The following is a 57671-nucleotide window of genomic DNA, read 5'->3' on the forward strand; positions in this document are numbered from 1 at the left end:
ACAAAAGGAAGACTAAGGAAAGTGTGCTCAGACAGACCGTTAGCCTTGTGGGTGGAAACCCCACACAAGGCTAACGGAGACATTTATAGGAGAAACTTAAATAAAAATTACGATTTATAAGCGAGTCTGATAAAATAATTAATGAACACAAAGACGCAGAGACACAGAGAATAAATTAAAACTCTGTGTTTTCGTATCTCTGTGTTCAATTTATTGCATACTTTTACACAATTAATATAAACTTTGCAGAAATGAAAAATAGAATTACTTCACTCTTTGGTATAAAGTATCCCATTATTTCGGGCGGAATGGTATGGTGCAGCGGTTGGCAGTTGGCAGCTGCCGTGAGCAATGCAGGCGGTCTGGGTCTTATCGGAGCAGGATCTATGACAGCAGATATACTACGTGAACATATACAAAAATGTAAGGCAGCTACCGATAAGCCTTTCGGAGTAAACGTACCGTTAATGTACCATCATTCGGAAGCAATGATGGAAGTTATTATAGCCGAAAAAGTACCGGTAGTATTTACCTCGGCAGGTAGCCCTAAAACATGGACCAGGAAATTGCAGGAAAACGGCAGTAAGGTTGCCCATGTAGTAGCAAGCACCAAATTTGCCATCAAGTGCGAAGAAGCAGGCGTAGATGCAATCGTAGCCGAAGGTTTCGAAGCCGGAGGGCACAACGGCAGAGAGGAAACCACTACAATGGTACTGATTCCGCAAGTTCGAAAAGCTATTTCCACCCCTCTGATTGCAGCAGGAGGTATTGCTACCGGCGAAGGAATGCTGGCAGCCATTGCACTGGGAGCAGAAGGTATACAAATGGGAACGCGTTTTGCTCTATCACAGGAGAGTTCAGCTTCCGAAGAATTTAAAAATCTTTGTATCAACTTACAGGAAGGAGACACAATCCTCTCTTTAAAGAAAGTATCCCCTACCCGTCTTATTAAAAATGAGTTTTATAAAGAAGTAGAAGAAGCCGAAAACAAAGGTGCATCTGCCGACGATATACGCACGATTCTGGGGCATGGAAGATCCAAAAAAGGAATCTTTGAAGGCGACCTGGTGAATGGTGAACTCGAAATAGGTCAGATTAGTTCGATAATTAAAGATATACCAACGGTAAAGGCAATTATGGAGCAAATTGTGGAAGAATATAATGCAAGATTAAAATGGATACAGGGAGATTAAATTCTCCCTGCTTCCTTCAAATATGTTTTTTTTGAGAAAGAAGTATTGTCCGAACAGAAGTAAAAGATAGGTAAAAGGAAGAACACAAAGTGCTTTCCATTTGTTTATTGTTCTAAAATAATAAACGAACAAAGAAATGATTATTAAGCACTTCACTGACAATGATTTATATAAGTTCTCCGTTATGCTTGCCATACAGAGACTTTACCCTTGGGCTTATGTTAAATATGAGTTTATAAACCGGGGGAAAACTCTTTTCCCAAAAGGCTTTGCCGAGCGACTTCAAAAAGAGGTTAATGCTATGGCAAAACTTAAAATGACCAAAACGGAAAAAAGCTTTATTACACAAAAATGCTATTATTTCGACCCTGTGTTTATCGACTTTCTGGAAGGGTATCAATATGATCCTGAAGAAGTAAAAATAACCTTGGAAAACGGAGAGTTAAAAGTTGTGGTAGAAGGTTATTGGTATCGTACTGTATTATGGGAAGTTCCTTTAATGGCTATCATCTCCGAACTATACTTTCAGATGACTAACATATCACCTGAAAATGTAGAAGAAAAAGCCATAAACAAGGCTCTACTATTAAAAGAAATGGAAGCCGATCATTCCGATTTCGGAACTCGCCGCCGTTTCTCTTTCGATGTACACAATCGCATTATTGCTTGTTTAAAAGAACATTCGGGAACATATTTCAAGGGTACAAGCAATGTTTATCTGGCAATGAAGTATAACACCACTCCTATTGGCACTATGCCACATGAATGGTTTATGTTTCATGGTGCTGTTTACGGGTATCGTGCTGCCAACGCCAAAGCACTTGATGCATGGGTAGATGTATACCAAGGTAGTTTAGGAATTACTCTGACAGATACATATACCACAGAAACATTCTTCCAATCGTTCAATCTGAAACATGCCAAATTATTCGACGGAGTACGCTGGGATAGTGGAGATCCTCTCGCGTATACAGATAATACTATTCGCTTTTATGAAGAAAGTCGAATTGACCCTCTCACCAAAACCATCGTTTACAGTGATTCGCTCAACTTAGACAGAATAAAAGAGATTAAACAATATGTAAATGGAAGAATTCATGATGCATACGGAATAGGCACATTCTTCTCTAACGATGTAGGAGCAAAACCTCTAAATATGGTAATTAAGTTGGTGCAAGTAAAATATGATGCTAAAAATAAGTACCAATATGCTGTTAAATTATCAGATACTCCTGGAAAAAACACAGGAAATAAAGAAGAAATTGAGTTGATAAAACGCACGTTGGGAATTAATGACTGACTCCTACCACCCTCTAAGTAAAGCGAAGAATCTTCTTTGACTCTACAGGCTCTCCGCTTTACTAAGAAAGTATTTTGAATTTTACGGAATAACATGTTATTGTTTATATCCGGCTAAAACAATTTCTTAGGGCGAGTGAATTATTCACTTTTCAGCTTCATCTTCCTTCTGAATGTATACGGTACGTGCCGGGAACGCAAAGCTCAACTCAGCCTTATCGAAAGATTCTAAGATTTCCATATTCACATTCGATTGTACCTGAAGTATATCAGCCCCCGGTTCTATAAAATAAGTAAAAGCCAGGTTCAATGAAGAATCTCCAAAATCAGAAAAAATAACACTAAGACCATCCGAAGAAACATTTTGTATTTTAGAAGGGATCTTTTTCAGCATATCCATAGCGCGACTTAACATTTCGGGAGTGGTTTCATAAACCAATTTCAGGTTAAGCACAACACGCCTTTTGGGTTCTGCCGAAATATTTATAATGGAAGCATCTGCTATCTTATAATTCGGAAAAGTGATCAGTCTATTATCATAATTTCTCATCTGTGTGCTTCGTACACCTACGTCTATAATAGTTCCTTCAAAATCATCAATCCTAATCACATCACCTATATTAAAAGGCTTATCTGTTAATATGGTAAATGCACCGAAAATATTTTTAATGGTATCTTGTGCAGCCAAGGCGAAGGCAACACCCCCAATACCCAACGTTCCTAACAAAGCACTGATGTTGACTCCTACATTACTGAGTGCCATAATAAAACCAACAATCCAAACAATAGAGGAAACAGTACGTTTAATTATCGGCAACATCCGGCTTGTATGCCTGTTGTTATTGGAATGCTTCTCCGAATTCAACAAATACATTTCGATAAGTCCATTTAGCAAATGAGCCACAAACCATGTAAAATTCAGAACAATCAAGATTCTATATGTACTATCCAGCACCTTATTTACACGGTCGGAAAGGTCTAAGTGATGAAAAGCAACCCATAATCCAATCAATGTTAATCCAAATAAGATTGGAGGTTCAATGGAAGCATAAATAGTATCATCCACTTTACTTGTGGTTTTCTTCGTCAAAGGTTTTATTACCTTTTTAGCAAACAAAGAAAGCAGTTTTACAATCACTATAGTACCTAAAAGAATCAGAGCAAAAATACCCCAATCTTCAACTGAGTTTCCCCAAATAACCTCTTCCAACATAATCATTTATTTTTGAAATATTCAATTATTCTATTCACTTGTTTATTAATAACTGTTCATTTCGCAGTTTTGTTCATTCACTATCATCTTGAAATGATTATATCGAACAAGGCATAAAAAAAGGAGTCACTCCTGACTCCAACCTTTGTTAACCTCAAATCTAATACTATAAAAAACACTGTACAAATAAAGACTTTAAATGTACATTAGCTATATCTTGCAAAACAAACGTTTGCAACTAATTATAATACTTTATTGCTCAACCAAATTTATGTTGACAGCATTCATTCCTCGCGCTCCACGCTCAAGTTCGAATGATACAATATTACCTTCTGCTATATTTTCAGGACAATTGCTGATATGGAAGAAATATTTATCCACTCCGGTCAGGCTCTTAATAAAGCCATATCCCTTAGATTGATTAAAATGCTCTACTCTTCCTTTTTGTATAGGATCTTCCTCCACTTTTTCTTTTTTGGGAGTTGATATATTGATACTATCAATATCCAGTTCCTCTTTTTTGATATTCATATCAGGAGGTGTGGATGTTATCATACCATTTTCATCGACATAAGCAATCATGTCTTCGAATGATGTAGCTCCCTCCGTCTTACGATTTTCTTTCTTTTTTTGTTTTTCTAATCTTTTCGCTTGCTTCTTTTTTTCGTTTTCTCTTTTGTTTGATGAAATTGCTTTTGACATTTATTTCTCCTTCTATTTATATAATTATATGTTATTCTCCGGTCAACAAAAAACCGGAGCTAAAAAAAGGAGGTTTCTACCTCCTTTTCTTTTATTTTTAGTATCTTCTTGAGTTATTATAGCCGCCACCGCCGCGATTTCTGTTAAAACCACCGCCGCCACCGCCACGATTTTCTGTTCTTGGCTTAGCAACACTAACTGAGATAACTTTACCTTCAATTTCTGCACCATTCAACTCGTCAATAGCCTTTTGACCTTGTGCATCGTCAGGCATCTCAACAAATCCAAATCCTCTTGATCTTCCGGATTCTCTGTCCATAATAATTTTGGCAGAAGAAACCTCTCCGTACTCTGAAAACAATTCGTTCAAATCAGCATCATCTAAGCTAAAATTCAAACCTGCAATGTAAATGTTCATTTAATTTCTTAATTAATTTAATAATAATGATTGAGAGGAAAAATTAAGAAGAGACTACTTAAAATGGTAAACCAAAAGGAGGCTTTAATCTATAACGATTCTTAACTCAAATCGACGTAAAGATAATAAATCATCAACCAAAATCTACAAAAAAGACTATTATTCTTCAATTCTTAATGTAAAATAACATTTCAAGACTTGATATGTACCATTATAAGATTACACCCATTTGTTTTTATACGTACTTTTGCATTATAAAAACTATATAAAAGCCTGAATTTCAAGATGAATACCTTATTCGACAACATAGAATATCTAAAGAAAGGAACCAAGCGCCAACAACAAGCATATCTTGTTTTAACCGAGAATTCAGTTCTACCAAAATTAAACTCCTTCCACCCTATTCTTGTTGGCACCATTCCTATCAACATTGATATAGAAACCAGCGACCTTGATATTATTTGCTATTGGACCCAAAAAGAAGAATTTATTTCCGCACTGAAAAAACTATTTGGAAAGGAATCCGAATTTAAGATCGAAGAGAATCAAACGATGAATGCCATAGTAGCCGGCTTTAAATTGCACAGTTTCGAAATCGAGATCTTCGGGCAAAATATCCCAACCAAAGAGCAAAGAGGATATAGACACATGCTTGTAGAACATGAGTTACTACTAAAAAAAGGAGATCAATTCAGACAACAGATCATTGAATTAAAAAAGCAAGGATATAAAACCGAACCAGCCTTTGGTATAGCCTTGGGGCTATCGGGAGATCCTTATAGTGAATTATTAAACTTTGAGAAACGATCGAACGACTAAAAAAACGGTACCACGATTCTCATCGCAGTACCGCCACAACACAAACACAAAATAAAACACGACAAAACTACTATGCAATCACTTGTCTATATCGAAGATATAAGTAATCGTTTTATATATTCACATGTATAAAACAACATCAAGCGATATGCATCTTATAAACAAACAGACTACTCTGTTTGTTGTTCTTTATTATGTTAACGAAAACAAAAAACTATTGTATACCAAGCTCACGAAGCTTTAATTGCCAAGCCCAAGCGGAGCATAATGTATCTTCAATACTTGTTTCTGCTTTCCAACCTAATTCATTATTTGCATATTCCGGATTAGCCCATACCTTTTCGATATCGCCTGCACGACGACCAACAATCTGATAATTTAGCTTAACTCCGGTTGCTTTCTCAAAAGCATTTATCAATTCTAATACGGATAAGCCAACACCTGTTCCAATATTGAACACTTCGACTTTCTCCTTTTGTTTTTCATCAAGAATTCGCTCAATGGCAATCACATGCGCTTTTGCCAAATCTACCACATTGATGAAATCGCGGATACAAGATCCATCGGGGGTATCATAATCATCTCCAAATACGCTTAACTTTTCACGAATGCCAATGGCCGTTTGTGTCAGATAAGGTATCAGATTCTGAGGAACCCCATTAGGCAATTCTCCTAACAAAGCTGTAGGATGAGCACCTATCGGATTAAAGTAGCGCAATAAAATTGCGTTAATGGGAGCACCGGATTTTACAGTATCGTAAATAATCTCTTCATTAATCTGCTTTGTATTACCATAAGGAGATTCCGCTTTCTTTGTTGGCGCTTTTTCTGTTACCGGAAGTTCATCCGGCTGTCCGTATACCGTACATGACGAAGAGAATACAATTCCGCCTACATTATGCTTTGGCATAAGTTCCAACAAATTAATCAGGGATACTAAGTTGTTACGATAATATAACAGTGGTTTTTCTACAGACTCACCCACTGCCTTACTTGCTGCAAAATGAATGATGGCTTCGATTCCTTGATACTTAGTAAACAATGCATCAAGTCCTTCATAATCCAGACAATCCAATTTTTCAAAGATGGGACGAACACCTGATACTTTCTCAATGTTATCCACCACATTTGCATTCGAGTTAGAAAGGTTATCTATAATAACCACCTCATACCCTGAGTTTTGTAACTCCACAACTGTATGAGAACCAATGTAGCCTGTGCCACCGGTAACTAAAATCCTTTTACTCATAAAATATTCAAAATAGGTTTTTCTACGAATGCTCTGCAAAGATAAACAAAAAAAGTATTTTCATAGAACAATTGTAGAAAATATGTGTATAAAATTAGTAATTACTATCATACCACTCCTGAAAATCCCATGAAAGCCATTGCCAATAGTCCTGCTGTAACAAGAGCTATCGGGGTTCCTTCCATACCCTTAGGTATCTTAATTAAACTCATCTGCTCACGCAAACCGGCAAACAGAATTAACGCTAACCCAAACCCAAGAGCAGTTGAAAAAGCATATACTACCCCTGTCAGCAAATTATAGTCCTTCTGAATAACCAAAATGGCTACCCCCAAAATACAACAGTTCGTTGTAATGAGAGGAAGGAATACTCCCAATGCCTGATAAAGAGAAGGAGAAACCTTCTTTAAAACAATCTCTACCATTTGCACCAGTCCTGCAATCACCAAAATAAAAGTGATGGTTTGCAAATATCCTAAATCAAACGCATCTAAAACATACTTTTGAATCAGGAAGGTTACAATGGTAGCAATAGTAAGCACGAAAGCTACCGCTGCCGACATTCCAATTGCTGTATCTACTTTCTTGGAAACGCCCAGAAACGGACAAATACCCAGGAATTGTGACAATACAATATTGTTCACAAAAATAGCGGAAATAAATATAATAATGTATTCCATAACGAATTATTTTAGTAATTATGCTTTTCTTAAGCGATTAATAATCGCAATAAGATATCCTAAAGCAATAAATGCACCGGGTGCTAAAACAAACAATAACATACCATACTCTTCGGGGAGAATTGAAAAATTGAAAATCTTTCCGGTTCCCAAGAATTCGCGGGTAGCTCCTAATAGAGTAAGAGCCAGTGTAAAGCCAAGCCCCATCCCTAATCCGTCTAAGGCAGAAGAGCCTACATTATTTTTAGCAGCAAAAGCTTCGGCACGTCCTAACACGATACAGTTTACTACAATCAGAGGGATAAAAAGACCCAAGGTTGCATATAAATCAGGAACGTATGCTTGCATAACCATTTGCAGTAAAGTCACAAAAGAAGCAATTACCACAATAAAAGACGGGATACGCACCATATCGGGTATTAAGTTCTTTAATAATGAAATAACCACATTCGAGCAAACCAATACAAACATAGTGGCCAACCCCATTCCCATACCATTGATTGCAGAAGAAGTAGTTCCTAAAGTAGGACACATCCCCAACAGAAGTACAAATACCGGGTTTTCTTTTATAATCCCGTTCATTAAAACTTTAAAGTTATTCATATTCTATACTCCTTTCTTTTAATTAGTACCGATAGAGTCGGTTTGTTCAACATGTTCAGGTTCAGAAGATACTTTCTGCGAAGCTGAAGTAGAGGCATCAACATTTCCTTCTTTATATGCATTATAAGCATTATTCACCGCTTTAAGGAAAGCTCTGGATGTGATAGTAGAAGCCGTAATAGCATCAATCTGACCTCCATCATTCTTTACTGTTAATTCTTTCTCTCCAGGATTCAAACCTTTAATACTTCCTTTACTTCCTTCTTTAAACCAAGCATCAGCCTTAGAGCCTAAGCCCGGGGTTTCGGAATGAGCAAGCAAAGAGTAATCGTATATTTTTCCATCAGCATCAAATCCTACCAGGATTTTAATCTCTCCGGAAAATCCTAATGATTTAGATTCTACGGCAGTACCTACTAATTTATCTCCGCTTTTAGCAGGATACACAATATATTCAAGTTTTCCTTCTTTACTAAAAATACTATCGCATTCTGCTACCGGGTTATTGGTAAATTCAGGAACTACACTTTTCAACGCAGCATTTAGCGTTTTCATATTAGCTTCGGCAATAGGGGCTTTTGTTAATCCATTGACATAAGCCAATAATCCTACTGCAACCATCGTTACTATGGTAAGTACCAGTAACATATTTTTCAATGATGATTCTAATTTCTTCATTTTTTCTTAGCTACCTCCCCAAAGCGTTTTGGTTTGCAATACATATTAATAAGTGGAGTAAATGCATTCATAATCAGAATAGCAAATGACATACCTTCCGGATAAGCTCCCTTAATACGAATTACCATGGTAAGTACACCTATACATACACCAAAAATCAGCATCCCTTTTTTACTCATAGGAGAAGTTACATAGTCGGTAGCCATAAAAACAGCTCCAAGTAATAAACCTCCCGAAATCAAATGAATCCACGGAGCAACATACTTAGTTGGGTCAACCAAATGCATGATACCTGCAAAAACAAACACTGTCAGTATGATAGATACAGGAATATGCCAGCTTATTATTTTCTTCCAAAGCATATACACAAGTCCCAACAGAAGAGCCGCAGCACTTACTTCTCCTAAACATCCTCCATTATTACCAAGGAATAGGCTAAGAGAGTCTGGAAGTTGATCTAAAGACATTCCGGGAGCACCTTTAATCACTCCTTTCATGATAGCTAATGGAGTAGCAGCAGTTTCTACATCTACATAAGAGGCCAACTGCCCAACTTGAGGCCAAGTAGTCATTTGTACAGGGAAAGAGAGTAACAGGAATACACGTCCTGCCAAGGCGGGGTTGAAAGGGTTGTTTCCTAAACCACCGAAAGACATCTTCCCTACTCCAATTGCAAACAAAGCTCCGATAACAATAATCCAGATAGGAAGATTAGAAGGGAGGTTGAAAGCAAGAAGCACCCCTGTGATAACAGCAGAGCCATCGCATATAGTAGTAGATTCTTTTTTCAAAAGGAATTTTGCTATTGCCCATTCAAAAAACAAACAAGCAATAACAGAGGTGGCAGTCACCACCAAAGCTCCCAAGCCATAAAATACAAGCGATACGATAAATGCAGGTATCAGCGCAATAAGCACGCCATACATATTTTTCTGTATGCTGTCTCCGCTATGTACATGGGGCGAAAGAGATACTATTAATTTATTTTCCATCTGTATTAGTTTTTAGCTTGACGTGAACGAATTATTGCACCTACTTTACCTTTACCCAGACGACAATAATCCAATAAAGGTAATTTGGCAGGACAAGTGAATTGGCAAGAACCACATTCAATACAATCCATAATTCTCTCGGTTTCCATTCTTTCAAAGTTTCCGTTCTCGGCCAATACTGAAAGCAAGTAAGGTTCCAGTCCCATTGGGCAAGCACCCACACATTTGGCACAACGGATACAGCTTTTCTGCTCGCCACGTTTGGCTTCTTTCTTATTCATAATCAGAATGCCCGAACTACCTTTCGTCATAGGAACATCCGTATTCACCAATGCTTTACCCATCATCGGACCACCACCTATTACTTTTCCGGTATCTTCGGGAAGTCCTCCGCAAGCATCAATCAATTGTTGAAGAGGAGTACCTACACGTGCCATAAAGTTAGAAGGCTGGGCAACCGACTTACCTGTTACGGTAATTACCCGTTCAAACAAAGGCTTATTTTTTTGTACTGCTTCATAAACAGCAAATGCAGTACCTACATTCTGCACTACGGCTCCTGTAGCTATTGGAAGAGCTCCGCTTGGCACCTGACGAGAAATCACAGCATCAATCAGCTGCTTCTCTCCACCCTGAGGGTATTGTACTTTCAACGGCACAATAGAGATTCCTGCATATCCGGCAGCTACCTTAGTCATTAACTTAATAGCATCCGGTTTGTTATTCTCAATTCCAATAAATGCTTTATTTACTTTAACTGCTTTCATCAGGATATGAACACCTACCATAATTTCTTCTGCATGCTCCAACATCAGTTGGTGGTCGGCAGTTAAATAAGGCTCACATTCTACAGCATTTATGATAATGCATTCAGCCTTTGCTGTTGGAGGGGGAGTCAACTTTACATGTGTAGGAAAACAAGCTCCACCTAACCCTACAATACCGGCATCTGCTATTTTCTTTACGATTTCTTCCGGGCTAAATGTACACTCTTTCTTCAACTCGGGGCTACGGTCAATGGATTCTTCCCATTCGTCTCCTTCTACATCAATAAAGATAGCCGGTTTAGCATATCCACTTGCATCAACAAAAGAATCGACTTTCGCCACTTTACCACTGACTGATGAATGGATGGCTGCTGAAACAAAACCGCCCGCTTCGGCAATTACGGTGCCTACTTTTACCACATCTCCTTTCTTCACTACCGCCTTGGCCGGGGCACCGATATGCTGTCCCAACATAATAACCACTTTCTCGGGCACGGCAGCAGTCTGAATAGGTTGATTGGCTGAAAGTTTATTTTCATGTGGATGAACACCGCCTATTGAAAATGTCTTCAACATACAATCTATGTATTTAATCTGTTTATATTCAATTAATTAAGCTTCAACCGATGTTGTAATCGGCGCCTCTTCTTTAGGTTTGCGAGGAGGGAAATTCTCTTCGATAATAGTGTGTTGTGGACAAACCTCTACACATTTACGACACAATTTACATTTATTGTAGTCGATATAAGCCAGGTTGTTTTCCAAAGAAATGGCTTCAAACGCACAAGCCTTCACACACTTACCACAGCCTATACAGCCTACGCTACATGCTTTACGGGTAACCGCCCCTTTATCCTTATTAATACAAGAAACATAAACACGACGTGATTTCTTTCCTTGGGCACGAAGCTCGATGATGGATTTCGGACAAGCCTTCACACAAGCTCCACAAGCGGTACACTTATCTTCTATTACTTCCGGCAATCCGGTTTCAGGGTTCATGTGTATAGCGTCGAACTGACATACAGAAACACAATCGCCACATCCTAAACATCCGTAACTACATCCGGTTTCGCCTCCGTAAAGTGATGCTGCAATAGCACAACTCTTAGCACCATCATACATGTTTGTACGAGGGCGATTTGCACAAGAGCCATTACATCTTACCACAGCAAGCATAGGTTCGGAAACCGCCGCATCGCGTCCTAATAAAGTAGCAATCTGAGCCATTAGTTCCGAGCCGCCTACCGGACAGTTTTTTCCATCCAGCGTATCTGCTTTTACACAAGCATCGGCAAAACCACTACATCCCGGATAACCACATCCTCCACAGTTTGCCTGAGGTAATATTTCTGCAACCTGGGCAATTCGTGGGTCTTCATACACAGCAAATTTCTTGGAAGCAGCATATAATATCAAAGCAATAACAAGCGCTATAGCTCCCAGAGAAAGAACTGCAATCAGAATTAAATTCATAAATTAGCAATTTATAGGTTTAATTGAAAATGAGAAATTCTTTTTTAGTTTATTCTTATTTAACCACAATACTATATAATAAGGTATCAATAATCCTAAAGATATAAGCCCCGAAAGCAGCTCATTGTTATCAGTAACCGACATACAAACAAAAAGCGAAACTACTAAAATGAAAAAAGGAATGATAAAAGCCAAAAACACAGCCATCATTCCCATAGAAGTTTCACCTACCACAATTACTTTATCTCCTATTTTATAAGCAAAATCGGAAGAACTAATTTCTATAATTTTTTCTTTGCTCTCGGAAGAAGAACAATGTCCTTTTACACTACATGACGCACATGCAGAGGTTTGGACGATTCTCACAAACAGATGAGAACCTTCTATGCTTTCCACGATACCTTGATGAGTAATTACATTCGCCATTTTGCAAACTGAACATTACAAATTGCGGCAAATTTAAGCATATTTTGCGAACTAAAAAGGGTTATCCCACTTTTTATGTGGGATAAATTAGTCTTTTTAGTTTTATTATTAACAAACGACAGGAAGACTACCCGAACCTATTTTCCATCAAATAAGGAGAAATTGTTTCTTTTTGTCAAGTACAAACTAATTACCACTTATAATTAATTCCGAAACTTAGCAATTCCTTTAACTGAAAGTAGCTTTTATCCTCTACTCTTTTAGCACCATCGTCAAAACGGGTGTGTACAAATAATTTAGTCGACAGGTATCGGTTTAGAATGAAATCGAATGTATTTTCCCATTCGGCTTCCACTTTCTCATAACTGGTAAAGTAGTATAAACGAGAAGTCAACGTTACAGAAGGAATTATCTTCCAAGTCATGTTAGATTGCAGCTTAGAACCGAAATCATACATCGTTTTATCGCCTTTCTCCAATCCGAATTTAGTTTCATCCACATCTTTATCGCCCACATAGCGCAAGTTATATGCAATAGGCGAAATAAATACAGACAGATCTATTTTTTTCTTTTTTAGTTTATAGTCCATACCAATACTGGCTATCAGGTTGGCAGGAGCCAAGAATGATGAAACTTTTACATCTGTATTCTTCTTATAGTTATTAAAGAGCTGCGAATTTACTTCCATTGATACTGTATAGTACCAATTTTTGGCTGCCTGTACTCCGAGTTTACTATACAGGCGAAGCAGGTCGGTATTTATTCTGTATTTACGTATAGTATCGGAAGAAACTGTATTAAAGCCCAGTTTTACCTCAAGCGAATTTTCAAACTGAATTTTATTCTGGTCGTTATAATTACCAAAAAGCAATACATTACCCAACAAAGAATGAGCACTCTCCCCTCCTTTATACCAGTTTGTAGAGATATAATTCTGAGTAAATTGAAGCGATCCGTTACCTCCTATTGTCCAGAAATTAGGTTTCTGAATAACAATATCCGCACCATTAAATTCTGTAGTAGGAGCATCGGGCTTAAAAAGAGATAAAATAGATGTTTTGGGTGCCTCTTTAAGCACTTCGGCCTGATACACTTTTCTACTCATTATTTGATCTTCATTTTGACGAACTAACTCAGGATGAGTTAGATACAAGTCCATCAAAACCCGATCAACTTGCTTGCCCACCCTTTCTGATTTAGCAAATTTACTATCATCCAATGGCAGGAGCTCATCTGTTAAGCTTGGTAGTGTTGCTATCGGTTCCGGTTTCCACAACGACTCGGATAGTCGATTCATTGGAGAATGATAAAAAGTCATCGGTACAAACAACCTGTAGTAATAGGGATCGGGCTGAATATCCAGATACCGATAAGGATCTTTATTCAGTTCCTCCAGGTTACCAAAATAAAATTGGTACAATAAAGAGGGTACGGTATCCTCTTTCAATTCTGCTTTATCGATGCCATCATCTAAAGCGCCTACAAGATTCTGCCCTCCGACAGAAGATAGTGAAAGAATAGTAATTGTTAATAATGCACACAGAGTCCTCATAGTTATGTTTTTATTTTGAGCGCAAAAATACATTAAAATAACATTCTATAAAACAAAAGGTTTATAAAGTCTATATAAATCTGTAAAATAGCCTCATATTACAGGTTTTGCAAAGTACTACTGCTATTATTGGCAATTGCCGGTAGCATTTATTACAATTGCCAGTAGTATTTACAGCAATTGCCGATAGCTTTTAGTTTTCTTTTTTCCTTGGTATTTGTATTACTACATCATCAGTATTATATATTGTTATAGGGTCGTTATAGCGTTCGCCATTTCACGAATCAAGTTATAAGTCACTATATCATTGCATTATATTCCATAAAACACAAAAACTGTTTCTTATAATAGAATAAAAAAAGAGTTTATAAACCCCTTTCATTCTTTCTTTTTTTGTAATTTTGCAGTTTTTAGAATCAAAACCAGAATTAAGTAACATAATAAAAAGTATAACTGTGGGAGAGACCAAGTATATTTTCGTAACCGGTGGTGTGGCTTCTTCATTAGGAAAAGGCATTATTTCGTCATCTATCGGTAAATTGCTGCAAGCAAGAGGATACAGTGTAACTATTCAGAAATTCGACCCGTATATCAACATCGATCCGGGCACATTAAACCCCTACGAGCATGGCGAATGTTATGTAACAGTAGACGGGCATGAGGCAGACCTTGACTTGGGGCATTATGAGCGTTTCTTGAGTATTCAAACAACAAAGGCCAATAATATTACAACAGGCCGGGTTTACAAAAGTGTTATTGATAAAGAACGTCGTGGAGACTTCTTAGGAAAAACCGTACAAGTTGTTCCTCACATTACAGACGAAATTAAACGTAATGTGAAATTTCTGGGAAGCAAATACAAATTCGATTTTGTTATTACCGAAATAGGCGGAACCGTAGGAGACATAGAGTCTCTTCCCTACATGGAAAGCATCCGCCAGCTTAAATGGGAATTAGGCCCAAGAGCATTATCTGTACATCTTACATACGTACCTTTTCTGGCAGCAGCCAAAGAATTGAAAACAAAACCAACCCAACATTCGGTTAAAGAGCTGCAATCATTAGGAGTTCAACCGGATATTTTAGTTCTTCGTTCGGAGCATGATTTAAGTGCCGATTTAAGAAAAAAGGTAGCTTTATTTTGCAATGTAGAGGAAAGCGCTGTAGTTCAATCAATGGATGTGCCTACCATATACGAGGTTCCTTTAATGATGCAACGCCAAGGATTGGATAAAACAATTCTTCGCAAAATGGGACTCCCGATAGGAGAAGATCCTGCTCTGAAACCTTGGAAAGAGTTTTTAAATCGCCGTTCCAACGCCACAGAAGAAGTTACCATTGCTTTAGTTGGAAAATATGTAGAGTTGCAAGACGCATATAAATCTATCTTAGAATCACTTTTGCAGGCTGCTACTTATAACGATCGTAAATTAAAGATTGAATACGTACAGTCTGAGCAACTTACCGATGAAAATGTAGCCGAAAAGCTAAGTAAAGTAGATGGTATGGTTATATGCCCAGGCTTTGGATCAAGAGGTGTAGAAGGTAAATTTGTTGCCGCCAAATATGCCCGCGAGAATGATATACCAACCTTTGGCATCTGCCTTGGAATGCAATGTATGTCCATCGAATTTGCACGTAATGTACTTGGATTAGAAAAAGCTAATTCTATCGAGATGGACGAAAAAACCCCATACAATGTTATCGACATTATGGAAGAGCAAAAAGCCGTTACCAATTTGGGTGGCACCATGCGCTTAGGAGCTTACGAATGTGTTATAAACAAAGCCTCAAAAGTATACGAAGCATATAAAGAAGAACATATTCAGGAGCGACACAGACATCGTTATGAATTCAACAACAACTATCGCGAAAAATTCGAAGAAGCAGGCATGAAATGTGTAGGCATCAATCCTGAATCTGATTTAGTGGAGATTGTAGAAATTCCTGAATTAAGATGGTACATTGGTACACAGTTTCACCCGGAATATAGTAGCACAGTATTGAAACCACATCCGTTGTTCCTTTCATTTATAAAAGCTGCTATCAACAAATAATTAAGTATAACATTTTGTTTAATATATAATTCATGGATAAAAATACCATTATTGGGTTAGTTTTAATAGGACTCTTATTAATTGGTTTCAGTTATTTCAGCCGCCCTAATGAAGAACAGGTAGCTGCCTGGCAACGATACAATGACTCTATTGCCGTTGTTCAAAGAGAGGAAGAAGCCCTTAGAGCTAAAACCGCGGCTGCATTAGCCAATGAAAAAGCAGAAGAAAAGATCGACTCAACTTCTACTTTTTTCCCTGCATTACAAGGTGAAGAATCATTTACGACTATTGAAAACGAATTAGTAAAAGTCGTTCTAAGTAATAAGGGAGGTCGTGTTTATTCTGCTACACTTAAAGAATATTACAATCAGGAAAAAGAGCCGTTGGTATTGTTCAGTGATAAAGATGCTTCCATGAATTTTTATTTCTACAATAAAACGGGAGCTCTTCAAACCAAAGATTACTATTTTAAGCCAATCAATCAAACAGCAAACAGCGTTGTTATGAGATTGATTGCTGCTGATGATAGCTATATCGATTTTGCTTATACCTTACTCCCCGAAAGCTACATGGTTGACTTTAGCATCAAAGCTACAGGCATGGAAGATAAACTATCTTCTACCACCAATTATATAGATATTGCATGGTCGCAACGGGCTCGTCAGCAAGAACGCGGTTCTACTTATGAAAACAGACTATCAAACCTCAGCTATAAACTTACCTCAGATGATAGTGATCATTTATCCGAATCTAAAGACGAAGATAAATCCATTGAAGGTAGTAGATTAGATTGGATTGCCTTTAAAAACCAATTCTTCTCTTCTGTATTTATAGCCGATCAATCTTTCGAAAAAGGAAAACTGAAGTCGAGAATGGAGCAACAGGGAAGCGGTTACATCAAAAACTATGCTGCCGAAATGAGCACCTTCTTCGATCCGAAAGGTAATGAAGCAACTACCATGCATTTTTACTTCGGTCCCAACCATTACAAAACATTAAAAGCTTTTGATAAAGGTAGAGATCATAAATGGGAATTAGACAATCTTGTTTATTTAGGATGGCCGGTTGTTCGTCAGATCAATCAATGGTTTACCATCAACATATTCGACTGGTTATCCAGTTGGGGATTAAGCATGGGAATTGTTCTATTGTTAATGACAATCATTGTGAAGATTGTAGTATTCCCTGCTACCTGGAAAACATTTATTTCTTCTGCCAAGATGCGTGTACTTAAACCTCAGATTGACAAAATCAATGAGAAGTACCCCAAGCAGGAAGATGCCATGAAAAAACAACAGGAAGTAATGGGATTATACAGTCAATATGGAGTAAGCCCGATGGGTGGATGCTTGCCTATGTTATTGCAATTTCCTATTCTTATGGCCTTGTTTATGTTTGTGCCAAGTGCCATCGAATTTCGTCAGGAAAGTTTCTTGTGGGCAGCCGACTTATCAACTTATGATGATATCATTAAATTGCCTTTCAAGATACCATTCCTTGGAAATCACCTCAGTTTGTTCTGCTTATTAATGACTATCACCACCATTCTGAATACTAAATTCACTATGGATCAGCAAAATACCGGTCAGCAACAAGTGCCCGGAATGAAGTGGATGATGTATTTAATGCCTGTAATGTTCTTATTTGTCTTGAACGATTTCCCGGCCGGTCTTAACTATTACTACTTCATATCTACACTGATTAGTGTGATAACTATGATTATATTACGCAAAACAACCAACGAAGAAAAGTTACTGGCACAATTGGAAACAAACAAGTCCAAGAAAAAAACACAAAAGAAGTCCGGTTTTGCTGCTCGTTTGGAAGCTATGCAAAAAGAACAAGAACGCTTACTTCAAGAGAAAGCTAAACAGAATAAAAAATAAGAAACTTGACTTTAAATTCAAAACAGTTTCTGAATGTTTTAAAAAGGTAAGAAAGGAAGCAATCGCTTCCTTTTTTTGTAAGAAACAAATTCATACATTTGTGGAACAAAGAAAATAAACGTAATTTATGAAACCAGCTAATCTAATCACAATGTCAATAGCAGCTATGACATTAGCCTCTTGCGGCAATCAGGAAGTCGCTAACAAAGATCAGGTGATTATTGAGAAATCAAACATTAAGATTGAAGGGAAACGAATGACTCCGGAAGCACTATGGGCTTTAGGACGTATTGGCGGTGTATCTGTATCGCCCGACAATAAGCAAATTGTTTATACGGTTGCTTATTACAGCATTCCCGAAAACAAAAGTAATCGCGAGGTATTCATCATGAATGCCGACGGAAGCGATAACAAGCAAATCACCCGTACCCCTTTCTCCGAAAACGAACTTACATGGATTAAAGGAGGCAGCAAATTGGCCTTTCTTTCTGCCGAAAGCGGAAGCAGCCAAATATGGGAGATGAATCCGGATGGAAGTGAAAGAAAACAATTAACCCACTATGAAGGGGATATTGAAGGCTTCTCTTTTTCTCCGGACGAGAAGAAACTTTTATTCATATCTCAGGTAAAAACAGTTAAAGCTACAGTCGAAAAATATCCGGATCTTCCCAAAGCAACGGGAATCATCGTAAACGATTTAATGTATAAACATTGGGATGAATGGGTAACTACTGCTCCTCACCCATTCATTGCCGATTTTGATGGTAAATCAATCTCCAACATTAAAGATGTTCTGGAAGGAGAGCCATACGAAAGCCCCATGAAACCATTTGGTGGTATAGAACAGCTTGCCTGGAATACAACGTCGGACAAAGTTGCCTATACAAGTCGTAAAAAAACAGGTAAGGAGTATGCACTCTCTACTAATTCAGATATTTATGTGTATGATTTGAATACAAAACAATCAATCAATATCACAGAAGGCATGCCGGGATACGATACCAACCCCCAATATTCACCCGACGGAAAGAGTATTGCATGGTTAAGTATGGAACGTGATGGATATGAATCCGATTGGAATCGTTTGTTCATCATGGATCTGGCTACAGGAGAGAAGCGTTTTATCAGCAAATCACTCGACTCCAATGTAGATGATTATTGCTGGAGCACAGACTCGAAGACCATCTACTTTACAAGTATATGGCATGCCAAGTCGCAAATCTATTCGGTAGATGTGGCATCCGAACAAGTTAAGCCCCTCACCGAAGGAGTTCATGATTATGCATCTGTGGCTCTTTGCGGAGATAAACTGATTGCAAAACGCCACTCTATGAGTATGGCAGATGAAATCTATTCGGTTGATTTGAGTGGTAAAGATACTCAGCTTACATACGAGAACAAACATATCTACGATCAGTTGGAGATGGGTAAAGTAGAAGAAAGATGGATGACGACAACAGATGGCAAGCAAATGCTTACATGGGTTATTTATCCACCCAACTTTGATCCGAACAAAAAGTACCCAACCATATTATATTGCACGGGAGGTCCTCAGAATGCAGTTAGTCAATTCTGGTCTTATCGTTGGAATATGCAAATGATGGCCGCTAACGACTATATAATTGTTGCTCCCAACCGTCGCGGTCTGCCCGGATTTGGTTTGGAATGGAATGAGCAAATCAGTGGAGATTATTCCGGCCAGTGTATGAAGGATCTTTTTGTAGCTATTGATGAAGTAAGCAAAGAGTCTTTCGTTGATAAAGATCGCTTAGGCTGTGTAGGAGCAAGTTTTGGTGGTTACACCGTTTACTGGATGGCTGGAAATCATAACAAACGATTCAAAGCATTCATTGCTCACGACGGACTCTTTAATCTGGAAGCGCAATATCTGGAAACAGAAGAAATGTGGTTTGCCAACTGGGATATGGGCGGAGCTTTCTGGGATAAAAACAATGCTACTGCTCAACGAACCTTTGCTAATTCTCCGCATAAATTTATCGATAAATGGGACACTCCTATCTTGTGCATCCATGGAGAGAAAGATTATCGCGTACTTGCCACACAAGGAATGACTGCCTTTAATGCGGCTGTATTACGAGGCATTCCTGCAGAATTGTTACTTTATCCGGATGAAAACCATTGGGTATTGAAACCACAAAACGGTATTTTGTGGCAACGCACATTCTTTAAATGGTTGGATAAATGGCTTAAATAATCATCAACACTTCACCACAGAGAGCACAGAGGTCACAGAACTTTTTAATTAGCCTGTGATCTCTGTGTTATAATTATAAGTCCTTTATGTCGCTCAGTTCCACCAACTTATTTACGATTGCATAAATGGTTAATCCGGCCGCACTATGTATTTGCAACTTTCTGCTGACATTTCTACGATGCGTGATTACTGTGTGAATAGACAAAAAGAGTTTCTCTGCTATCTCTTTATTAGTCATACCTTTTACTACACAGATTACAATTTCTTTCTCGCGCAAACTTAAAGTTTCGGAGTTTTCATCCTCCTCATCGTCATGAATATTTTGCAAATTACTGATCTTCTTTGTCAGCACATCCACATCATCAAATATGGAAACCGAAGCATCGTATTTATTTAGTATCGAAGCATCAATAAAAGTGGTGGCCAATGCTACTAACCGCACATTCTTTCCCGCCGGGTCGTTACGAAAACGACTCACATCAAAGTAGTCGCCAAAGCCAGGGTTCACAAAAAGAATATGAGGAGGCTGTGTTCTCATACAATCATTCAGTGCTTCAACCGAGGCCAACTCTATTGGTTGTATTCTTAAATTAGGAAGTCTTTTCAACACGAGAGTCAACCCGCTACGAATGATTACCGAAGACTCTGCTACCGCTATTCGAATTACCTCACTATTTTTCATTCCCTAAAATCCTCCTCTCAAGTTTTAGTATAGCAGGCACCAGTAGATAGTCTTCCACATTGCAGTGCGAATCTAATCCTTCCTCACAAGTATAAATATCAAATAAAGCAGTATTAAGCATGCTTTTATTAGCCTTGGGTGGACAATATTTAATGAGAATATTTTTAAGTTCAGTCAACTTTTCACTAATCTGGTCATGGTGTTTGGAAAAAGTACTGATCTTATAGTTTTCGAGCGGAGTATTATTCAATAATGAATCTACATACTTAAAAACTGTTTTTTCTTCATACTCCATGTGCTTTCTTACTTCATTCATATAGTCATCAAAGAACTTCAGTATGAGGAAAGAAACACCATCATCAGCACAATCAATGGCATAAATGAGCTTACGGCGAATACCCGGAAGGCAAAAATCCAAGAAGTATATATGAGATTGATGCAGATAATCGACCAAAGCAGGCACCGAAAGTTCTTCCTTACTATCATCAATGCGCGAAAACCCTTCGACCACAAAGTTAACTACAGCCAGAAATGTCGGACAATCTACATTATTCATTTCACAAACTTCCTTTACTGTTTTCTCTCCAAACCCTAAAGAAAGCCCAAAACGACTCATTACTTGCAATAAAGTATAGTTATCACTAATCAGATCCACCATCTTATCGGATGGTTTATATTTTTGAGTTTCACCCATTTTCACCTAATTATATTATGAACACGCAAAGTAACACATTATCAGTCACAAATGCAATCACCATAAATAGGTATTTTAAATTCAGAAAGAGCTACCTAATTGTAGGGTGTATCTGTATAAATTTCATTATTTCTGGGTATTTCCCGAGATAGCAGTCTATCTTATCTTTGTAATCAAATAAATAACATGATTAATAAAATACAACATGAGTAAGATTGGAATTTTCTATGGTTCTACTACCGGAACCACCGAAGACATGGCACGCAGAGTAGCAAATAAGTTAAATGTATCTGATGCAGATATCCATGATGCATCAGGCATTACAGAAGCCACAGTGGCAGGTTATGATGCTCTTATCCTGGGTAGTTCAACCTGGGGCGACGGAGAGTTGCAAGACGATTGGTATGATGCTATTAAAACAATCAAGAAAGTAGATTTATCTCATAAGTTCGTTGCGCTATTCGGTTGTGGAGACAGCGAATCATATAGCGATACTTTCTGCGACGCAATCGGTATTCTTTATGAAGAACTGAAAGGAACCGGATGTACATTCTGTGGTTCTGTAGAAACTACTGATTATACCTTCGATGCTTCTATAGCCGTTGTTAACGGAAAATTTGTAGGTTTACCGCTCGATGAGCTTAATGAAGATGGCAAAACAGACGACCGGATTGCCCATTGGACCGAATCTCTCAAAAAGGAAATAAACTAAACAACCTTTCTTTTGCATGTCTAACCGAGTAGGAGGGCGGAACCAAAAAGTTTCGCCCTTCTTTTATCAAGCATAGCTATGCAACCCACCCAGCACATAATTCACACCAAAGTAAGTCATCAAAACGGTGAGAAAAGACAAGCACATATAGATATGAAAAAAAACGGGCTTACGGAAAATTTTTAATGATTGCGTATGTACTGCCATGCTATACACCAACAGAGTAATTAACGCCCAAACTTCTTTAGGATCCCAAGCCCAGTAACGCCCCCAAGAAATATTTGCCCAAATAGCACCTATAAAAATTCCTGCTGCCAGAAAAAACAATCCGGGAATCAGAAATAGCCGAGAGATTAATTGTAAAGTCTCTATTTGTTTTTTAGTTTCCGGGGTTCTCTTCACGGCATAGAGAAACAAAGAAACAACTCCCCCTAAAAAGGTAAACGCCAAAAGGGCATAAGACATCATAATGGTAGAAACATGAAGGCTTAAAAGCGGAGAAGAAAGCACCGGCATCAATGGAGTAATCTGAGGATTCATCATACTGAAAGAAGCCACCAAAAGAAAAAAGCCCGATAACAAAAAACCAAAAGGAACAACCAAACGAAACCTTTTGTAAAAGCATAAAGCGATAAGCATCACACACCATGCCATAAAAACCATTGTTTCAAAGCCGTTTCCCATAGGCCAACGACCACTGATATATGTTCTGAGCCCTATACAGAAAGTAAGGAAAGCAAAAGATAAGAACAAACAAACAACACCTCCCCCGAATAACAACCGGGAACCGGCAAACGCTTTCTGACGAACTAACTCTGTGACCAACAGCATCAACATAAGTAGCCCCAGTGTCAGGTTCATACGAAATAACAGAGGCACATACGGTAGGCGATTGTATGTTAGTTCAGCCTTTACTTTCGAGGAAGAAAGCACCGACTCTCCCCCACTCTTTAATTGATAGTTCAGGAGTTTTTCCACATAAAGATGAAACTCTTCACTATTCTTCTTTATAACCTGTTCATTGAGCAATGCAAACATCTTCTTCACAAAAAGGCGTTGACCGACATCTGTATTATCAGGCAGTTGTGCTGTAGAGTTACACCACACTATCTGTCCGTTCTCCGCGACGGGAAAAACCTTCAGTAATTCTCCTTTACTCAACATTAATATCAGTTGCACTTTTTCATCTACCTCACTTATTGCTTTTTGCAAAGAAGAGAGTTTGCCCTGATGAAGTTCGCTCCAATACGATTCAAAAATATAAGTGCTTGTTTGATCAAAAAAGTCAGTCAGTGCAGCATACTCATTCAGGTTGAACATTTTTCTTACTGCTGCACTTTTCACATGTATACAAGGCTCATATTTCCATAAGCCGGGATAAAAAATCCATCCTGATAAAAACTGTTCCGGTGTATACCCTCTGTGGCTCACGGACCCTGTTACTTTTTTACTGAAATCATAGGCAAGTGTCTGCAAAAGAGTGATTCTTCCGTTATAAAGAACCTGCACTTCTCCAAACTTAGCGGCATCATTCCGAGGCAATACGCGGTTGGTCTCCCGGTTGGCTTGTAAAGAAACTAATGGAAGTAATAAGAAAACAAACATAAAAACATTTTTCCGCAACAGGGGGTTTTTCAACAACCGCCTCATGCTTCCATTTGGAGAAAAAAGCACCCATAGCATAGAAATAAATAAAAGGAAATAGCCAGTATAAGTTACAGGAATGCCCCACACATCCCTGTTCACAGTAAGTATAGCTCCCTGCATATCTTCGTCATAAGAAGATTGATATAAACGAATGCCTCTATATGAAAATATGCGATTCATAGATACACTCTCCCGAAAAGAAATATCTTTTTCATCTATTACCAAAAAGGAACTAATATAATCAGCCGGTGCATTTGTACCCGGATAATAATCAATTGAAAAATCTGTAAGTTCAAGTGTTAAAGGCAATACGATTTGTTGCTCACCTCCATCTTCTCCCTCAACAATAAAAGTATTACACTTCTCATTCATCCTCAAATGCACATATCCTCTTTGTGCAGTAAGCGAAGTCAACAATGCACCGAGCAGTATCACCAAGAAGGAAACATGCAGAATAAAAACGGAAAAGCTCTTTTTATATACCTTTACCGATACAATATAACAAAGGGAAGATAAAGCTAATCCTCCCCATAAAATGCTAAACCAAACCGAACCGTAGATATATTGAGATACATACTGTAATCCGTGATATTTCTCAATAAAAGTGGTAACAGCCAGACAAATCAAGACAATGGTTAATAAGCCAAACGATAGTTTCTTCATAATGCATTTATGGAAAGGATTACTTTTTATATGAAAATTCAAAACGGTTTCTAAATAGATTCGAGAAACTTCACCACCGCATCCCTTTCGGTTTTGCTAAGTGCTCTGAATTTCTCTACAGACTTTTCTGCTTCACCACCATGCCACATGATAGCTTCAATGTAATTACGGGCACGCATATCATGCAGATGATCACCGGCTCCGGTACATTGCTCCGACAGTCCTCTTCCCCACAACGGAGTAGTACGACACCACCCAGTACGAATGTTGTTCTTCATCTCTAACCGATGTTGCAACAAGTCACTATAAGGCCAAATTGTTTGATAAGGATAGCGAGGAAGTTTTCCGGCCACCATCGGATCTCCTGTATAATTATCAGGTCCGGTTATCCAAGACGGGCGATGGCAAGCTGTACATCCAATGGAATTAAAGACCTTTTTACCCTTTTGTACTTCTTCATCATCCAGATTACGGGCAGCAGGCACAGCCAATCCACGATGCCATATCATAAAATCAATATAATCATCGTCAGACATTTCCGGTTCTAAATTCTGCGACATCAATTCACTGTAAATCTCTTCCTCGCTTTTAGCTAATTTGGCTTGTATATCTAAATTTTGCGACATCGCCTTTGCCCATGCACCGGTTATGTAATTCTTCGTACGATCGGAACGAGTTACACTTGTTATATTCCATATAGCATTGGCACCCGGACCATTCTGTAAGGTTCCTCTTGAAAGCGCATAAGTAAAACGTCCCGGATGGGTCGTTCCATCTGCTTCGGTAATGTCTTTCCCAATACGCCCCTGACAATAACCACGTGCCTGTTGGCGCGTATATTCCAATCGTAAAGAGTCATCATGTATAGCATCGAGCAAGCCTGTGCCATAAATACCGATAGTAGCTTCCAGACGAACATCATAATTCTTTGGTTTAGGGTCTGTATTGATATAAGCGGGGTCAATAGTTACCTCCGGATAAATTAACTGATAAGTTTCTCCGTCAGGAAATGTATTTCCGTATTTATCCGTATAAGACAACCATTCTATTTTAATTCCGTTTTCATCTACCGGAGGTAAGAAAGGAGCTATAGCCTTGGTTTGTGGCATACCTGTCAGTTCGGGCACATAAGCATCTGTATCCTTATCATAAACCACCAAAAGATAACCATTACCAAAGTCATTGGCACGATACCTGTCCATACGCTTGCCATGACCGTAGCCAGGATGGCAGGCAATACATGAATTACGCACAAATGCCGGACCTAAACCTGTACGCGGTGCTCCGGGGTCGGTACCTTCAATATAATTATTCTCAAAAAGTGATTCTCCGCGCATAAAAGCGGCATTCATGGCAGCATCTTCCTCTACTATAGGAGTGGCTTGTTCATAGGCACTTGATGTATTTACATTTATGAAGGTGGTTCCCAATTTCCCTCCGGTGTACCATTCGGCAGAGAGTTCTCTTCCTTTATCTTTGTCATCGCCCGAAGAATCATTGTCATTACAGGCGGAAAACCCCATCAGGAGTAAAAAGCTAATTAATAAATCTCTTTTTTTCATATATCCACTTAAGTATTGAAAGCGTACCACTTTTTCGGAGGCACGCTTAAACATTATTTTTTCAGTCTGATTACTACTGATTAGAAATGGCATCTGCAACTTCACGTAGAACATCACAAAGATCATTGCAAGTATCCATAGCCACCTGGTTTTTAGATTTCTCCAGATTATTACGGAATGGCTGAATGATAGTACCTATACCTGTTTTATTATCGGAACCTATTGTTTCGATCATTGCATCTTTAAGTTTTTCTGCTAAATCAGGATTGAAAGATTTCACATAACTGTAGATCGATTTATTCTCGTTTCTTTTACCATCTACCCCACCCATGCAAGAGTTATAAATTCCTCTGATGTTATCCTGAAAATCTTGTTTAGAGTTCCAGCTGAACCATGATTCAACATCAAGTACATTATTACTTGCCACCGGATCGGCAATCTTTGTATTCCCCACTTCGTTTGCTATTCCAAAACAGCCTTTATCTCCACTTATAATTTCATGCAGTGCACTTACCTTTGTTTTATAGGTACTTCCCGGAAGTCCTGCATTCATTAAATTCTCACCCCATTCATCGTCTTGTTCGGCTTCGGCTTCTTCCAGATATTCTTTCTTTTCATCTGTGATATTATCCATACCTTTCCAAGCTGCTTCCAGAATAAGACATTGCAATTTCAAGTCACCAGCTACACCTACTGCATACTTCAGTTCATTTTCCGAAGCGTCTGTACGAGGTTTAGAGTCTTTGAACAGTACATACTCAATGGCATGAAAACCTAAAGATCCTCCTTGCAAGTTGTTAGTTGCATAATCCGCATCAAAGTCTTCCATAATGCTGGGGCTGTTCAATAATTTATCTAAATTAGCCTGATCCAATGGCCAGGTATCAATATGTGGGTCAATACCTTTTTTAGAAGCCGGACCAAATAAGAATGCTTCGCTCAACTCCCAGTATAAACGAGCATCTTTCCATACTTCAGTAGCTTTGGTTGCTTTTTGCAAGTTGGTAGGGTCATTCTGAAGAGCGATACAGGCTTCTTCCAGTTTTATCGAAGCATCAGCCAGATTCTCATAAGTTACATATACAGTATTGTTCACATATTGAGAAATAATTTCTCCCAATAAAAGGTCACGTTCTTCTGATGAGTTATCATCATCATCGTCGCTACAAGAGGCAAAGCTAACTGCTGTGACAGCAATTATCATTGCAAACAAATAATAGTTAATAAACTTTTTCATTTTCATTCTTACTTTTATTATATAAATGGTTATTTAGTGAAAAAACCGGCATAAGCTATACCCAACGAGATGCTTGGTTCATTATTGAATTGGCTTTTAAGTAAACGGTTGGAGTACTCAGCCTTTATCACAATGTTATTAATAGGATAATAATTCAATCCGGCAGATATTACCTTACGCTCCCAACAGTCCTGATCTAAGATCTTTTTATCTGTTTTATACATTGAGTCGTAATAGTCATAACGGGCAAAAGCATATAGTTTACGTCCTTTGGCAAAATCAAACTGAGAAAAAACATCGTATCCCACTTCAAGAGAGGCACACATTGCATCGGAAGCCACATTGGTGCGTGGAGAGGGAGAATAAGCACTCATGGTTCTGTTAGCTTCTGATATTTTGCGAGAATCTCCTAAATGCCCATAATCAAAATTTCCACGAGCAATCCAGTTGTAGTCTTTATAATCAAAATCGAATGCAGCAATCATTACCAGCCCGTCAATATCCTTAAATTTATCATGTTTCAAACTGTTGGCGGCACTTTTTCCGATGTATCCGCTCAGACCTAAGCGTAGTCCTTGCACAGCATAGTTATCCAAACGAAAGGCCCCGGCATAAGAATTTGCTATTTTAAATTCATAAGGGCTTTTTGCTCCGTCCTTTATCCAGTTTTTACTACCAAAACGGTCGGCATCGAGCCCTGCAATAAACTGCACTTCGTATCTCCATTTTTTTATATTTCCCCAAAGGCTCACCCCGGTTTGGTGCCACGTACACGGCATTATTGAGTTTTCTCCTTCCGGACGATAGACGGTAAAAAATTCTGTGGGTAAATGAAACTGATTGGTTCTTCCCACAGGTACCACGATGTGCCCCATGCGCAGGTTCATCGCCCTATTAAATGTTTTCTCAATCCAGAATTGCTCCAAAGTAACTTCGCCACCGCGTTCTACTTCCGATTCATACTCCCCGGTTTCCTCTTCTTCTATCTCGACAGCTACTTCCGGCCCGCCATGTTCATATTCTATTTCAGCACCAACGCGCCATCCTTTACCAAACTCATAGCCCACCATGAATGTTACATGAGGCAAGTCAAACTTTCCGTGGTCGGGTGCATCTTTATACAGATCAGAAGCCGTATACCTCTTCCAATTATCACTATAGAAATTGCGAGTCATAACGGCTTCTCCATAGCCACCAAGAGTCAACCGCCCTTTTTCTTCTTTTTTAGTGGATACAGAATCTATCTCAATAGTGGCAGATACAGCCATATACGGAAAGGCTGCTACTGCCATAAATAACAGAAGAAAGAGAAATTTTAAACGTTTTGGTTTCATACCTATTAAACTTTATTACAATATGTTTCTTAACAAATGCAAAGTTAAAGTAGGCAGAAAGGATGTGAAATACCTATTTATAATTAAATAGCCTTCTTTTTATCAGCATAAATAGGTATTTAATAACTTATTTTCACTCCGGCATAATAAGTACGAGGTAAAGATGGTCCGTAAATATAGCCCGAATCGCGATTTTTACCCTTATCGAAATCATCCTGATAAGCATTCAGCATATTTTGAACACCGGCATTTACCTGCAAAACTGTCGATTTATAAATTTTAAAGTCATAAGACAGCTTAATACCCATATCCCAGAAATCCGGAGTTTTTACAGCCTGAGTATCATTCGGATTATTTTCGGCTCCTTTCCAGTGCTCGGTCAGCATGGAACCCGTATAGGTACCCGACAAGGCTATTGACAAGGGCTTAACCGGACTATAGCTGGCTGTAAAGTAACCATAAACATCGGGGGTGCGGAAAATTTTCTTTTCGGCAGGAGCATCTTCACTCCATCTTTCAGCTTTGTCATACCGGCTTTTTTGCATGGTGAGCCCTGTCTGTATTTGCCACAGAGAGCGATAAGCCACTTTACCCTCTAAGGTTACTCCAGCCACTTTGGCTCCCGATCCGTTGCTCCTTCTCTTTACCAACACAGCCTCATCATTAGTTCCAATCTCATCTAAAACAAACACGTCCGTCAGGCGGGTATAGAAACCCTCTATCAAAAAATTGGCTTGATAAGCTCCCAAACACTGATAAATATCGGCCGACGCACTGAAACTTTGCGATCTTTCTTCTTTCAGATCGGAAGCCAACTCAATCATAGAAACAGTACCTTGCACATTGCCAACATGTAAGTCTTCATCAAAAGCTTGTGGTGCCCTGAATCCGGAAGAATAGCTCACTCGCAAATTTATATTCTCTGTAGGATTAAAACGAACGTTGGCTCGCGGACTAAATATCAGGTGGCTTATCATATTATGTTTGTCGAAACGACCTCCAACAAGAATACCCCATTTATCATTCTTCCATTCATTCTGTATAAATGCACTACCTATATTTACTATCTGCTTTGTACATCGTTGGTAGATATTATCTTTCAGGTTATTATGGCTAAATTCAAGCCCCGAAATCAAAGATGAAGGCATAAACAGAAAATGACCGGAATTATAAACGTGCTGCACCCCACCAATAAAAGTAAAATCTTTGGTATCGCCATAAGCATTCGGATTCTGATTAGCTCCATAGTAACTATTCCGATCTGTACTTTGAGCGGAGGTATACACTCCTAAGCGATGCTTCTCATCAGGCGAGAATACATCAAACTTCAATCCTCCCCCATCAATGGAATGTTCTAACTGTTCGGCTATATTGGCTTCGTGTGGTGGACGGCTCAACAAATCTCCTCCTCTGCGAAACTCCTGCATGTGATGATATTCGACAGTTAACTTAGAATAAGTACTTGTCTTTAAGTAGGAACGGAATCCTACTGTTTGATTTTTAAGCTTAGGCAGTTCCGAATAACCGTCGTCGTCATGATCGTAACCTGAACGGTGCCGGTTTTGACCGAAAATATAAAGCCCGGCTTTATGATCCTCTGTAACCAAAGAAGCATTCAGGGATGTATTGTTATCAAAAGAATTACTTCCTCCAATCGAAGAAAGTGTATGAGAAATCTGTCCTGAGTTTCTTATCGGCTCCTTGGTTATTATATTAATAGTTCCGGCAATGGCAGACGATCCGAAAAGGGCAGACCCTCCCCCACGCATGACTTCTACGCGCTCAATCATACTTGCAGGTATCTGCTCCAGTCCATACACGCCGGAGAGCGCACTGAATATCGGTCTCGAGTCCATTAGAATCTGTGTATAAGGTCCATCAAGTCCATTAATACGTACTTGCTGAAATCCACAGTTCTGACAATTGGTTTCTACCCTTACACCTGGTTGGAAGTTTAATCCTTGTGAAAGAGTGGTGGAGTTTGTTACTTCAAACATCTTCAAATCCATGACATTCACCAAGGTAGGGGCAAGCCTACGGGTAGTTTCACTCCGATTGGCAGAAACCACTACCCCATCCAAAGCCACTGCATCTTCTTCTATTTCGAAGTCAATCTCTAAAGTTTTCCCCTTTACAAGAATAATCTCTTTGCTGACAGATTTATAGCCTACTGAACTTGCTTCAATTGTAAATTTCCCTTCCGGTAGGTTTTTCAGGAAATAGTGTCCGGTTGCATCCGTAACGGTACCAATCGTTGTACCTTTTAAAATGATGGTTATATAAGATAGGTGTTCGCCGGTTTTCTTATCTATCACATGGCCTATCACATTGGCATCAGATTTACTTAAAACAGGCATTTCAGGATCATTGGCATAAGATGTAAGCACACTACAGATGCTTACAAGAAGAAAGATATATTTTTTCATGATGAATTTTTAATTATATAATAAGTAGGTATTCAAAATTAATTCATAATATGAGAAAGTCCCCCTCCGCCCTTTGGGCACCTCCCCCTTGCAGGGGAGGAATTCCTGCGGCATCGACTCCTCCCCTGCAAGGGGGAGGTGCCCAAAGGGCGGAGGGGGTAATGATATAAACTAATTATGAACATCTACTTAAGAATTTTACTATAGGTTACGAAATGGAGTGAGATGGTTAAGGACTTTCAGCCCTTAACCTGATGACTATACCCCTTCCGGGTTCAGTTTGGTAACAGAACCTTGCCGTAAATAATTCAAATAACGATTTGAATTTTCCAAACTTAATTATGAAATGCCGGTGGTCCCCTAAGCGTAAGGACACCCTGATAAGGAGAGTGATAAAATGACCTTTGAGGCTTTGCAGCCAACAAAGCAAATAGAATATAATATACGAATAATAATAAAGGTAAGATAACAGCTCCACCCGTTAATACCTGAGATAGCAAATGAATAAGTTGAAACTCTGTAGTGGAATGGCTGTGTTCCGCATCTTCATTAAACGGATGAGAGTGCACAATGGTAACCCCATTCACCACATGCGAGTGAGTGAAAAGAGTAATGCCTGCCAGGTATGAAATAAACAAAACCGGAAGCAGGCATCTCAATATTTTCAGATACAATTGCTTCATAACTCTGTACGAAGCGCAAAGGTAGTAATTTATAATCATTCCCACCTATATTTGAGTTACTCCGATAGCAATTCTTTTTAAATTCTACAATCGTTATTCAGTTGATAAGACATGTCTCTACTCTTGTAGACGAATGAAAGAATAAAATATTTTATAGACTGCTTAAATTTCATTAGCTCCTGGCAAGAGATTCGACGACACCCGGGTGTCGTATACGATGACACCCCCATGTCGTCACCGACAATACCCAGGTGTCGTCGAATGTTTGGTCGGATCAAAATTAAGGAAGAGTTAAGCTAACAAGATCAAACTAAAAGCCATAATCGCCATACCTGCTATCAATCCGTAGATAGAAACATGATGTTCGCCATACTCGCGGGCAGCAGGCAACAATTCATCTAAGGATATAAATACCATGATTCCGGCTACTGCTGCAAATACACAACCTAATAAAGTAGGCGACATAAACGGCATCAGAATTAAATAAGCGATAAGTGCCCCCAAAGGTTCTGCCAATCCGGAAAGGAAAGAGAGGGAGAAAGCTTTCTTTCTGTCACCTGTGGCATAATAAATAGGAACCGACACAGCAATTCCTTCCGGGATATTATGAATAGCAATGGCAGCCGCAATGGCAATACCTAACGTGGGATTTTCTAAAGCTGCGGTAAAGGTAGCAATCCCTTCCGGAAAGTTATGAATACCAATAGCAAGTGCCGTCATGATTCCCATCTTCATTAATTTTGCATTGCGTGGAGGGGGGCCGTCCATACTTTCCACGGAACGAACTTCGTGCGGATTCTCGAAGGAAGGAACGAGTTTATCGATTAAGCTGACCAATAAAATACCTCCAAAGAAGGCTACCACGGTGATAAGCATACCTTTCTTCATTCCATACTCTAAGATGAGTAAATCTTCCGCCTGTGCGAAAATCTCGACAAACGAAACGTAGATCATGACTCCCGCCGACAGACCAAGGGAGAAGGAAAGAAATTTCTTATTGGTTGTTTTAGCTAAAAAGGCTATTAAACTACCGATACCTGTGGCTAAACCTGCAAATAAGGTGAGCAGAAAAGCTATTAAAAAGTTTTGTTCCATGCGTTAATCGTTTATCCGGTGCAAAGTTAATAGTACGATAGGACATCATCAATCACCCTTTTTATGTATATTAACAAGGAGAAAATACATTTGTTCAGGTATCCGCTTCCGAATGCTCCTTAGGTAATTTGAATATAGCTCTTTCCGTTGATCGTCTTATGTATCTGAATTTGAACGGGAATACGTTCGCTCATTTCCCGCACATGAGAGATCACCCCGATTTTACGACCTTGTAGCTGCAATTGCTCCAAAGCATCCATGGCTGTACGCAGACTATCCGCATCGAGCGAACCGAAGCCTTCGTCAATAAACAGAGATTCTACCTTTAAATTATTACCCGATAAGGAGGATAATCCCAAAGCAAGTGCCAGGGAAATCAGGAAAGATTCACCACCGGATAAGGAATATACGGTACGAATTTCATCGCACATATCACAATCAATTACCTGCAATGCCAATGTATCCGGCACTTGCTGCAATTTATAACGTTTGGAAAGATAAGACAAATGCTTGTTGGCATGCATAAGTAAAAGGTTGAGCGTATAACTTTGAGCTATCACCTTAAACTTACTGCCATCGGCACTACCAAACAACTTATTCAGCTTCTCCCATTTTTCGGCAACGGCTTCTTTCTCTTTCAATGCCGTTTCTATCTCTTTTTGTAGTTTACGACTTTCTTCCTGTTGTAATAACTGCGCCTCCATCACTGAAAGTTGCTTTTCTATCTCTACTTTGTGTTTCTGACAGTTATCAATCGTTTCGGGTAACTTCTCAGGAGATTCAATCTGTTTATATTCCTTTCGCAATACTTCCACAGCAGCGGTTAATTGCTTTATCTCTCCCCGGACACCCGAAATACGGGCTTGATTTATCTCTGCATTTTTTCTTGCGGTTTCTAAGGCATCTGTCAGTTCCTTTTCTTTCCGTTGCATGGAAAGCTCAGCCTCATCTACCGATTTGCCTTTTAATAGTAATTTACGTTCTGCAAGCAATGCACTAAGAACGCTCTCTTTTATTTTATAGTCATACCACAACCACTCTTCGTAAAGTTGCTGGTATTCCCGAAGCTTTTCAGAAAGACCTTCTTGTTTGTTTCTAAGTTCTTCCAGTTGCAGGTCAAAGTAGGCAATGCTCCGCTCCTCTTCATTCTTCGGACATTTTCTTTCTATTTCTGCTTGCAAAATGGTTAATCGGCTTTGTTGTTGTTCGCAGGTTTCGAGCAGATGTTTAATATCCCGCTGTAGGGAAATAGAATGATTATTCAGCTTTTGCAACTCCTCCGAAGCCGTTTTATAGTCTTTCTCTACTTGTCGATAATGCGATTCTATGGCTTCTGCCTTTTGAGAATAGGGATGTTCCAAACTTCCGCAAACCGGACAAGCCTCTCCGGATATAAGTGCTTGCCTTAGTGCTTTCACATCTTTTCCCATGGCAATGCGTAAACCGTCAAACACATTTTGAAGTGTCTTTACTTCTACTTGTTTACTTGTTAACCGACTTGCAAACACAGTTTGTTCTTTTTCCTTTTCCGAGTAACTTGTTCGCTTCTGCTGAAGATCTTTCGATAATTCTTCGGCCGTTTTCTGTAAAGTCAGCCATTCTGCGGTTAGTTGCTTTGCCTCTTGTAGCTTTTTTTGTTGTTGCAGTAAAGCAGTCTGTTCATTGCCCAGATTCTGAATATCGAAAGTATTTAGTCTCCGGCTTCGCTCTTCATTCGTTTTTTGTTCTGCATCCAAATGCTCTAAAGATAGTTGTATGGTTGTTGGTTGCTTAGAGCGGATACCGGCAATGGACTGTTCTACCTGCTTAAAATTGGCTTGGGCACCCTGAATACGTACATCAAGCTCTCGGGCTTTTCGTATATCCGGTTGCAAGTCGGCGCACTTTTGCCTGAAATCGGTTAAGTATGCTGTTTGTTGAGCAAACAAGGTTTGAAGTTTCAATAAGTTCTCTTGTCCTGTTGCTTCCTCTTTATGCTTTTTGGCCAATACTTCCTCTTGAGTTTTAAGAGATTGAATCAGCTTTAGTTTTTCTGTTAAAGATTCCAGTTGTTTGCTTATCTCTTCTCTTTTAATGCGAAAAGCAGTTCGATTTTGTTCCAACACTTGCAATTCCTCATCCGGCAATAATTTGATTACGCTTGCCCGATTCCGGATCTGATTCAATTCCTCATTAGCAATCTTGGTATGTTGGAAGATGGCTTTTGATATCTGTGAATAGATTTCTGTTCCTGTCAACTTCTCTAATAATTCTGCTTTGGCCGACTCTTTCGATTTCAGGAATGTAGCAAAATCATTCTGAGCCAATAATACGGTACGTGTAAACTGATCGTAGTTCAAACCAATCAACACAGTTAAACGATTGAGCAATTCGGTTTTGGTTCCCTGCAATTCTTCTTCTTTATCCAGGTTGGTTACTTGCATAGTTTGCGCCTGCAAGGAGCCGTCTGCTTTACTGCGAGCCCGACGAACAGACCAACGAGATTGATAGCGAAATCCATCTACTCCCATAAATACCACTTCTGCAAATCCTTCTCCGGTTCCTCTGCGAAGGATGTTTTTTACATCAGATTGATTCACCTGACTTTCTCCTACATCTTTTAAATAGAGATTCTCTCCGGTAGTAGCAAAGCGAGGGGTCTTATCATAAAGAGCCAGGCAAAGCGCATCAAGAATAGTAGATTTTCCGGCACCGGTAGGGCCTGAGATTGCAAATATTCCGGCAGACTGCAAAGGTTCGGTAGTAAAGTCAATATCGAAATAGCCTTCAATAGAAGCCAGATTTTTTAATCGGATGGATAATATCTTCATGGATAAATAGTCGTTGAGTTATTTTTCATTATACAAAGAAAGGGTTGCCTCCTGAAAGAGTTCCAGCAATTCATCCGGCATTTCCGTCAGATACATCTTTTCAAATGTTTGCTTAGCAATTTGTAAAGGATTCATTTCCTGTAAACCGACTGTCAGGACTTCTTCTTCCATAGCATGGCCGTCGGACTGTTTATATACAGAAACGATACGGGCTAAACGAGCGTGTTTTCCTGCTAATGAATCTTCTATTTGACGGCGTAATAATGGTTCCGGTTCAGTCAACAAGACTTTTACTTCCAGATAAGGAGCTTGTTCATTTTCTTTATATTCCGGCAATGCATGCAGTTGTTCAATGACTTGTACTGATGATTCCGGCTTGTCGGAAGGTACACTCAATAAAGTAACTAACGGTTCATAGGCAAGTTTCTCTATGGAGTTTAGCTCACCATCCTGTAGCGTAATCAATACCACACCATGTTTATAGTATTTCTCTGCAAACGACATGGACAACGGACTACCGGCATATCGTATACATTCCCTTCCGGATACCCGTTGCGCTTTATGAATATGCCCTAAGGCAGTATAAGCAATACTCGAAGAAAATGCTTCGGGCGATACAGCTTCCAATCCTCCGATAATTGTTCGTTCGCTATGGTCTTTTTCTGCGATTTCCGATCCGGTGGCTTGGAGATGCCCCACAGCCACAAGTGCTTGTCCCTCTCTTTTTTGTTCGAGTGCAAGGGTGGTAAGTTCTTTATAAAATGCTTTCACTCCCTCTGTATATGTATTTCCACCTTCTGTTTCTACAGCCGGATAATCTCCCTGACGTAGAAAGGGGACAGTCAAGCAGAGGGCTTCTACTTCACCGGAGCGGTTTTTCAGTTCCACAATCAGGTCATCGTAGTCAATAACTCCTTCTTGCTTCTTTATTACTCCTTTTACATACGTATTCATTTCCTGCAATAATGGCAAAGGAGCTTCGAGGCGAGAGGCTGAATCATGATTGCCTGCAATTGTAATAATCTGCAAATGAGGGTTTTCATTCGTTACCCTACGCACAAAACGGTAAAACATCCGTTGGGAAGCTGCCGAAGGATTAGCTACGTCAAAAACATCTCCGGCAATAATCAATACATCTGCTTCTTTTGTTTTTATTTCTTCGGTCAACCAGTTCAGAAAATGTTCATGTTCAATGGTTCGGTCGTATCCAAAGAATGTTTGCCCTAAGTGCCAGTCGGCTGTATGAAGTATTCGAATCATCGTTTTTTCTATTTTAGTTCCAAAATTAAGATAAATCCGGCTATTTATTTGACTTTGGGACGATTTTGTATTACTTTCGTGAAAGTAACAACGATTTAATTTAGGATAAAGGTACACTATGAGACTTCATCTTTTCTTCACTTCTTTGCTTTGCTCCTTTCAGTTTTTGCTTGCTCAAACCCCGGAGTTAACCCAAGGAGAATTAAACCAGAAATTAGATTCTATTTTGATGGAAGGAAATCAATTATTCCTACACGAAAGAGCTTCGTGGACATCATACGATTTAGCATTGGAAAACCCCAAAGTAAAAGAGCACTTCGAATCTTACTTAACTTATGAAACAAGAACAGCCATAAAAACCATTATCATAGGGTACAACGACCAGAAGTGTATCGCTGAATATACTTTCACGGAAGAGTTTACACTACCCTCTTCTACCAAGATCGAAACCAGAGACTTAACTTCGGAAGAGAAAAAGCTAATTGAGATTCGGTACAAACTCATGGAGCAACTCGATGACGACAAGTATAATATAAGAATAGCAGAAGGATTCAGTTTAAACTTCATCTTACTCCCCTTTAAAAACAAATATAAATTTTATATTTTGACAGGAACTGCTCAACCGGATGTAATTCCTTTTGGAAATGATTATTTAGTAATAGCCGACAAAGACGGGAAAATTGAACGTTTTCAGAAATTCCATGTCGGGTTGTTCCCAAACCCTACCACCTTTCAGGGAAAAACAATATCGGAGATGGTACACAGTCATTCGAAAAACACCCCTTTCATTACTGCTACGGACGTTTGTACCTTTATGTTATATGCGCCAATCTATGATATCAAAAGCTTTGCGGTGTATTCTCCGGCATTGGATCTGTTCATGAAGTACACATTAAACACCAATACAATTACTTTAGAAAGTAAAGACAGTGTTTTGCAACAAGAATAGAACACAGAGACACAGAGTTACATTTATTCTTTGTGTCTCTGCGCCTCTGTGTTCATTCTTTTTTTATTCAATCCGCTAATTAATCGAGTATTTTTATCTAAGTTTGTAGAAATCGGAAACAGATATTATAAAACCAACCTGTTATGAAGAAATTGTTCCTCGTTTTTGTTTTATGGATAACTACTTTCAGTTTGCAAGCTCAAACGGAAGTTATCTCCGACAGCATTCATATCTCCCCCAAAGCACAAAGAGAACTAAATCAGCTATTTTTTGATTTCAGTTTGCCCGAGGCTCCCCGAATGCCTATTATAAATACCGGCTTATTGTTGGGACCGGATATGAGCAAAGATTATTCTTCCCTCTTTCAAATTGACAAAAAGTGGACCTTTGGGCAGAATTACACTTTAGTTCCTACAGTTGGACACATGGATTTCTATTCAAGTTCGCAATCTGTACAAGTGGGCACTTTAAGACTGAACGATCATATAAAGTTAAGCCTCTACGGCCAATATACTGCCACCGGAGAAAGAATTCCAACCACCAATATATTCCCCTGGGACAAGAAAAGCTTTACAGGGGGAATGCAATTAAAGATAAATAATAACTTCGGCATCAGTATCGAAGTAAAGCAAGGAGGTAAAAACCCAATGAATCCTTATTAAAGAGCGTTGGCTTTTTGTAGCTTATTCCTCCGGTTGATAAATTTCTTCGATCAATTCTTCGCGCTTCATCGACATTTTTCCGTCTGCATCTACTGTAAGTGAGATTGGAATATACAGATCTGTTTGTGGGTAGCTGACACTCACGGCGAAGATTATTCCTTGGGTGGTAGTCTTATCAAAAACCATGCCTTCTAATATTGATTTCTTCATAAAGTTTGCATTCACCACAGAAGAGAAACTATGTTTGGTGAAGGATTTATTAAGAACCTCGCGGTTACCTTGAGTAATACGCAAAGCGATACGATTATCTATAAAAACATCTCCCATCTCGCTTTTTACGCGAGTCAATGAATCATCCGGTGTACGAAGTATGGATATATTGTATTCTTTTCCTTTAAAAGTAACTGTTTGTTCATTCTTAGATACCTGCATTCGTTGTAACCCTTCTTTATCTGTAGTATTCTGCATAAGTACACGTGTATCATCTACTTTCTGAGAGTTATCTTTTTTAGAACATGCGGCTACAGTTATCAAACCGCTAACAATAAACAAGTATAGTAGTTTCTTCATTTTATAATTCGTTATTCCAAGTAACAAAGAAACAAATAATTTTCTCTCTTTGCAAAAAAAGTTTGCCCCTTACGAAACTTTTTCCGTAAGGGGCAAACTCAATTTACACACACAATCTATTTTACCTAATACCTTTACATTTTATTGAGCTTGTCTTGGTTGTCTTCCTTGTTGACGACCACCACCTTGCTCCATTCTTTTTTGCCTTTCTTCCCGTTTCTTAATATAATCGTTATATTGTTCTTCAGTCAGAATCTTCTTTAACTTGGTATTATAGTCATCCATTTGAGCTTTACGAGCTTCGCGCTGCTTTTCTACTTCTTTGCTTTTTGCTTCTTTGTTTTTCTTTTCCTTCTTTGCGTTTTCTTCTGCTTTCTTACTCATTTCCTGAGTCATAGTAAGATTCAACTCCGACAGTTGTTTCTTTTGTTCCTCATTCAAAGAATATTCTTTTGCCATTCTTTCAGTCATTCTTTCTGCCTGAGCTTTTGGGTCTCTTTCTCTTTGTTGTCCTTGTCCACCACGTCTTGGGCCTTGAGCCATAACAGTTGCAGTAGTCATAAGTGCTATCACGATCAAAAATGTTATCTTCTTCATAAATTCATTCATTTGGTTTATTAAATAGTTTTTTGTTGCAACTGATTATATGACTATAAAAAGAAAGAGAGGTTTAATCCTCTCTCTCTCTTTTTAACAAATATTTTTTATTTAATGAGTTCTAAGACATAGATAGGTTGAGGTTCCATGTGAGTAGTACGTTCTCCATCCCCTTGTCCGGTGCGTTGTACATAGATGTGCAACTTCTGTTTATCTTTCCAGAGTTCAGTATCATGACTCGGTTCCCAGGCATCTACTGCGAAATCAGTCAAATCCTCATATTTCCATGTACCTGTATTTATATCATCAGATATTGCCATGGAAACTTTACTATCTCGCTCTTCATCTCTAAAGATATAATAGGCTTTCAACTTTTTATTCTTTTCTTTAATTACTAACCTTGGGCGAGCGATAGGTATTAGTTTTGTACCTCCGCCACTTAGGCTAAAAGGGGTAGTGCGATTGGATATTTGCTGTTGCTTCCATTGTTTACCATCATTCCAAACTAAGCGATATTGAGGAACATCGGAATCTGCATCACGCCAGTAAGTGGCTATATAAGGATTCCCGTTTCTATCTGTCGTCATACTTGTTTGGTTAATGAGCTCACTTTTTTGAGGAATAGAGCAAGCATATTCTGCATTAGATGCATTAATGGGTAAGGTATACTCCTCTCCTGTAGATTTTTCCCAGGTTTTACCTCCATCTTTAGAGCGGGCATAACAAAGATCGTGATTTGTTTCCACCAGATAACTTTCGCGCCAAACCCAGGATAGATGTATAATGCCTGCCTTATCTACATATATTTGCCAATACGCATTTCGCTTATTCTCTCCATCAATCAAAACATCTTGTACTCTTTCCCATTGTTTCGTTTTTAAAATATAGCGATTCATTACCAAATTCCCTCTACCCGAGGAGCCGGAGCGATATACAAAGATTAAATCTCCATTGGAAAAACGATAAAACTCAGGATAAGTCACATTCTTTTCATCTTGCCCAGTCATGGCTATCTTTTCTCCCAATGTTAATGAACCGGGAGCAACGCTTTTACAATATCGCAGGGGATGTCCATGATGATCGAATGATACATGTAAATAGTCGTCTCCATCTACCATCATACTAATTACATTATGTGCATCGGCCACATTTCCTTTGTAGGGCGAACGTTGCAAAGTCCAATCCTCTTTACCTAACTTACGTTTACCTAAAGTAAGATAACCATCCTGATCGTAAAAAGCAATATATTGATTGTTCTTATGAGTAACCAATGAATTGACACGAAATACGGTTGTATTCACAGAGGTACGACTAAATCCGTCGGCCACTTTCACTAATTTCTGAGCATTGCCAGTCAGTATAAATAAAAAGAATAAAGAGATGAAAGCTGCTTTCTTCATGATATTATTTTCTTCTTTAGAGTTTCATCACAAAACATTTATTGAGGCAAGTAATAAGGGTTTGTTAATGTGGTATTGATTGCGGGGGTTTTATCGACCGAGTCAAGAAATCGAGTCGCAAACAATAAACGATTCAAATTAAATTCATCATAATCCGAATCCGTTGGGTCAAAGCTATTAATCCGCACATCTCCCTGAGAATGGATAAATTTCTTATTACCTATATATATACCAACATGAACCACGCGTTCTTTCTTCTCTGGAGTGGCTTTGCGCCCAAAGAATATCAAATCGCCAAGACGAAGATTGCTATAATCAGATGCTATATCAATATGTTCGCCCACATAAGCCTGTTGAGATGCATCACGTGGCATTATAATATCATGCATGTATAATACTGTGCGAACAAAACCACTACAATCCATACCTTTTGATGAGGTTCCTGCCCACAGATAAGGAACTCCCAATAAAGTACGAGATGTACGGATGATACTTTCGGCATCTTGCCTGATGGAAGCTCGCCAAAGCCCTTCCGGCTTAGCTATGCTTTGCGGAATATAGGCTATTTTACCATCGGGATAAGAGATTTTATAAAATTCCTGTTCCGTTCCTTCATATTTTAAACGATTACCTGCCACTACATCACTAATGGATTGCGAATTCATATCGGGCTTTTCATAAGTGAAACCAAAATGAGAAGTAACGACAACTTTCTCAGCCCGATTCCAAGCATTATACTCTTCTTTATTCATAAGGGTAATGCCTACTCGGTGTACCCACCCCAAATAATCATCGGGAGTTTGAATGCGATACCACTTTTGATGCTGCAATACTCTGACAGGCATACCAAGTATGGCTTGCGTAATCATCTCGGATGAGAAATCAGACTTTGCATGTATATTACAAACAGATAGATTGACAACTCCATACGTATCTATCAACTCTTCAGGAGTATTCCCATCAGTATCGGCAGATGCTTTCTCTGAATTTGCACAAGAGGAAACAAAAAAGAAAACGAATAATAAAGGTAGAAATAGTATGCGCATCTTATATTCTTTTAGTATTGAACTCGAAAGCAAAGATAAATCTTTTCTGCCATTAAGTATTTGTCATCAGGCATTTTTGAGTATTTGTTCACCTACTTAATGTCTTTTCTCAAGCCGTTGAGAATAAATACTCAAGCCGTTAAGAATATATTCTCGCGCCCTTAAGAAAATATTCTCAAGCGGGTGAGTAAAAAGACAAAATAACCCGGAGTGATTATTCTTATGTTTATTAGTTTTCTATAAATCGCAATTTTCACTTACATTTGCACTATGGTAAAGAAACAAGTAGCCCGATATATAGAAACAGAGCACCTTTTCTCTTTAAAAGATAGAGTTCTTGTGGCTCTTAGCGGAGGAGCAGATTCTGTTGCGCTACTACATATTCTATTATCGCTGGGCTATACCTGTGAAGCTGCGCATTGCAACTTTCATTTGCGTGGCAAAGAGTCAGACAGAGATGAAGATTTCACCCGACAATTATGCCACAAACTAAACATTACTCTCCATACCATCGACTTCGACACAGAGAAATACGCCGAAAGCCACAAAATTTCCATTGAAATGGCTGCCCGTGAATTACGTTATCAATGGTTCTCCGAAATAAAAGAAAAGTGTAAGGCATCTGTTATAGCTATTGCCCATCATCAGGACGACAGTGTAGAAACCATGATTCTGAATCTGATCCGTGGCACGGGCATTAATGGATTATTGGGTATTAAACCGAAGAATAAAGATATAGTTCGTCCGCTGTTATGCGTTACCCGCCAAAAACTGATTGATTATCTGAATTATATAAAACAAGATTATGTAACAGATAGTACTAATCTTCAAGATGAATATACACGCAATAAAATCAGATTGAATTTAATTCCGCTCATGCAGGAAATCAATCCTTCAGTTAAAGACAGCCTTATCAATACCGGCAATCATCTCGCGGAGGTTTATAAAGTTTATCAAGAAGCCACGCATCAGGGAATTTCAAGAGTCCGAACCCACGAGGGAATCCATATTGAGGCACTACTCAAAGAACCATCTCCGCAAGCCCTCTTATTCGAGATATTACATCCTTTAGGATTTAATTCTGCTCAGCTAAAAAACATATATGATTCTTTGTACGGACAACCCGGAAAGTATTTCATAAGCTCAAAAGGATGGAAAGTAACGAAAGATCGCGAATTATTATATATAAGTAAGGTAGAAGATAAAGATACTCCTCCTCCCTTTTCACTGCAAATAAAAGAAGAGATGTACTCTTCAACATTCATCATACCCACAGATAAAAATGTTGCTTGTTTAGATGCCGACAAGGTAAAAAACGAGTTTACCATTCGTAAATGGGAACATGGTGATACATTTATCCCTTTGGGCATGAAAGGAAGAAAAAAAGTAAGCGACTACCTGACAGATAAGAAATTCTCACTGCTTCAGAAAGAAAACCAATGGGTACTTTGCAATGGCAATGAAATCGTTTGGTTAATCGGAGAACGCCTCGACAATCGTTACCGCATTACTCCAAATACCCGGAAAATATATGTTATAAAACAAATTTCTGTAAACAAAGTGAACTTTTAGAGCCATCTATTGTTATTATCTAAAAAAATAGATTACCTTTGCAGTGTTGAAAATCATTCAGGGAAATTCTCCCACAGAGAAAGTAAAGAAGTGATTTTCAATCCAAAATAATCAAATCCCAATTATACAATTTTCATAGTTTAAATCACTAGTCGTAGTTATTGCTATGCCCATCTTGAACTCTAAAAATAATAAATTATATAAAATAACTTGCCTATACACTGTATGTATAACATTATTCAATTAAACGACAAAAATCTGTCGGATCTACAAATTATTGCAAAAGAATTAGGAATTAAAAAGGCTGAATCATTCAAGAAAGAAGAACTTGTTTATAAGATTCTTGACGAACAAGCCATCGTAGGTGCCACCAAGAAAGTTGCTGCCGACAAAGTAAAAGAAGAACGTAAATCAGAAGACAAGAAGAAACGTTCTCGCGTAAATGTCAAAAAAGAGGGTGACAAAGTTTACACCGCTTCAAAAAACGGAGAAACTGCTAAAACAGAAGCTGCCGCCCCTGTAACACCAACCAAAGCAGCCGAAGCTACCGAAGCAGAATCCAAAAAGGCAACCGAAAAGAAAAAAGCTGCAACAACTAAAGAGCAGGTAGCCGAAAAAGAAGAGCCCGCAACAAAAGCAGCTCCAAAGAAAAAAGCCACAAAAGCCCCCAAAGAAACTAAAGAAAAAGAAGTAAAAGAGGAACCGGAAAAAGTAACTCCAAAAGCAGAAGAGGCAGAAAAGAAAGTAGTTAAAGTTAAAACTAAAACTGCTAAAACCGAAGAAAAGAAAACAAAGGAAGCTCAACCTGTTAAAGAAGAAGCCCCCGTTGTTGCCAAAGAAAATGTCGAAGATTTTATTCCAATTGAAGACCTGCCTTCTGAAAAGGTCGAATTACCATCTGAACTATTAGGTAAATTTGAAGCAAACAAAACAACTCCTCCTCAACCTGTTATAGAAAAGAAGGTTCAACCTCAACAACCTCAGGCTCAGCCAAAACAACAAATACAACGTCCACGAGTTGTACGACCAACGGACAATAATCAATATAACAATCAAAATCAACGCGTTAACCAACCGGTTAGACCTGTTGCTCAAACAGAAAATGAACCGGCTCCAGTTAACGAACGTAGAATCATTGAAAGAGAAAAACCTTACGAATTCGATAACATTCTATCAGGAACCGGTGTCTTAGAAATCATGCAAGACGGATATGGTTTCCTTCGTTCATCAGACTACAATTACCTGTCTTCTCCAGACGATATTTATGTATCTCAGTCGCAAATTAAATTATTCGGACTGAAAACAGGAGATGTTGTAGAAGGTGTTATCCGTCCTCCCAAAGAAGGAGAAAAATACTTTCCATTGGTTAAGGTTTCCAAAATCAATGGACGTGATGCTGCTTTCGTACGTGATCGTGTTCCATTTGATCACCTCACTCCTCTTTTCCCGGACGAGAAGTTCAATCTATGTAAAGCCGGACAGCACAATTCCCTGTCGGCCAGAGTAGTAGACTTATTCTCTCCTATCGGAAAAGGACAACGCGGTTTAATTGTAGCTCAACCTAAAACCGGTAAAACAATCTTATTGAAAGATATAGCAAATGCCATCGCAGCCAATCATCCTGAAGTGTACATGATTATGCTATTGATCGATGAACGCCCTGAAGAGGTAACCGATATGGCTCGTAGCGTAAACGCTGAAGTAATTGCTTCTACTTTCGACGAACCGGCAGAACGCCACGTAAAGATTGCAGGTATTGTATTAGAGAAAGCAAAAAGATTGGTAGAATGCGGACATGATGTGGTGATTTTCCTTGATTCTATCACCCGTTTGGCACGTGCCTACAACACTGTATCTCCGGCATCCGGAAAAGTACTGTCCGGAGGGGTTGATGCAAATGCATTACACAAGCCTAAGAGATTCTTCGGTGCAGCTCGTAACATTGAGAACGGTGGTTCACTAACAATTCTTGCCACAGCACTTATCGACACCGGCTCTAAAATGGACGAAGTTATCTTCGAAGAATTTAAAGGTACAGGAAACATGGAATTACAACTTGATCGTAACTTATCAAACAAGCGCATTTTCCCTGCTGTTAATATTGTGGCATCAAGTACCCGTCGCGACGATCTTCTATTCGACAAACAAACATTAGACCGCATGTGGATTCTGCGTAAATATCTATCTGATATGAACCCCATTGAAGCAATGGACTTTGTGAAAGATCGTTTGGAAAAGACAAGAGACAACGATGAATTCCTAATGAGCATGAATAGCTAAATGCTAATTTAACCAATAAAGAGAAAGATGTAGATACAATGTGTTTACATCTTTTTTCTTTTATATAATTGCCTGCTACCCCCTTACAATGAAATAAAGTCATCTGATTAGCTGTACTTTTCGGGGTTTTTCGTACATTTGCGTCCCTAAACAGCTAATTAATAAACGAGATATGTTTGATAACCTTAGTGAAAGACTCGAGCGGTCTTTTAAGATTCTGAAAGGTGAGGGCAAAATCACCGAAATTAATGTTGCGGAAACGCTAAAGGATGTACGTAAAGCATTGTTGGATGCCGACGTAAACTACAAAGTAGCCAAAACATTTACCGACACAGTAAAAGAAAAAGCATTAGGACAAAATGTATTAACAGCTGTGAAGCCCAGCCAGTTGATGGTTAAAATCGTTCACGATGAGTTGGCCAACCTGATGGGTGGTGAAACAGTTGAAATTAATCTTGAAGGAAAACCATCCATTATATTGATGTCAGGTTTGCAGGGTTCCGGTAAAACAACTTTTTCGGGAAAACTGGCTAAGATGCTGAAAACCAAGAAAGGAAAGAAACCTTTATTGGTAGCAGCCGACGTATACCGCCCCGCAGCTATCGAACAGCTTCGCATACTTTCAGAACAAATAGAAGTTCCGATGTATTCCGAGCCAGACAGCAAAGACCCGGTTTCTATTGCCAAGAGCGCTATTCAGGAAGCTAAAGCCAAAGGACATGATTTAGTAATTGTCGATACAGCCGGACGTTTAGCTGTAGACGAAGAGATGATGAAGGAGATTGCAGCCATCAAAGAAGCAATCAACCCAAATGAAATTCTCTTTGTGGTAGACTCTATGACTGGTCAGGATGCAGTTAACACAGCCAAAGAATTTAATGAACGCCTCAACTTCGACGGAGTTGTGTTGACTAAACTCGATGGTGATACCCGTGGTGGTGCCGCTCTTTCTATCCGCACGGTGGTTAACAAACCTATCAAATTTGTTGGTACAGGCGAGAAGTTGGAAGCTATCGACCAATTCCACCCTTCGCGTATGGCCGATCGTATTTTGGGTATGGGAGACATTGTGTCTCTGGTAGAACGTGCTCAGGAACAATACGACGAAGAAGAAGCCAAACGTCTGCAAAAGAAAATAGCTAAGAATCAGTTTGATTTCAACGACTTTCTCGGACAAATTGCTCAGATCAAGAAGATGGGTAATCTTAAAGACCTGGCATCTATGATTCCGGGCGTAGGAAAAGCCATTAAAGACATCGACCTTGATGATGATGCCTTTAAGAGCATCGAAGCTATTATTTACTCTATGACTCCAACCGAACGCTCCAACCCGGAATTATTAGATGGCTCTCGCAGACAACGTATAGCTAAAGGAAGCGGAACAAGCATACAGGAAGTTAACCGTTTATTGAAACAATTCGATCAGACTCGTAAAATGATGAAGATGGTTACTTCAAGCAAAATGGGGAAAATGGCTAAAATGATGCCTAAAGGTAAAAGATAAACTTTTTAGTTGAGAGTTGAAAGTTGAGAGTTGAGAGTTACGATGCCGCATGATAACTCTCAACTCTCAACTCTCAACTCTCAACTAAGATCAACTCTCAACTATTATGAACTATACACTTATTGACGGAAAAGCCATCTCAGAACAAGTAAAGCAAGAAATAGCTGCTGAAGTTGCAAATATCGTTGCCAAAGGAGGAAAACAACCGCATCTGGCAGCTATCCTTGTAGGACACGACGGAGGTAGCGAAACATACGTAGCAGCCAAAGCAAAAGCATGCGAAGTATGCGGTTTCAAATCATCACTCATTCGTTATGAAGACGATGTAACCGAAGAAGAGCTATTGGCTAAAGTTCGTGAGCTTAACAATGATGACGATGTAGATGGATTTATCGTACAACTTCCATTGCCCAAACATATCTCGGAGCAAAAAGTAATTGAAACCATCGATTATCGCAAAGATGTAGATGGCTTCCACCCTATCAATGTGGGACGCATGTCTATCGGTCTTCCTTGTTATGTGTCAGCTACTCCCAATGGCATTCTTGAGCTTCTGAAAAGATATAAAATAGAAACAGCAGGCAAAAAGTGTGTTGTATTAGGACGCAGCAACATTGTAGGAAAACCCATGGCTATGCTTATGATGCAGAAAGCATATCCGGGCGATGCTACGGTAACCGTATGTCACAGTCGATCCAAAGACTTGGTAAAAGAATGTCAGGAAGCAGATATCATTATTGCTGCCTTAGGACAACCTAACTTCCTAAAGGCCGATATGGTAAAGAAAGGAGCCGTGGTTATTGATGTAGGCACTACAAGAGTTCCTTCCGACAAAACCAAATCAGGCTTTAAACTGACCGGCGACGTTTTATTCGACGAAGTTGCCCCTAAATGTTCTTACATAACTCCTGTTCCCGGTGGCGTGGGACCTATGACTATTGTTTCTCTGATGAAAAACACATTGTTAGCAGGAAAAAAAGAAATATATAAATAAGTGAGACGTTTCACATTCTTAGCATTTATTCTTCTTTCTCTATCCTGTGTAAACAAGGGTAGAGCAGAAGATACAATAACAAAAGAAAAGCCCGACAGTATTATCTCTTCCAAAATTACTTTGTTATTTGTTGGAGACTTAATGCAGCATAAAGCACAAATCAACACTGCCCGTACTGCAAACGGAAACTATGATTATGCTGAATGTTTTAGTCACATCCGCGAAGAAATCAGTAAAGCTGATATAGCTATTGGCAATCTGGAAGTAACATTGGGAGGAAAACCATATAGCGGTTATCCTTGCTTTAGTGCCCCGGACGACTTTTTATTTGCCATTAAAGAAACTGGTTTTGATGTATTGCTTACCGGAAACAATCATTGTTTAGACAAAGGGAAAAGGGGGTTGGAACGCACCATTCTCATGCTCGACTCTCTACAAATTCCTTATGCCGGCACATACATCGATAGTGTGGCAAGAGCCCAACGATACCCTCTACTCATTGAGAAGAACGGATTCCGCCTTTCTATCATTAACTATACTTATGATACAAACGGCTTAAGACCCACTCACCCCAATATCGTAAACTATATTGATAAGGAAGTAATAGCAGCAGATATAGAAGCAGCCAAAGCCCAACAGCCTGACGCAATTATTGCCTGTATGCATTGGGGGTATGAATACAAATCTTTGCCCAACAAAGACCAAACGTCATTAACCGACTGGTTATTTGCTCAAGGAGTAGATCATATTATTGGTTCTCACCCACATGTTGTTCAACCGTTAGAGTTACGAACAGATACCATTACAAATAAAAAAAACGTAGTAGTATACTCGCTTGGTAACTTTATATCGAATATGAGCGTTCGCAAAACCAATGGAGGAATTATGTTTAAGATGGAATTAACCAAAGACAGCTTGACGCATATTACCGACTGTGGCTACAGCCTTGTATGGGTAGCTCCTCCAAGCATTAAAAGAAAGAAGCATACACTTATCCCGATTAATTACCCTACCGATTCACTCTCTATTAATGAACAGAGTAAAATGGATATTTTTGTAAAAGACACCCGGAAACTTTTCGAAACAAACAACAAAGGGATAAACGAATACACTTTTTATTAAAATATTAATCGCAAAATTTGCAGAATAAAAGATAATACGTATCTTTGCACCGCATTAGAAAAACAACATGGTGGATATAGCTCAGTTGGTTAGAGCGTCGGATTGTGGTTCCGAAGGTCGCGGGTTCGAGCCCCGTTTTCCACCCTCGTTTAAAGTAAGCTTCAGAAGATCTCTGGAGCTTTTTTAATTTTCATAACTTTAATGGCTACTGGCAGTTGAAAACAGGGATCAATCCGAAACAGTAACTATTATTAGTGATTCCCCCCCTTGTAGAATACCCCAAATAAGGTATTGTGCGACATATTCAAACCCTTTATCTTTGCAGTATCAGAATTTAGTTAGTCATAATTTTATTACGTAACCACTTTAAGTAAAATGAGATAAGATCCTGTCGAAGTGATTCGCCGGGATTTTTTTTTAATCAAGCATCGCTATTACCTAAAAAGGGCCATCCAACCGGACAGCCCCATTATTATTCCATCATCATCTCCTTATCCCGGCCAATTGGTATCATCAGCCGATACATCTTTCTCTCTTAAAAACTCTCCGGTGGCTGTATAATAAAGTGCCATCCCGGTTTTTCCTTGTTCTACTTCAATCACATATTCGGCATCCTTAGATGGATATTCCAGATAATCTACATCATCAATTCTCCATGAAGCATATTTGCTTGCGGCAATAGCGGTAGTGATTGCCTCCGGTAAATTGGCTGGCAACAAATCAGTTTCAGTCATTCTCCATTCGGCGCTTTCTGTAAACCAAACATCTATGTCTTTATCGCCAACCCAGCAATCTGCAACTAAAAAAGTTCTTTTTTTCTCCCACTCTACCCGGGTTGCATTCGGATATTTTGCACTCAAAGCTTCTTCAAATTTCTGCTCGGGCTTGTAATCATCATCGTCATCACTACACGAGGTACATGTAAAACCAAATAAAACGGCACACAGAAGGGTCAATAAAGTTAAATTAATCTCTTTCATACTTAATTATTTTATGGGTTAATAGTTAAATTCAAATTAATCATCAATTTCGACCAAATTGCCATTCCTGTCGAATCTTAAGCTCAAATCATTGTTTAGCTCTACTTCTATTCCACGACGGTCTTTCTCTATTTGAGTTATATACTCCTTTTTAAAGTTAGCGGAAAGATAGTTCTTTACATAATCAGGAATCAATTCGGCGGGTATTTCTGCTTTTTTGGCATCTACTTCCATCCAATTTCCTCTGCTGTCGAAATCGATTTCAGTACCATTCGTTAATACCACTTCGTACTTCTTACTTTTAAAAAACTCATTATCTATCTTTATATAAGAGATAGCAGAGTTTGGAAAATACTGTTGGATAAAAGTTTGAGAATTCTTTGGGAGGCTTTTCCCATCGGTAGTCACTACATCTTTGGCAGAAACAAACTGCACAGCAAATAGTACCATTGCTAATACAGATAAAATCTTCCTCATAATTGTTATTTTTAGGTGTTAATACTCTTTGTGATCTATTTACACTACAAATAACGGTATCGAATTAGGAAGAAATTAGGAATATCGTCTACTTAGAGAAGGATTTACATTTATTAACTCAAGAGAAAGCAATGCATTTCATTTTCCCACGAATATTGCAGCGTTAATCCGCAAGAAGAAGCAATAGAACGAGCAATGGCCAATCCTAATCCTGTAGAGTCTTTCTTTTCTGTTTGAGTATGGTAGAAGCGTTGAAAGATTCGATCCGGGTCAAGTGATTCTTTCCCACTATTCTTTATCACCAAACTATGATGACTTATAAGTAAGTGCAGTTCACCATTTTCGATATTATGCACCAATGCATTCTTTAATAAATTAGCTATTAGTATTCGAGCCAACGAAGCATTACAACGAATCATGAATTTATCTTCTTCGTGGCAATCTAATTGAATATTCCTGGACTCATAAATCAACATTAAATCAGGTAGAATTGCGTTTACAACATCATTCACACATACATCTTCTACCTCAGCATATTGTTTATTCTCTATGCGGGAGAGTAGTAATAAAGATTTATTCAGTTTTACGGCACGTCCTAAAGTGTTATAAATATCATCCAGCTCCTTCATCTGCTCTTCGGTAAGAGACTCGCTCTCTGCCAATAGTTCGATTTTTCCTCTTACTATAGCCAAAGGAGTCTGCAACTCATGCGAGGCATTTTCAATAAATTGCTTCTGCTCAATATAGGCGTTATAACTCCGATTACTCAGGGCTATGGCAGCTTCATTCAGTTTTTTAAATTCCTGAATTTGTGTTTCATTATCCAATGGAGGAACTTCTTTACCGGGTTGCACCTGCCCCAACCAATTTAAGAGACGATCTAATGGCAGGAAAGAACGCTTTAGAACTACACGATTTACTACAATAATACAAATAAGAAGTAATACATACAAGCTGAGTAAATAGCCCAATATGGCTTCTATCATATCCTCGCGTTCTAAGGTAGATATCATTATTTTCAGTTCATAATACTGCCCGTCGGGCATCATGAAAGAAGTTTCCATAACTCGAACCGGCTCATCTTCGTCTTCCACTTCTATATAAACAGTAGAATCATAGAATTTTTCCCGATGATGAGCAGCCGCTTCTTTGGATATGGAACGAAACTCATACATTGTCATCACATTCCCACTTGTATCAAGCACAGAAGGATCTTTTAATGCGGTATTTACTAAAATATCCCGGTAATTCTCTAATGAATCATCTGTCTCGTCCGTAACTTCTTCTAAAATTGTGAAATAGAAAAAGATTCCCCAGATTGTCATTAATAATAAGAGGAATAAAGAAAGGCTGCGATATGTATAATGCAGTAGCTTCATATTTCGGTGAGTTTATAGCCGAAGCCATATACGGCAGTTACTTCAATAGTAGCACCGACCTGTTTTAGTTTTTTTCTCAGATTCTTTACCTGAGAGTAAATAAAGTCCAGACTATCGGCTTGGTCTATGTTATCTCCCCAAACAGATTCGGCAAGACTCATTTTATTAATCACCCGATTAGGGTTCACCACAAAATAGTAGAGTAAATCAAACTCTTTGCGATTTAAGGTAAGTGGCGTGTTGTTTACACTCACCTCTCTCCTATCGGGATATAGAATAACATTTCCCAGTATAACAGATAATTCTCCCTGTGTTTGCTTCCTGCGAATAACCGATTTTATGCGGGCATTAAGCTCTGCCAGGTGGAAAGGCTTAGTCAGATAATCATCTGCCCCAAGTTCAAGACCGGTTACTTTATCATCTAAGGAGTCTATTGCCGAGATAATCAGCACGCTGTCATTCCGATGAAGGCGCTTTAATTCTCTTAATAAATCCAGCCCGGTGCCTCCCGGCAACATGATGTCCAGCAATATGCAGTCGTAATCATAGTCGTTTATTTTATCCATAGCAGAATGAAAATCTGCGGCTACTTCTACCAGAAATTTCTCTTTCAGCAAAGAAGCTGAAATGGTATCTCTTAAGTCCGGTTCATCTTCTACTATAAGTATTTTCATATTGCTTGCATATTATATTATCAGAATTGTGGCAATATACAAAGAAAGAAAGGAATTTAGGAAGAAAACTGGAATATCAACTATTCATATTATTTAGTGCATTCATCGCCATTTCATAGCCCTTTTGATAGATTGTTTCCGCATGTTCCAAATCATACATCGAATACTCGGCTATCTCGCACGATTCTATTAACACATCACATAACTCCCTGTCTATAATCGAGTTAGAAGTAGTTAGCGAATAGAAGGTGCGTTCTATGATGTATTTCAACGAACGAGTGTATTCCGTATGATTCATGGGGCTAACATTCACCCCGATAAGTTTCTCGCATTTGCGTCGAATCATTGATACCGGAAAATTGGCAAACAATCCTCCATCTACATAATGATGCCCATCAATCTCTACAGGGGTGAAAACAATCGGAATAGAACAAGAGGCAACCACAGCAGAAATCAAATCGCCTTTACTGAACACGTGACTTTCGCCATATTCAATATCGGAGGCAACAGCCCATAACGGCATTTTTAGTTCCTCAAATTGTTTCGCTCTCAAGTGTTTACGCATAAAAGCGCGGAAACGGGTACTCTTAAAAAAACCTTCTTTGGGAAGCGTAAACTCCGTAAACTCTGTGAACTTCATTTTCTTAAACAGACCTATGATCTCTAACGGAGTATAACCATCGGCATACAACGCACCGGCCAACGCACCGGCACTTGTACCCACAATAATATCGGGATAAATGCCTTTTTCGTTCAATGCCTGCAAAGCACCTAAATGAGCAAAGCCTCTTGCTCCTCCCCCACTGAGTACAAGAGCTAATTTATATTTCTTTGTATCTGCCACCTTATTCCCTGTTTATTGATTGCAAATTAAGCTATTATTTTCATTCCGCCAAGCGTCAGCAGAATGACTGTTAAATAGCGTATGGCCATACCTATAATCACAAAAACATGCACACCTGCTACATTTACCCGAAGATAACCCAAACAAATGATGATTACATTCCCAAAGATGGGTACCCAGCAAAATAATCCCATATAGGCTCCTTTACCCAAAAGCCATTGTTTTATTTTCTCAAAACGTTCGGGTTTTACTCTCGAATGTTTCTCTATCCATTCTTCTTTGCCCAATTTACCTAAGTAATAGTTTACCATAGCTCCCATCCATCCACCTAACATGGCAGCAATGAAACAAGCACGATAATCCAATCCGGCTACCACTGCCGCAACTACTACCACATCAGAACTAAACGGAACTAACGTAGCCGAAATAAAACAAGCAATGAATAATCCTACGTATCCTAACTCAATAAGCGCTTCAACCATTATTTACTTATTGTCTTTTTTAAATTCTCTGACCATCTCTATTAAAATATCTCCGTACTTCTCGATTGTCTTTTTACCTAAGAATGGAATCATCAGGAGTTCGTCTTCCGTGGTAGGCAATAAATTTACAACACCCAGAATTGCTTTTTGTTGTATCACCGTATAAACCGGCAATCTGTTTTTGGCAGCTTCTGAGTTCCTCCACTTAACAACTGTTGAATACAAAGCCGGATGCAGAATATCTGCCGGCACTTCCACCTTCTCTTTTTCTTTGCTTTTCTCTTTTGATGACTTACGAGAGGTTTCTTTTTTCGGTTTCAGATTCTCATGAGTAGCCAATTGTATCTGCACATAAGCTTTTCGTTTTAAGTATCCGGTTACGGAAAAACCTTCTTCTTTTATCGTCAACAATATACCAAACTTTAATCGGATGGCTTCATTGAAAGTTCCGAATATCTCTTTCAACTTTTTGTTAGTCTCCTTATTATCGGTATCGGGCATTGCCTTTTCAATAAGCTGATGAAAGACCTCATTTCCTTTGTCGTAGAAATAAGAAGCTCCGGCCAATATACGTTGCCGCAATTGTTCATTGTTTGCATAGTCGGCAGCCCCTTGAAATAAAGAAGAATATTGGTTCCTGAAACGAACAGCCACCTGTTCTATATCTTTCTTGAATAGCTCGTAAGCCTCTCTGAATTGTGTTACAAATGTGGGATAAAGCTTATAAATATGTTCATCGAGCAAACGAATAAGATAAGAAAACTGTTTGTCGATCAAACTATAGTCGAATAATTCGCTAAGCAATTTATAGTAATATTCCCGCTGAAGTTGCTCCAGTCTGTTGGAATCCGGAATAGTATGTTCTACTTCGCGGGTAAATTCGGTAACCCGATCATCACAAATAATGGCATCTTTTGTAAGAGGAGATTCGAGTACCATTCCTTCCAGCGTCTTGCATCGGCTTAATGCCACATACACTTGTCCGTGTGCAAAAGAGGCACTGGCATCAATAATAGCCCGTTCGAAAGTTAACCCCTGGCTTTTATGAATGGTGATAGCCCACGCTAACCGGATAGGATATTGGGTGAATGTTCCTTCTACTTCTTCTGTAATTTCGCTTGTTTCCTCATTTAAGGTATACTTGCTATTGGTCCATTCTTCTTTTTCGAGCAAGAATTCTTCATCTTCTTTCTCCTTTCCGCGAACAATAATTCCTTCGTTAATGATAGCTACTACAACGCCTATCTTCCCATTATAATATCGCTTATTTCCATATTTATCGGCAGACGAATCGTTTTTAATAAACATAATCTGGGCACCCGTTTTAAGCGTAAGTTCAGCTTCGGTAGGGTAAGAAGCCTCCGGAAAATTACCTCCTATCTTAGCTTTAAAGGTATAAGTTTTGCCGGGAAGCATATCCAATTGCCTGTCATTCACACGCTGTGCCTGGGCATTATGAGTTGTCAGCCGAATGTATCCATCTTCGGGTTTAGCCTGAAAGTTGGGGATGTATCGTTTGTTTATTTCAATCAGTAAAGAGGAATCAATATCATTTGCTCTGATTTTATTTAATAACGATAGGAAATAAGAATCACTCTGCCGATATACTTTCTCCAGTTGAATGGTTATATAATCTGTTTCCTGCAAAGCCTTACTCCCAAAGAAATAAGGAGTAGTATAATAACGATTCAACAAGTTCCATTCCTGATCTTTTATAACCGGAGCAAGCTGCTGCAAGTCTCCTATCATAAGAAGTTGCACTCCCCCGAATGGCTTGTTACGATCGCGATAACGACGAAGCACGGCATCCATCGAATCTAAAAGATCGGCACGAACCATACTAATTTCATCTATAACCAATAGGTCGATACTGCGAATTATATTGATCTTATCTTTACTAAAGCGATAAACGTTTTGCTTGGAAGTATAAATTGCATCGGGAATATAAGGACCAAAAGAAAGCTGAAAGAAAGAATGCATAGTTACCCCTCCCGCATTGATAGCGGCAATTCCCGTAGGAGCTACTACAATCATACGTTTAGGCGACTTTTCTTTCAGTTTTTTAAGAAAGGTGGTTTTACCTGTTCCTGCTTTTCCGGTAAGAAAAAGATGAGAATCTGTTCGCTCAATACACTGCCAAGCAAGTTCTAATTCTGTGTTTACCTGCATTTCCTATTTGATGTTTCATGCAAAGGTAGAGGAAATAATTTAAATCGCAATCATATACCTGATTGTACCAAATAAGAAATAACGCTTATAGATTATCTTTTTATTGTACAATTATTTAGTGAACCCTATTTATAAAAAGAGGAAGGCGTAAGACTGTTTACATATTCCATTGATGGGTTCTGGACGGACCTGCACTGAAAAAATGAAAACAGCTCACGCCTTTGGATGTATATAGACACACAGAGTGTTATATGACAAACCAAAGGAGAGCATTTCCGTTATTCTTTCAGTGCAAAATTGAATTGTCCAGATTCATCAATGCAGAATAAGCTAAACGCTTCCTAATATAGGTGCCTCCTTAAATATGGAGACGATGCAAATATAAGAATTATTTAGTTCTATCTGATTTTTCGCCTTTATAAAAAGTATTTTATATCTTAAATGATATTTGAGAGTTGATCCACACAAACCTCAACGCTTTTCTTTAATTCAGGTTCTATAAGCGAAGTAGCACGAATGACAGGTTTATCGTCATCATTATCTGAATTATATTTTAATAAAAAGATATTGTCTGAGAGGTTATTATCTATAAACAACCATAAGGATTTATATAAGTTATCGTATTGACTAATTGCATAAATTGTTCTGAATCTACTGTACCTTCCAATTTCACTAGTTATTTTTATGTTCATTCTCAAGTTTGTTCCCCCATCAAATGTTTCCATCCCCCAAATATCAAAATTGCCTCCAATGAAACATCTTCCCATAAGCAAAAACGTTTTAGAATTTGCACAAAAACAGTTTGCGTAATAAGGTTCATGTTTTTTATGAAACATTTTTTCACATTCACAAACGAAGTCGCTAAATAATTTGTCTGTTGTTTTGTAGTAGCCATTGCTCCCAAAATCTGCTGCTTTAAAATAATATTCCTCTTCTAAAA

At 38.8% G+C, this 57671-nt stretch carries 49 protein-coding genes and 1 tRNA gene (1 of these 50 running past the window's edge); 15 read left to right on the plus strand and 35 right to left on the minus strand.

Annotated features, from left to right (window positions below; translation table 11 throughout):
* Nucleotides 1-251 precede the first annotated feature (251 nt).
* A complete protein-coding gene (locus D0T60_RS07460) occupies nucleotides 252-1193 on the plus strand; it encodes a nitronate monooxygenase (protein ID WP_163217536.1) in 942 nt (313 codons plus the stop codon).
* 136 nt (nucleotides 1194-1329) lie between these two features.
* Entirely contained in the window at nucleotides 1330-2493 is a 1164-nt protein-coding gene (pncB, locus tag D0T60_RS07465; protein ID WP_163217537.1) for a nicotinate phosphoribosyltransferase, read from the plus strand.
* 144 nt (nucleotides 2494-2637) lie between these two features.
* On the opposite strand, the gene D0T60_RS07470 is transcribed toward pncB, so the two are convergent.
* The 3 genes from D0T60_RS07470 to D0T60_RS07480 form a co-directional block, all read right to left on the minus strand.
* The gene (locus tag D0T60_RS07470; RefSeq protein ID WP_163217685.1) at nucleotides 2638-3705 is read right to left on the minus strand and encodes a mechanosensitive ion channel family protein; all 1068 of its coding nucleotides are present in this window, start codon (nucleotides 3703-3705) and stop codon (nucleotides 2638-2640) included.
* Between the two features lie 252 nt (nucleotides 3706-3957).
* A complete protein-coding gene (locus tag D0T60_RS07475; RefSeq protein WP_163217538.1) occupies nucleotides 3958-4407 on the minus strand; it encodes a cold-shock protein in 450 nt (149 codons plus the stop codon).
* A 97-nt stretch (nucleotides 4408-4504) separates the two neighbouring features.
* Nucleotides 4505-4825, minus strand: a complete 321-nt coding sequence (locus D0T60_RS07480; RefSeq protein ID WP_163217539.1) for an RNA-binding protein — start codon at nucleotides 4823-4825, stop codon at nucleotides 4505-4507.
* Nucleotides 4826-5110: 285 nt separating this feature from the next.
* Between D0T60_RS07480 and D0T60_RS07485 the strand changes: the two genes are divergently transcribed.
* Nucleotides 5111-5644 carry a DUF4269 domain-containing protein gene (locus tag D0T60_RS07485; RefSeq protein WP_163217540.1) on the plus strand — a complete coding sequence of 178 codons (534 nt, stop codon included), beginning with the start codon at nucleotides 5111-5113 and terminating at the stop codon, nucleotides 5642-5644.
* Nucleotides 5645-5858: 214 nt separating this feature from the next.
* Here the strand turns inward: D0T60_RS07485 and galE are convergent, their stop codons facing one another.
* The 9 genes from galE to D0T60_RS07530 form a co-directional block, all read right to left on the minus strand.
* Nucleotides 5859-6893, minus strand: coding sequence for a UDP-glucose 4-epimerase GalE (gene galE, locus D0T60_RS07490; protein WP_163217541.1), 1035 nt, complete (start codon nucleotides 6891-6893; stop codon nucleotides 5859-5861).
* 107 nt (nucleotides 6894-7000) lie between these two features.
* Nucleotides 7001-7573 carry an electron transport complex subunit RsxA gene (rsxA, locus tag D0T60_RS07495; RefSeq protein ID WP_163217542.1) on the minus strand — a complete coding sequence of 191 codons (573 nt, stop codon included), beginning with the start codon at nucleotides 7571-7573 and terminating at the stop codon, nucleotides 7001-7003.
* Nucleotides 7574-7591: 18 nt separating this feature from the next.
* Entirely contained in the window at nucleotides 7592-8176 is a 585-nt protein-coding gene (locus D0T60_RS07500; RefSeq protein ID WP_163217543.1) for an RnfABCDGE type electron transport complex subunit E, read from the minus strand.
* Nucleotides 8177-8194: 18 nt separating this feature from the next.
* Entirely contained in the window at nucleotides 8195-8854 is a 660-nt protein-coding gene (locus tag D0T60_RS07505; protein WP_163217544.1) for an RnfABCDGE type electron transport complex subunit G, read from the minus strand.
* Nucleotides 8851-9846: an RnfABCDGE type electron transport complex subunit D gene (locus D0T60_RS07510; RefSeq protein WP_163217545.1), complete on the minus strand. Its 996-nt coding sequence runs from the start codon at nucleotides 9844-9846 to the stop codon at nucleotides 8851-8853. Before D0T60_RS07510 ends, D0T60_RS07505 begins: the two co-directional genes overlap by 4 nt.
* Before the next feature lie 5 nt (nucleotides 9847-9851).
* Nucleotides 9852-11189, minus strand: coding sequence for an electron transport complex subunit RsxC (gene rsxC / locus D0T60_RS07515; protein ID WP_163217546.1), 1338 nt, complete (start codon nucleotides 11187-11189; stop codon nucleotides 9852-9854).
* 36 nt (nucleotides 11190-11225) lie between these two features.
* Nucleotides 11226-12089 carry a Fe-S cluster domain-containing protein gene (locus D0T60_RS07520; RefSeq protein ID WP_163217547.1) on the minus strand — a complete coding sequence of 288 codons (864 nt, stop codon included), beginning with the start codon at nucleotides 12087-12089 and terminating at the stop codon, nucleotides 11226-11228.
* Nucleotides 12090-12092: 3 nt separating this feature from the next.
* Complete coding sequence (locus D0T60_RS07525; RefSeq protein ID WP_163217548.1) at nucleotides 12093-12515, minus strand: SoxR reducing system RseC family protein; 423 nt, start codon at nucleotides 12513-12515, stop codon at nucleotides 12093-12095.
* Nucleotides 12516-12705: 190 nt separating this feature from the next.
* On the minus strand, nucleotides 12706-14067 hold the full coding sequence (locus D0T60_RS07530) for a DUF3078 domain-containing protein (protein WP_163217549.1): 1362 nt from the start codon (nucleotides 14065-14067) through the stop codon (nucleotides 12706-12708).
* A gap of 455 nt (nucleotides 14068-14522) precedes the next feature.
* On the opposite strand from D0T60_RS07530, the gene D0T60_RS07535 reads away from it, so the two are divergent.
* The 3 genes from D0T60_RS07535 to D0T60_RS07545 all read left to right on the plus strand — a co-directional run bounded on the left by D0T60_RS07535 (nucleotide 14523) and on the right by D0T60_RS07545 (nucleotide 20225).
* A complete protein-coding gene (locus D0T60_RS07535) occupies nucleotides 14523-16124 on the plus strand; it encodes a CTP synthase (RefSeq protein WP_163217550.1) in 1602 nt (533 codons plus the stop codon).
* 32 nt (nucleotides 16125-16156) lie between these two features.
* Entirely contained in the window at nucleotides 16157-18010 is a 1854-nt protein-coding gene (gene yidC / locus D0T60_RS07540) for a membrane protein insertase YidC (protein WP_163217551.1), read from the plus strand.
* A 127-nt stretch (nucleotides 18011-18137) separates the two neighbouring features.
* Nucleotides 18138-20225 carry a S9 family peptidase gene (locus D0T60_RS07545; protein ID WP_163217552.1) on the plus strand — a complete coding sequence of 696 codons (2088 nt, stop codon included), beginning with the start codon at nucleotides 18138-18140 and terminating at the stop codon, nucleotides 20223-20225.
* A gap of 73 nt (nucleotides 20226-20298) precedes the next feature.
* Here D0T60_RS07545 and D0T60_RS07550 read toward each other — a convergent pair whose 3' ends face one another.
* A complete protein-coding gene (locus D0T60_RS07550; RefSeq protein ID WP_163217553.1) occupies nucleotides 20299-20907 on the minus strand; it encodes a response regulator transcription factor in 609 nt (202 codons plus the stop codon).
* On the minus strand, nucleotides 20897-21601 hold the full coding sequence (locus tag D0T60_RS07555; protein ID WP_163217554.1) for a hemerythrin domain-containing protein: 705 nt from the start codon (nucleotides 21599-21601) through the stop codon (nucleotides 20897-20899). Before D0T60_RS07555 ends, D0T60_RS07550 begins: the two co-directional genes overlap by 11 nt.
* Nucleotides 21602-21806: 205 nt before the next feature.
* Between D0T60_RS07555 and fldA the strand changes: the two genes are divergently transcribed.
* Nucleotides 21807-22313: a flavodoxin FldA gene (fldA, locus tag D0T60_RS07560; protein WP_163217555.1), complete on the plus strand. Its 507-nt coding sequence runs from the start codon at nucleotides 21807-21809 to the stop codon at nucleotides 22311-22313.
* Between the two features lie 66 nt (nucleotides 22314-22379).
* On the opposite strand, the gene ccsA is transcribed toward fldA, so the two are convergent.
* The 9 genes from ccsA to D0T60_RS07605 form a co-directional block, all read right to left on the minus strand.
* The gene (gene ccsA / locus D0T60_RS07565) at nucleotides 22380-24623 is read right to left on the minus strand and encodes a cytochrome c biogenesis protein CcsA (protein ID WP_239059518.1); all 2244 of its coding nucleotides are present in this window, start codon (nucleotides 24621-24623) and stop codon (nucleotides 22380-22382) included.
* 50 nt (nucleotides 24624-24673) lie between these two features.
* On the minus strand, nucleotides 24674-26185 hold the full coding sequence (locus D0T60_RS07570; protein WP_163217556.1) for a di-heme oxidoredictase family protein: 1512 nt from the start codon (nucleotides 26183-26185) through the stop codon (nucleotides 24674-24676).
* Between the two features lie 73 nt (nucleotides 26186-26258).
* Nucleotides 26259-27422 carry an imelysin family protein gene (locus tag D0T60_RS07575; RefSeq protein WP_163217557.1) on the minus strand — a complete coding sequence of 388 codons (1164 nt, stop codon included), beginning with the start codon at nucleotides 27420-27422 and terminating at the stop codon, nucleotides 26259-26261.
* A gap of 29 nt (nucleotides 27423-27451) precedes the next feature.
* The gene (locus D0T60_RS07580; RefSeq protein WP_163217558.1) at nucleotides 27452-28756 is read right to left on the minus strand and encodes a hypothetical protein; all 1305 of its coding nucleotides are present in this window, start codon (nucleotides 28754-28756) and stop codon (nucleotides 27452-27454) included.
* 119 nt (nucleotides 28757-28875) lie between these two features.
* Nucleotides 28876-31182 carry a TonB-dependent receptor gene (locus D0T60_RS07585; protein WP_163217559.1) on the minus strand — a complete coding sequence of 769 codons (2307 nt, stop codon included), beginning with the start codon at nucleotides 31180-31182 and terminating at the stop codon, nucleotides 28876-28878.
* Nucleotides 31183-31517: 335 nt separating this feature from the next.
* On the minus strand, nucleotides 31518-31865 hold the full coding sequence (locus D0T60_RS07590; RefSeq protein WP_163217560.1) for a hypothetical protein: 348 nt from the start codon (nucleotides 31863-31865) through the stop codon (nucleotides 31518-31520).
* A gap of 291 nt (nucleotides 31866-32156) precedes the next feature.
* Complete coding sequence (gene zupT, locus D0T60_RS07595; RefSeq protein ID WP_163217561.1) at nucleotides 32157-32960, minus strand: zinc transporter ZupT; 804 nt, start codon at nucleotides 32958-32960, stop codon at nucleotides 32157-32159.
* Between the two features lie 119 nt (nucleotides 32961-33079).
* Nucleotides 33080-35770: an AAA family ATPase gene (locus D0T60_RS07600; RefSeq protein WP_163217562.1), complete on the minus strand. Its 2691-nt coding sequence runs from the start codon at nucleotides 35768-35770 to the stop codon at nucleotides 33080-33082.
* An 18-nt stretch (nucleotides 35771-35788) separates the two neighbouring features.
* Nucleotides 35789-37030, minus strand: coding sequence for an exonuclease SbcCD subunit D (locus D0T60_RS07605; RefSeq protein ID WP_163217563.1), 1242 nt, complete (start codon nucleotides 37028-37030; stop codon nucleotides 35789-35791).
* A gap of 118 nt (nucleotides 37031-37148) precedes the next feature.
* Here D0T60_RS07605 and D0T60_RS07610 point away from each other — a divergent pair, with 118 nt between their 5' ends.
* Entirely contained in the window at nucleotides 37149-37979 is an 831-nt protein-coding gene (locus D0T60_RS07610; protein WP_163217564.1) for a hypothetical protein, read from the plus strand.
* A gap of 143 nt (nucleotides 37980-38122) precedes the next feature.
* Nucleotides 38123-38641: a hypothetical protein gene (locus D0T60_RS07615; protein ID WP_163217565.1), complete on the plus strand. Its 519-nt coding sequence runs from the start codon at nucleotides 38123-38125 to the stop codon at nucleotides 38639-38641.
* A 21-nt stretch (nucleotides 38642-38662) separates the two neighbouring features.
* Here the strand turns inward: D0T60_RS07615 and D0T60_RS07620 are convergent, their stop codons facing one another.
* The 4 genes from D0T60_RS07620 to D0T60_RS07635 form a co-directional block, all read right to left on the minus strand.
* Nucleotides 38663-39211, minus strand: a complete 549-nt coding sequence (locus D0T60_RS07620; protein WP_163217566.1) for a DUF4738 domain-containing protein — start codon at nucleotides 39209-39211, stop codon at nucleotides 38663-38665.
* A gap of 141 nt (nucleotides 39212-39352) precedes the next feature.
* Nucleotides 39353-39808 (minus strand): DUF4890 domain-containing protein, encoded by a 456-nt coding sequence (locus D0T60_RS07625; RefSeq protein WP_163217567.1) that lies wholly within the window; start codon nucleotides 39806-39808, stop codon nucleotides 39353-39355.
* Nucleotides 39809-39915: 107 nt separating this feature from the next.
* A complete protein-coding gene (locus D0T60_RS07630) occupies nucleotides 39916-41208 on the minus strand; it encodes a BNR repeat-containing protein (RefSeq protein ID WP_163217568.1) in 1293 nt (430 codons plus the stop codon).
* Nucleotides 41209-41246: 38 nt separating this feature from the next.
* On the minus strand, nucleotides 41247-42254 hold the full coding sequence (locus D0T60_RS07635) for an NlpC/P60 family protein (RefSeq protein WP_163217569.1): 1008 nt from the start codon (nucleotides 42252-42254) through the stop codon (nucleotides 41247-41249).
* Nucleotides 42255-42524: 270 nt separating this feature from the next.
* On the opposite strand from D0T60_RS07635, the gene tilS reads away from it, so the two are divergent.
* The 6 genes from tilS (at nucleotide 42525) to D0T60_RS07665 (ending at nucleotide 49871) form a co-directional block, all read left to right on the plus strand.
* Nucleotides 42525-43826, plus strand: a complete 1302-nt coding sequence (tilS, locus tag D0T60_RS07640; RefSeq protein ID WP_163217570.1) for a tRNA lysidine(34) synthetase TilS — start codon at nucleotides 42525-42527, stop codon at nucleotides 43824-43826.
* Between the two features lie 225 nt (nucleotides 43827-44051).
* Complete coding sequence (gene rho, locus D0T60_RS07645; protein ID WP_163217571.1) at nucleotides 44052-46106, plus strand: transcription termination factor Rho; 2055 nt, start codon at nucleotides 44052-44054, stop codon at nucleotides 46104-46106.
* A 172-nt stretch (nucleotides 46107-46278) separates the two neighbouring features.
* A complete protein-coding gene (gene ffh / locus D0T60_RS07650; protein WP_163217572.1) occupies nucleotides 46279-47610 on the plus strand; it encodes a signal recognition particle protein in 1332 nt (443 codons plus the stop codon).
* A gap of 106 nt (nucleotides 47611-47716) precedes the next feature.
* Entirely contained in the window at nucleotides 47717-48604 is an 888-nt protein-coding gene (gene folD, locus D0T60_RS07655; protein WP_163217573.1) for a bifunctional methylenetetrahydrofolate dehydrogenase/methenyltetrahydrofolate cyclohydrolase FolD, read from the plus strand.
* Nucleotides 48605-49726, plus strand: coding sequence for a CapA family protein (locus D0T60_RS07660; protein ID WP_163217574.1), 1122 nt, complete (start codon nucleotides 48605-48607; stop codon nucleotides 49724-49726). It begins immediately after the preceding gene.
* Nucleotides 49727-49795: 69 nt separating this feature from the next.
* A tRNA-His gene (locus tag D0T60_RS07665) sits at nucleotides 49796-49871 on the plus strand.
* Nucleotides 49872-50217: 346 nt separating this feature from the next.
* On the opposite strand, the gene D0T60_RS07670 is transcribed toward D0T60_RS07665, so the two are convergent.
* From D0T60_RS07670 to D0T60_RS07705, 8 genes are all read right to left on the minus strand, one after another.
* Entirely contained in the window at nucleotides 50218-50706 is a 489-nt protein-coding gene (locus D0T60_RS07670) for a PepSY-like domain-containing protein (protein ID WP_163217575.1), read from the minus strand.
* Between the two features lie 36 nt (nucleotides 50707-50742).
* On the minus strand, nucleotides 50743-51183 hold the full coding sequence (locus D0T60_RS07675) for a PepSY-like domain-containing protein (protein WP_163217576.1): 441 nt from the start codon (nucleotides 51181-51183) through the stop codon (nucleotides 50743-50745).
* Between the two features lie 113 nt (nucleotides 51184-51296).
* Complete coding sequence (locus tag D0T60_RS07680) at nucleotides 51297-52562, minus strand: HAMP domain-containing sensor histidine kinase (RefSeq protein WP_163217577.1); 1266 nt, start codon at nucleotides 52560-52562, stop codon at nucleotides 51297-51299.
* Nucleotides 52559-53236 (minus strand): response regulator transcription factor, encoded by a 678-nt coding sequence (locus tag D0T60_RS07685; RefSeq protein WP_163217578.1) that lies wholly within the window; start codon nucleotides 53234-53236, stop codon nucleotides 52559-52561. Before D0T60_RS07685 ends, D0T60_RS07680 begins: the two co-directional genes overlap by 4 nt.
* 76 nt (nucleotides 53237-53312) lie before the next feature.
* Nucleotides 53313-54080: a patatin-like phospholipase family protein gene (locus D0T60_RS07690; RefSeq protein WP_163217579.1), complete on the minus strand. Its 768-nt coding sequence runs from the start codon at nucleotides 54078-54080 to the stop codon at nucleotides 53313-53315.
* 26 nt (nucleotides 54081-54106) lie between these two features.
* Nucleotides 54107-54562 carry a YqaA family protein gene (locus D0T60_RS07695; RefSeq protein ID WP_163217580.1) on the minus strand — a complete coding sequence of 152 codons (456 nt, stop codon included), beginning with the start codon at nucleotides 54560-54562 and terminating at the stop codon, nucleotides 54107-54109.
* Between the two features lie 3 nt (nucleotides 54563-54565).
* Nucleotides 54566-56731: an AAA family ATPase gene (locus tag D0T60_RS07700; protein WP_163217581.1), complete on the minus strand. Its 2166-nt coding sequence runs from the start codon at nucleotides 56729-56731 to the stop codon at nucleotides 54566-54568.
* A gap of 437 nt (nucleotides 56732-57168) precedes the next feature.
* On the minus strand, nucleotides 57169-57671 hold the 3' portion of the coding sequence (locus D0T60_RS07705) for a hypothetical protein (protein WP_163217582.1). 4 nt of this gene lie beyond the right edge of the window; only the last 503 of its 507 coding nucleotides appear in the window; its start codon lies beyond the right edge, outside the window; its stop codon occupies nucleotides 57169-57171.

The sequence above is a fragment of the Bacteroides sp. 224 genome (assembly GCF_010500995.1).
Lineage (GTDB): Bacteria > Bacteroidota > Bacteroidia > Bacteroidales > Bacteroidaceae > Bacteroides.

Bases quoted from the DNA above. Each gene is read 5' to 3' on its own strand.
- D0T60_RS07480 (WP_163217539.1), bottom strand. From the start codon at position 4,825: ATGAACATTTACATTGCAGGTTTGAATTTTAGCTTAGATGATGCTGAT.
- D0T60_RS07680 (WP_163217577.1), bottom strand. From the start codon at position 52,562: ATGAAGCTACTGCATTATACATATCGCAGCCTTTCTTTATTCCTCTTA.
- D0T60_RS07505 (WP_163217544.1), bottom strand. From the start codon at position 8,854: ATGAAGAAATTAGAATCATCATTGAAAAATATGTTACTGGTACTTACC.
- D0T60_RS07675 (WP_163217576.1), bottom strand. From the start codon at position 51,183: ATGAGGAAGATTTTATCTGTATTAGCAATGGTACTATTTGCTGTGCAG.
- D0T60_RS07470 (WP_163217685.1), bottom strand. From the start codon at position 3,705: ATGTTGGAAGAGGTTATTTGGGGAAACTCAGTTGAAGATTGGGGTATT.
- D0T60_RS07510 (WP_163217545.1), bottom strand. From the start codon at position 9,846: ATGGAAAATAAATTAATAGTATCTCTTTCGCCCCATGTACATAGCGGA.
- D0T60_RS07600 (WP_163217562.1), bottom strand. From the start codon at position 35,770: ATGAAGATATTATCCATCCGATTAAAAAATCTGGCTTCTATTGAAGGC.
- D0T60_RS07550 (WP_163217553.1), bottom strand. From the start codon at position 20,907: ATGAAAAATAGTGAGGTAATTCGAATAGCGGTAGCAGAGTCTTCGGTA.
- D0T60_RS07555 (WP_163217554.1), bottom strand. From the start codon at position 21,601: ATGGGTGAAACTCAAAAATATAAACCATCCGATAAGATGGTGGATCTG.
- D0T60_RS07635 (WP_163217569.1), bottom strand. From the start codon at position 42,254: ATGCGCATACTATTTCTACCTTTATTATTCGTTTTCTTTTTTGTTTCC.
- D0T60_RS07670 (WP_163217575.1), bottom strand. From the start codon at position 50,706: ATGAAAGAGATTAATTTAACTTTATTGACCCTTCTGTGTGCCGTTTTA.
- D0T60_RS07530 (WP_163217549.1), bottom strand. From the start codon at position 14,067: ATGAGGACTCTGTGTGCATTATTAACAATTACTATTCTTTCACTATCT.
- D0T60_RS07605 (WP_163217563.1), bottom strand. From the start codon at position 37,030: ATGATTCGAATACTTCATACAGCCGACTGGCACTTAGGGCAAACATTC.
- yidC (WP_163217551.1), top strand. From the start codon at position 16,157: ATGGATAAAAATACCATTATTGGGTTAGTTTTAATAGGACTCTTATTA.
- D0T60_RS07700 (WP_163217581.1), bottom strand. From the start codon at position 56,731: ATGCAGGTAAACACAGAATTAGAACTTGCTTGGCAGTGTATTGAGCGA.
- D0T60_RS07475 (WP_163217538.1), bottom strand. From the start codon at position 4,407: ATGTCAAAAGCAATTTCATCAAACAAAAGAGAAAACGAAAAAAAGAAG.
- D0T60_RS07485 (WP_163217540.1), top strand. From the start codon at position 5,111: ATGAATACCTTATTCGACAACATAGAATATCTAAAGAAAGGAACCAAG.
- zupT (WP_163217561.1), bottom strand. From the start codon at position 32,960: ATGGAACAAAACTTTTTAATAGCTTTTCTGCTCACCTTATTTGCAGGT.
- rsxC (WP_163217546.1), bottom strand. From the start codon at position 11,189: ATGTTGAAGACATTTTCAATAGGCGGTGTTCATCCACATGAAAATAAA.
- D0T60_RS07525 (WP_163217548.1), bottom strand. From the start codon at position 12,515: ATGGCGAATGTAATTACTCATCAAGGTATCGTGGAAAGCATAGAAGGT.
- D0T60_RS07620 (WP_163217566.1), bottom strand. From the start codon at position 39,211: ATGAAGAAACTACTATACTTGTTTATTGTTAGCGGTTTGATAACTGTA.
- D0T60_RS07615 (WP_163217565.1), top strand. From the start codon at position 38,123: ATGAAGAAATTGTTCCTCGTTTTTGTTTTATGGATAACTACTTTCAGT.
- fldA (WP_163217555.1), top strand. From the start codon at position 21,807: ATGAGTAAGATTGGAATTTTCTATGGTTCTACTACCGGAACCACCGAA.
- ffh (WP_163217572.1), top strand. From the start codon at position 46,279: ATGTTTGATAACCTTAGTGAAAGACTCGAGCGGTCTTTTAAGATTCTG.
- pncB (WP_163217537.1), top strand. From the start codon at position 1,330: ATGATTATTAAGCACTTCACTGACAATGATTTATATAAGTTCTCCGTT.
- D0T60_RS07585 (WP_163217559.1), bottom strand. From the start codon at position 31,182: ATGAAAAAATATATCTTTCTTCTTGTAAGCATCTGTAGTGTGCTTACA.
- tilS (WP_163217570.1), top strand. From the start codon at position 42,525: ATGGTAAAGAAACAAGTAGCCCGATATATAGAAACAGAGCACCTTTTC.
- rsxA (WP_163217542.1), bottom strand. From the start codon at position 7,573: ATGGAATACATTATTATATTTATTTCCGCTATTTTTGTGAACAATATT.
- rho (WP_163217571.1), top strand. From the start codon at position 44,052: ATGTATAACATTATTCAATTAAACGACAAAAATCTGTCGGATCTACAA.
- galE (WP_163217541.1), bottom strand. From the start codon at position 6,893: ATGAGTAAAAGGATTTTAGTTACCGGTGGCACAGGCTACATTGGTTCT.
- D0T60_RS07590 (WP_163217560.1), bottom strand. From the start codon at position 31,865: ATGAAGCAATTGTATCTGAAAATATTGAGATGCCTGCTTCCGGTTTTG.
- D0T60_RS07580 (WP_163217558.1), bottom strand. From the start codon at position 28,756: ATGAAACCAAAACGTTTAAAATTTCTCTTTCTTCTGTTATTTATGGCA.
- D0T60_RS07545 (WP_163217552.1), top strand. From the start codon at position 18,138: ATGAAACCAGCTAATCTAATCACAATGTCAATAGCAGCTATGACATTA.
- D0T60_RS07460 (WP_163217536.1), top strand. From the start codon at position 252: ATGAAAAATAGAATTACTTCACTCTTTGGTATAAAGTATCCCATTATT.
- ccsA (WP_239059518.1), bottom strand. From the start codon at position 24,623: ATGAAGAAACTATCGTTTGGCTTATTAACCATTGTCTTGATTTGTCTG.
- D0T60_RS07500 (WP_163217543.1), bottom strand. From the start codon at position 8,176: ATGAATAACTTTAAAGTTTTAATGAACGGGATTATAAAAGAAAACCCG.
- D0T60_RS07575 (WP_163217557.1), bottom strand. From the start codon at position 27,422: ATGAAAAAGTTTATTAACTATTATTTGTTTGCAATGATAATTGCTGTC.
- D0T60_RS07685 (WP_163217578.1), bottom strand. From the start codon at position 53,236: ATGAAAATACTTATAGTAGAAGATGAACCGGACTTAAGAGATACCATT.
- D0T60_RS07625 (WP_163217567.1), bottom strand. From the start codon at position 39,808: ATGAAGAAGATAACATTTTTGATCGTGATAGCACTTATGACTACTGCA.
- D0T60_RS07695 (WP_163217580.1), bottom strand. From the start codon at position 54,562: ATGGTTGAAGCGCTTATTGAGTTAGGATACGTAGGATTATTCATTGCT.
- D0T60_RS07520 (WP_163217547.1), bottom strand. From the start codon at position 12,089: ATGAATTTAATTCTGATTGCAGTTCTTTCTCTGGGAGCTATAGCGCTT.
- D0T60_RS07570 (WP_163217556.1), bottom strand. From the start codon at position 26,185: ATGAAAAAAAGAGATTTATTAATTAGCTTTTTACTCCTGATGGGGTTT.
- folD (WP_163217573.1), top strand. From the start codon at position 47,717: ATGAACTATACACTTATTGACGGAAAAGCCATCTCAGAACAAGTAAAG.
- D0T60_RS07610 (WP_163217564.1), top strand. From the start codon at position 37,149: ATGAGACTTCATCTTTTCTTCACTTCTTTGCTTTGCTCCTTTCAGTTT.
- D0T60_RS07630 (WP_163217568.1), bottom strand. From the start codon at position 41,208: ATGAAGAAAGCAGCTTTCATCTCTTTATTCTTTTTATTTATACTGACT.